At 64.0% G+C, this 57,671-nt stretch carries 46 protein-coding genes (1 of these 46 cut by a window edge); 31 read left to right on the top strand and 15 right to left on the bottom strand.

All coding sequences use genetic code 11. The features are described from left to right. Positions 1-139 precede the first annotated feature (139 nt). Complete coding sequence (locus JFN91_RS01275; protein ID WP_199387408.1) at positions 140-1,126, top strand: serine/threonine protein kinase; 987 nt, start codon at positions 140-142, stop codon at positions 1,124-1,126. Between the two features lie 221 nt (positions 1,127-1,347). Here the strand turns inward: JFN91_RS01275 and JFN91_RS01280 are convergent, their stop codons facing one another. The 3 genes from JFN91_RS01280 to JFN91_RS01290 all read right to left on the bottom strand — a co-directional run bounded on the left by JFN91_RS01280 (position 1,348) and on the right by JFN91_RS01290 (position 3,741). After that, the gene (locus JFN91_RS01280) at positions 1,348-1,842 is read right to left on the bottom strand and encodes a hypothetical protein (RefSeq protein ID WP_199387409.1); all 495 of its coding nucleotides are present in this window, start codon (positions 1,840-1,842) and stop codon (positions 1,348-1,350) included. Continuing rightward, a complete protein-coding gene (locus JFN91_RS01285; RefSeq protein ID WP_236014863.1) occupies positions 1,839-3,092 on the bottom strand; it encodes a HAMP domain-containing protein in 1,254 nt (417 codons plus the stop codon). The genes JFN91_RS01280 and JFN91_RS01285 overlap by 4 nt, the downstream gene beginning before the upstream one ends. A gap of 145 nt (positions 3,093-3,237) precedes the next feature. Next, positions 3,238-3,741, bottom strand: coding sequence for a shikimate kinase (locus JFN91_RS01290; RefSeq protein ID WP_199387411.1), 504 nt, complete (start codon positions 3,739-3,741; stop codon positions 3,238-3,240). 407 nt (positions 3,742-4,148) lie between these two features. On the opposite strand from JFN91_RS01290, the gene JFN91_RS01295 reads away from it, so the two are divergent. The 4 genes from JFN91_RS01295 to JFN91_RS01310 all read left to right on the top strand — a co-directional run bounded on the left by JFN91_RS01295 (position 4,149) and on the right by JFN91_RS01310 (position 8,787). Continuing rightward, entirely contained in the window at positions 4,149-4,670 is a 522-nt protein-coding gene (locus tag JFN91_RS01295) for a DUF4402 domain-containing protein (RefSeq protein ID WP_199387412.1), read from the top strand. A gap of 85 nt (positions 4,671-4,755) precedes the next feature. Next, entirely contained in the window at positions 4,756-5,223 is a 468-nt protein-coding gene (locus tag JFN91_RS01300) for a DUF4402 domain-containing protein (RefSeq protein ID WP_199387413.1), read from the top strand. Positions 5,224-5,232: 9 nt separating this feature from the next. Continuing rightward, positions 5,233-6,063 carry a molecular chaperone gene (locus tag JFN91_RS01305; protein ID WP_199387414.1) on the top strand — a complete coding sequence of 277 codons (831 nt, stop codon included), beginning with the start codon at positions 5,233-5,235 and terminating at the stop codon, positions 6,061-6,063. A 57-nt stretch (positions 6,064-6,120) separates the two neighbouring features. Further along, on the top strand, positions 6,121-8,787 hold the full coding sequence (locus JFN91_RS01310) for a carboxypeptidase-like regulatory domain-containing protein (protein ID WP_199387415.1): 2,667 nt from the start codon (positions 6,121-6,123) through the stop codon (positions 8,785-8,787). Between the two features lie 5 nt (positions 8,788-8,792). Here the strand turns inward: JFN91_RS01310 and JFN91_RS01315 are convergent, their stop codons facing one another. The 3 genes from JFN91_RS01315 to JFN91_RS01325 are packed head-to-tail and all read right to left on the bottom strand — an operon-like array spanning position 8,793 to position 10,645. Next, positions 8,793-9,101 (bottom strand): hypothetical protein, encoded by a 309-nt coding sequence (locus JFN91_RS01315; RefSeq protein ID WP_199387416.1) that lies wholly within the window; start codon positions 9,099-9,101, stop codon positions 8,793-8,795. A gap of 46 nt (positions 9,102-9,147) precedes the next feature. Next, positions 9,148-9,933, bottom strand: a complete 786-nt coding sequence (locus JFN91_RS01320) for a rhomboid family intramembrane serine protease (RefSeq protein WP_199387417.1) — start codon at positions 9,931-9,933, stop codon at positions 9,148-9,150. Beyond that, the gene (locus tag JFN91_RS01325; RefSeq protein WP_199387418.1) at positions 9,920-10,645 is read right to left on the bottom strand and encodes a SprT family zinc-dependent metalloprotease; all 726 of its coding nucleotides are present in this window, start codon (positions 10,643-10,645) and stop codon (positions 9,920-9,922) included. The genes JFN91_RS01320 and JFN91_RS01325 overlap by 14 nt, the downstream gene beginning before the upstream one ends. 176 nt (positions 10,646-10,821) lie before the next feature. Between JFN91_RS01325 and JFN91_RS01330 the strand changes: the two genes are divergently transcribed. Together JFN91_RS01330 and JFN91_RS01335 are read left to right on the top strand one after the other, a co-directional pair. Then, positions 10,822-12,405, top strand: a complete 1,584-nt coding sequence (locus tag JFN91_RS01330; RefSeq protein ID WP_199387419.1) for a hypothetical protein — start codon at positions 10,822-10,824, stop codon at positions 12,403-12,405. A gap of 14 nt (positions 12,406-12,419) precedes the next feature. Further along, entirely contained in the window at positions 12,420-13,703 is a 1,284-nt protein-coding gene (locus JFN91_RS01335; protein WP_199387420.1) for a LysM peptidoglycan-binding domain-containing protein, read from the top strand. Between the two features lie 13 nt (positions 13,704-13,716). On the opposite strand, the gene JFN91_RS01340 is transcribed toward JFN91_RS01335, so the two are convergent. Continuing rightward, positions 13,717-14,436: a lytic transglycosylase domain-containing protein gene (locus tag JFN91_RS01340; protein WP_215907237.1), complete on the bottom strand. Its 720-nt coding sequence runs from the start codon at positions 14,434-14,436 to the stop codon at positions 13,717-13,719. A 217-nt stretch (positions 14,437-14,653) separates the two neighbouring features. On the opposite strand from JFN91_RS01340, the gene JFN91_RS01345 reads away from it, so the two are divergent. After that, positions 14,654-15,322, top strand: coding sequence for a YceH family protein (locus JFN91_RS01345; protein WP_199387422.1), 669 nt, complete (start codon positions 14,654-14,656; stop codon positions 15,320-15,322). 212 nt (positions 15,323-15,534) lie between these two features. On the opposite strand, the gene gdhA is transcribed toward JFN91_RS01345, so the two are convergent. From gdhA to JFN91_RS01365, 4 genes are all read right to left on the bottom strand, one after another. Further along, positions 15,535-16,884, bottom strand: coding sequence for an NADP-specific glutamate dehydrogenase (gene gdhA, locus JFN91_RS01350; protein ID WP_199387423.1), 1,350 nt, complete (start codon positions 16,882-16,884; stop codon positions 15,535-15,537). A gap of 347 nt (positions 16,885-17,231) precedes the next feature. Then, complete coding sequence (locus JFN91_RS01355) at positions 17,232-18,302, bottom strand: type IV pilus twitching motility protein PilT (protein WP_199387424.1); 1,071 nt, start codon at positions 18,300-18,302, stop codon at positions 17,232-17,234. 88 nt (positions 18,303-18,390) lie between these two features. Beyond that, on the bottom strand, positions 18,391-20,106 hold the full coding sequence (locus tag JFN91_RS01360; RefSeq protein WP_199387425.1) for a DUF4388 domain-containing protein: 1,716 nt from the start codon (positions 20,104-20,106) through the stop codon (positions 18,391-18,393). A 123-nt stretch (positions 20,107-20,229) separates the two neighbouring features. Continuing rightward, the gene (locus JFN91_RS01365) at positions 20,230-21,036 is read right to left on the bottom strand and encodes a triphosphoribosyl-dephospho-CoA synthase (RefSeq protein ID WP_199387426.1); all 807 of its coding nucleotides are present in this window, start codon (positions 21,034-21,036) and stop codon (positions 20,230-20,232) included. 408 nt (positions 21,037-21,444) lie between these two features. Between JFN91_RS01365 and JFN91_RS01370 the strand changes: the two genes are divergently transcribed. The 5 genes from JFN91_RS01370 (at position 21,445) to priA (ending at position 29,980) form a co-directional block, all read left to right on the top strand. After that, positions 21,445-23,940 (top strand): penicillin-binding protein 1A, encoded by a 2,496-nt coding sequence (locus tag JFN91_RS01370; RefSeq protein WP_199387427.1) that lies wholly within the window; start codon positions 21,445-21,447, stop codon positions 23,938-23,940. Positions 23,941-24,158: 218 nt separating this feature from the next. Then, positions 24,159-24,443: an HU family DNA-binding protein gene (locus tag JFN91_RS01375; protein WP_015718556.1), complete on the top strand. Its 285-nt coding sequence runs from the start codon at positions 24,159-24,161 to the stop codon at positions 24,441-24,443. 452 nt (positions 24,444-24,895) lie between these two features. Beyond that, complete coding sequence (locus JFN91_RS01380; protein ID WP_199387428.1) at positions 24,896-26,233, top strand: DEAD/DEAH box helicase; 1,338 nt, start codon at positions 24,896-24,898, stop codon at positions 26,231-26,233. Between the two features lie 142 nt (positions 26,234-26,375). Then, complete coding sequence (locus tag JFN91_RS01385; protein WP_199387429.1) at positions 26,376-27,563, top strand: FprA family A-type flavoprotein; 1,188 nt, start codon at positions 26,376-26,378, stop codon at positions 27,561-27,563. A 158-nt stretch (positions 27,564-27,721) separates the two neighbouring features. Then, positions 27,722-29,980: a replication restart helicase PriA gene (priA, locus tag JFN91_RS01390; RefSeq protein WP_199387430.1), complete on the top strand. Its 2,259-nt coding sequence runs from the start codon at positions 27,722-27,724 to the stop codon at positions 29,978-29,980. Between the two features lie 116 nt (positions 29,981-30,096). Here priA and JFN91_RS01395 read toward each other — a convergent pair whose 3' ends face one another. The 3 genes from JFN91_RS01395 to JFN91_RS01405 form a co-directional block, all read right to left on the bottom strand. Continuing rightward, positions 30,097-31,947: a cytochrome c3 family protein gene (locus JFN91_RS01395; RefSeq protein WP_199387431.1), complete on the bottom strand. Its 1,851-nt coding sequence runs from the start codon at positions 31,945-31,947 to the stop codon at positions 30,097-30,099. Between the two features lie 405 nt (positions 31,948-32,352). Further along, positions 32,353-34,200 carry a B12-binding domain-containing radical SAM protein gene (locus JFN91_RS01400; protein WP_199387432.1) on the bottom strand — a complete coding sequence of 616 codons (1,848 nt, stop codon included), beginning with the start codon at positions 34,198-34,200 and terminating at the stop codon, positions 32,353-32,355. Continuing rightward, positions 34,197-34,760, bottom strand: coding sequence for an MXAN_5187 C-terminal domain-containing protein (locus JFN91_RS01405; protein WP_199387433.1), 564 nt, complete (start codon positions 34,758-34,760; stop codon positions 34,197-34,199). The genes JFN91_RS01400 and JFN91_RS01405 overlap by 4 nt, the downstream gene beginning before the upstream one ends. A 154-nt stretch (positions 34,761-34,914) precedes the next feature. Between JFN91_RS01405 and glmU the strand changes: the two genes are divergently transcribed. From glmU to dcd, 3 genes are all read left to right on the top strand, one after another. Continuing rightward, entirely contained in the window at positions 34,915-36,288 is a 1,374-nt protein-coding gene (gene glmU / locus JFN91_RS01410; protein ID WP_199387434.1) for a bifunctional UDP-N-acetylglucosamine diphosphorylase/glucosamine-1-phosphate N-acetyltransferase GlmU, read from the top strand. Between the two features lie 89 nt (positions 36,289-36,377). Then, complete coding sequence (gene glmS / locus JFN91_RS01415; RefSeq protein WP_199387435.1) at positions 36,378-38,207, top strand: glutamine--fructose-6-phosphate transaminase (isomerizing); 1,830 nt, start codon at positions 36,378-36,380, stop codon at positions 38,205-38,207. A gap of 173 nt (positions 38,208-38,380) precedes the next feature. Continuing rightward, entirely contained in the window at positions 38,381-38,899 is a 519-nt protein-coding gene (gene dcd / locus JFN91_RS01420; protein ID WP_199387436.1) for a dCTP deaminase, read from the top strand. 246 nt (positions 38,900-39,145) lie between these two features. Here dcd and JFN91_RS01425 read toward each other — a convergent pair whose 3' ends face one another. Further along, positions 39,146-40,873: a response regulator gene (locus JFN91_RS01425; protein WP_199387437.1), complete on the bottom strand. Its 1,728-nt coding sequence runs from the start codon at positions 40,871-40,873 to the stop codon at positions 39,146-39,148. 280 nt (positions 40,874-41,153) lie between these two features. On the opposite strand from JFN91_RS01425, the gene JFN91_RS01430 reads away from it, so the two are divergent. The 15 genes from JFN91_RS01430 to JFN91_RS01500 all read left to right on the top strand — a co-directional run. Continuing rightward, positions 41,154-41,813: a Crp/Fnr family transcriptional regulator gene (locus JFN91_RS01430; protein WP_199387438.1), complete on the top strand. Its 660-nt coding sequence runs from the start codon at positions 41,154-41,156 to the stop codon at positions 41,811-41,813. A gap of 548 nt (positions 41,814-42,361) precedes the next feature. After that, positions 42,362-43,261 carry an NADH-quinone oxidoreductase subunit B family protein gene (locus JFN91_RS22550; protein ID WP_199387439.1) on the top strand — a complete coding sequence of 300 codons (900 nt, stop codon included), beginning with the start codon at positions 42,362-42,364 and terminating at the stop codon, positions 43,259-43,261. Beyond that, positions 43,258-43,956, top strand: coding sequence for an NADH-quinone oxidoreductase subunit C (locus JFN91_RS01440; protein ID WP_199387440.1), 699 nt, complete (start codon positions 43,258-43,260; stop codon positions 43,954-43,956). Before JFN91_RS22550 ends, JFN91_RS01440 begins: the two co-directional genes overlap by 4 nt. Beyond that, positions 43,953-45,035, top strand: a complete 1,083-nt coding sequence (locus JFN91_RS01445; RefSeq protein ID WP_199387441.1) for a hydrogenase large subunit — start codon at positions 43,953-43,955, stop codon at positions 45,033-45,035. Before JFN91_RS01440 ends, JFN91_RS01445 begins: the two co-directional genes overlap by 4 nt. A gap of 8 nt (positions 45,036-45,043) precedes the next feature. Continuing rightward, positions 45,044-45,397: a hydrogenase maturation nickel metallochaperone HypA gene (gene hypA / locus JFN91_RS01450; RefSeq protein ID WP_199387442.1), complete on the top strand. Its 354-nt coding sequence runs from the start codon at positions 45,044-45,046 to the stop codon at positions 45,395-45,397. A 212-nt stretch (positions 45,398-45,609) separates the two neighbouring features. Continuing rightward, positions 45,610-46,176, top strand: a complete 567-nt coding sequence (locus tag JFN91_RS01455; protein WP_199387443.1) for a 4Fe-4S dicluster domain-containing protein — start codon at positions 45,610-45,612, stop codon at positions 46,174-46,176. Continuing rightward, a complete protein-coding gene (gene cooS, locus JFN91_RS01460) occupies positions 46,173-48,080 on the top strand; it encodes an anaerobic carbon-monoxide dehydrogenase catalytic subunit (protein ID WP_199387444.1) in 1,908 nt (635 codons plus the stop codon). The genes JFN91_RS01455 and cooS overlap by 4 nt, the downstream gene beginning before the upstream one ends. A gap of 156 nt (positions 48,081-48,236) precedes the next feature. Then, entirely contained in the window at positions 48,237-49,142 is a 906-nt protein-coding gene (locus tag JFN91_RS01465) for an ATP-binding protein (RefSeq protein ID WP_236014864.1), read from the top strand. 588 nt (positions 49,143-49,730) lie between these two features. Beyond that, positions 49,731-50,408 carry a response regulator gene (locus JFN91_RS01470; protein WP_199387445.1) on the top strand — a complete coding sequence of 226 codons (678 nt, stop codon included), beginning with the start codon at positions 49,731-49,733 and terminating at the stop codon, positions 50,406-50,408. A 95-nt stretch (positions 50,409-50,503) separates the two neighbouring features. Next, entirely contained in the window at positions 50,504-52,708 is a 2,205-nt protein-coding gene (locus tag JFN91_RS01475) for an ATP-dependent helicase (protein ID WP_199387446.1), read from the top strand. A gap of 55 nt (positions 52,709-52,763) precedes the next feature. Continuing rightward, positions 52,764-53,498: a glycine zipper family protein gene (locus JFN91_RS01480; RefSeq protein ID WP_199387447.1), complete on the top strand. Its 735-nt coding sequence runs from the start codon at positions 52,764-52,766 to the stop codon at positions 53,496-53,498. Between the two features lie 293 nt (positions 53,499-53,791). After that, complete coding sequence (gene pdxA / locus JFN91_RS01485) at positions 53,792-54,769, top strand: 4-hydroxythreonine-4-phosphate dehydrogenase PdxA (protein WP_199387796.1); 978 nt, start codon at positions 53,792-53,794, stop codon at positions 54,767-54,769. A 36-nt stretch (positions 54,770-54,805) separates the two neighbouring features. Further along, positions 54,806-55,774: a transglycosylase domain-containing protein gene (locus JFN91_RS01490; protein WP_199387448.1), complete on the top strand. Its 969-nt coding sequence runs from the start codon at positions 54,806-54,808 to the stop codon at positions 55,772-55,774. A gap of 311 nt (positions 55,775-56,085) precedes the next feature. Then, a complete protein-coding gene (locus JFN91_RS01495) occupies positions 56,086-57,159 on the top strand; it encodes a response regulator (RefSeq protein ID WP_199387449.1) in 1,074 nt (357 codons plus the stop codon). 12 nt (positions 57,160-57,171) lie between these two features. Beyond that, positions 57,172-57,671 carry the 5' portion of a sensor domain-containing diguanylate cyclase gene (locus tag JFN91_RS01500; protein ID WP_199387450.1) on the top strand. 1,945 nt of this gene lie beyond the right edge of the window, so the window shows 500 of its 2,445 coding nt (coding positions 1-500); the start codon lies at positions 57,172-57,174; the stop codon falls past the right edge of the window.

Raw genomic sequence — 57,671 nt, forward strand, 5'->3', positions numbered from 1 at the left:
CTCTACCCTTACATTAATAACTGCACGCCTTGTTTTGCTTACGGAGGGAAAAAGGGGGCATGAGACGGCGACACACCCCTTGGTTCCCGGGGCGATTGGTGCTATTGTGCCTGGGCCAACAAAACCGGAGAGGATTTTTATGCACGATGCCCAGCACCCGTTCCATACTCTGACCCCGAACTTCATCATGGACGCCGTGGAGAGCCAGGGGTACCGCTGTGACTGTCGCACCTCGGCGCTGAACAGCTACGAGAACCGCGTCTACCAGGTGGGGATCGAGGAGGAAAAGCCACTCATCGCCAAGTTCTACCGTCCCGGACGCTGGAGCGACGAGCAGATCATCGAGGAACACCGCTTCTGCCTGGAACTGGCCGAGCACGAGCTCTCCGTGGTGCCCCCCATCGTCAACGCCTCGGGCGCATCCCTTTTCCACTACCACGGCTTCCGCTTCGCACTCTACCCGCGCCAGGGGGGGCACGCCCCCGAGTTCGACAACGACGACAACCTGCTGATCCTGGGGCGCATGCTGGGGCGCATCCACAGTATCGGCGCGGTACGCCCCTTCGAGCACCGCCCGACCCTGGACAGCCGCGACTTCGGCCACGACAGCGTCGCCCTTATCCGGGAGCGCTTCATCCCCCAGGAGTACCGGGAAAGCTACGAGGCGGTCACCAGCCAGCTGTTGCAGGTGGTGGACGATGCATTCGCCTCGGTGCCTCAGGTGCACTACATCCGCGCACACGGGGACTGCCATGCCGGCAACATCCTCTGGCGCGACGACGCCCCCCATTTCGTCGACTTCGACGACGCACGCATGGCGCCGGCGGTGCAGGACCTCTGGATGATGCTTTCAGGCGACCGGCCGCGCCAGCTCGCCCAGCTTGCCCAGTTGATCAAGGGGTACGAGGAATTCTGCGACTTCAACCCGGCGGAGCTGCGCCTGGTGGAGGCGCTGCGTGCGCTGCGCATGCTGCATTACAGCGCGTGGCTGGCGCGCCGCTGGGACGACCCGGCCTTCCCCACCGCCTTCCCCTGGTTCAACACGGTCCGTTACTGGGGTGAGCACATCCTGCAGTTGCGCGAGCAGGTCGCGGCACTGGATGAGCCGCCGCTGGTGTTGCTGTAGCGGCCGGGCATGGGGTCCCCCCCGTGCGGGCAAGAAAAGCAGAATCAAATCCCCCCTGTCCCCCCTTCGCAAAAGGGGGGGACGTTAGGCGTCGTGCAGCGCTTCCGGGGAAGAATTCTCTGACTTGGCAGCGGAAGATACTTGCTAATGGCAAAACGAAGAGGCGGCCGGATATCCGGCCGCCTCTTTTCATGGCACTGCGCAACGTTCAGGGGGAACTGCTAGCGCGCTTTCTTCTCCAACTCCTGATCGAGATTCTTCAGCTGCTCCAGGCGCTGGTTGAGCTCGGTGACCTCCCGGGTCAGGGCCTGGTTGCTTCCCTTGAGCGCCTTGTTCTGGCGCCGCTGCTCTTCGAGGGCATTGACCTGCTCGCTGACCGGCGCCGCCAGCGCGGTCCACTGGCTTCCCGGATACTCCTTTTTCAACCGCTTCAACAGGTGCTGCGCCTGCGCCGACCCCGGTTTCGCTTTCAGCGTCAACAACGCCAGGCGAAAGAGGGCTTCGTCGGTCACCCCGGCGACGGCCGGGCCGTTGCAGATGCCGTCCAGCACATGCATGGCGGCGTGGGTGTCCCCCTCCTTCAACATCGTTTCCGCCTGGGTCAATTGTCTCGACCCGCTGTAGCGGTCCATGAAGCTCCCTTCACCCTGCCCGGTGGTGGCGCACCCGGCGCAGAGAAGGGCTGCGAGGCAGATGATGAGCGTTCCGATCCTCATGCGGTCACCTTCCCCGGGGCACCGATCAGGTACTTGCTCCCCGGTTTCTCCTTGGCGCTGTCCTTGACCTTGGCCGCGGCCCGCGCGATCTCGACCGCGGAGGAGTACTGGTCCCTGCCGCAGATGATGACCGCGATGGAAATGGTGATCACCGGGAAAAATCGCTGCACCCCGTACCGGTCGCACCCCTCGATTCCCCCCACCTTCAGATCCTCAGGCGAATAGTGCTTGACCACCTCGGCGCTGAACTTTTCAATGACGGCCTCGCAGACCGCGGAGACGCGCTCGGCCGGGATCACCATGACGAAGTCGTCGCCTCCCACGTGTCCGACGAAACCGTCGCTGCCGCCGTGTGCCTTCACCGCGGACTGGATCAGGTCCCCGGTCAGGCGGAGCATCTCGCTTCCCTTGGCATAGCCGTAGTGGTCGCCGTAGGGCTTGAAGTTGTCCAGGTCGGCATAGCAGAAGGCGAAGGTCGCGCCGCTTTGCAGGCGGTCCTCGAGTACCCGCTCGATGGCGAAATTGCCGGGGAGCCGGGTCAGCGGGCTCGCGTCCAGGCTCATCTGCTCGAGCACCTTGAGCCGGGCCGCCATCTTGGTGAAGTCACGGGCCAACTCGCTGATTTCGTCGCCGGAGGGGACGTCGGGGTTGTAGTCGAAGTCGCCGGCGGCGATGCGATGGGTGGCGCTTTGCAGCTCGCGGATGGCACCGAAGGTGCGGTAGGTGACGAAAGGGGCGACGCCGATGGCGAGCAGGAAACCGGTGCAGGAGATGGCGACGGTCCACCAGATGGTCTGTTTCTGCTGCTCGTCGGCACGGTTGAGCACCAGCTTCAGCATGTCCTTGCGCTTGAGGTAGGAGGCGTCCACCGCATTGAGCAGCTTGAGCGCCGAGGACCGCATAGGACCGGTGCTGCCGGTTTTACCTGCGAACAGATCCTCCGCCGCCTTTTGATAAGAGAGGTACAGCCCGTTCAACTGCTGCAGGTCGCCGGTTGGTTTTCCTTTGCCGAGTAAGTCGAGGCTGGCCAGGGCCTCCGCCTGACGCTGGTGAAACAGGTCGATAAAGGCGGGGTCCTTCAGGATGGCGTACTTGCCGGCGAAGCTCTCCTGGCTCAAGAGCGAGGTGCGCAGTTCGATGAGGGCGCTGATGACGGGGAGCTCGTTGTTGGCGATGTTGCGGGTGATGTTGGTGCTGCGGTAGATATTGTAGGAGGAAAAAATGAGTGCGGCAGCGGTGAAAAGGGCCATTGCCGCGTAACCCGCGCTTATCTTCTGTATCAGGGAGAGCCCCGACAGGCTTACCCTCGTAGACTTTTTTGTCTCGATGGCTTCAGGCATGAGGTAGATATTAGGGGACTGTGTAAACAAAGTCAACGCGATTGGCGCCGTTTCATCATGACACGCCGCATTGAGACATGACCCTGGTGGCTGCTTCCTGCAGGTTCTCGCCCTGGAGCAGCACGATGCTGTGGGCATACTTGTGATACAGCTCGAAACGTTTCCGGTACAGTTCCTCCAGCCCTCCTGCGCCCATGCCGACGATGCCGCGCGGGGCCGCCCGTGCGATGCGGCCGTGCAGTCTCGGCAGCGGCACGTCGAGAAAAACGACGGTGGAGATGGCAACGAGGTGCCGCATGGCTGCATCGGAGTAAACCACGCTGCCGCCGGTGGAGATGACCATGGGGCCTTCCGCCGGCAGGGCCAGCACGGTTTCCTCCTCGATCCGTGCGAATTCCTCCGTCCCTACCTGGTCCACCACCGCCTGAAGTTTCTTGCCGAAGCGCTGCTCGATGCAGTGGTCGGTGTCTATAAAGCGCCACCCGAGGCGGGTGGCGATGACCCTTCCTATGGCACTCTTGCCCGAACCGGGCATCCCTATCAGCGTCAACCTGTTCATTTCCCTTCCTTTCGCGGTACCTGTCGGCATCGACTACACATCTTATCAGTTCTCAGCATTTTTGCCTCAGGGACAAAATGATATAAAGCCGTGGCAATGTTAAATAGATTGGATATATTTAATCCTCGTAAAAACTGCTTCGCTTAATCAATTGGATGGTACGCCGACACCTCCGCCAACTTACCTGCCAGAAAGGCACCTCGTTTCGCGAGCGGACTCCGGCACAGAACAGCCGGCCGGTCCGTTCGGAGGACCATATGGAATGGCAATCATGGGACCGTAACCGCGGTAGCGACCTTCAACTCCACCATGGCCGGGGCAGGCCGCCGCCGGGAGATCACCCGCCGTCAACCGACCGTGCCACCCCTCAAAGACAGTGCGGACATGTGTTAAAAGGAGATACCCCTATGAAAACGTTAGCGAAGGTCGCAGTCATGGCTGGATGCGCCACCCTGGCGTGGGCTGCAGGCTCAGGTGTGAGCCAGGCGGCAACGGCGCAGGCCAACACGAGCGCCACGGTGGTCCTGCCGGTCACCATCACCAAGGCCGCAGACCTCAACTTCGGCAGGTTCATGTCCGGCGCCTCAGGCGGCACCGTGGTGGTCAGCACCGGCAACGCCCAGTCGGCCACCGGCGGCGTAACCACGACCGCGGCCCTAGGCAGTACTGCCGCTGCTGCCGCCTTCACCATCTCCGGTGAGGCGAGCAGCACCTACGCCGTTACCTTCCCGGCCCAGACCAACCTGGTCAACGGCGGTAACAACATGACCATCGGCAGCTTCACGACCGCCATCACCTCCGGCGGCTCCCTCGGGACCTTTGCCGGCGGTGACGAGACCCTCGCGGTGGGCGCCACCCTGACCGTGGGCGCCAACCAGGCCTCCGGCACCTACAACGGCACTATCGACGTGGCGGTCAACTACAACTAGTGCTCCAAGCCAGTGTGCGGCAAGGGGGGCGGTACTCCGCCCCCCTTGTTCTATTCCGGGGGCGTGGAGGCACAGGGAGCGTGTCATGCGCGCACAGGGGTTGCTTGTGAGGCTAGGCGCGGTCTTTCTCGCACTGAGGGTGATGGCCCCAGGCGAGGTCTTTGCCGCACCGACCGCCGTGACCAAGAACCAGGACTTCAATTTCGGCAAAGTAGCGGGAGGCGCGGGACGGGCCGGCACGGTCACCATCACTTCCGCCGGAAGCCGGACCTATTCCGGCAGCGTGTTACCGCTGGGAACGGTCTTCTCACCCGCACGCTTCACCATCACGGGGACCGTCGGGAAAACGTACACCATCACGCTGCCAACCGAGTTCATCATCAATTCCGGAGCAGACCAGATGAGGGTGACGTCGGTCACCTCCTCGATAGCCCTCACCGGGGTCATTCCAGCTGGCGGCGTGGTGACCTTCTCCGTCGGAGGGACCTTGAACGTGGGCGCAAGCCAGCGCAACGCCCTCTACAGCAGCAACATGAACATTACCGTGAAATGAGGAGGGGACGTGAAGCTACTGCTGATCAAGTCGATGGTTATGCTGGTGACCGCCGCGCAGATCATCCTGGGCACTCCCACCGTGACCGTGGTGGCGGCCGATCTCATGGTGTACCCGACGCGGGTGGTCATGACCGACCGGCAGCGGACCGCACAGGTGGACATCATCAATTCCGGAGCCGCTCAGGCCACCTACAAGATCGCCATGGTGAGGAGGCGGATGACGGAGACGGGCGACTTCCAGGAAGTAACGGCAGCCGAAAAGGGAGAGAAGTTCGCCGACGACGTGGTCAAGTTTTCCCCCCGCCAGGTGACCTTGCTTCCGGGCGGCGGCCAGACCATACGCATCATGTTCAAGATCCCCCCCGAGTTGGAAACCGGCGAATACCGGTCCCACCTGCTGTTCACCCGTGCCGCCTCCGCCGTGGCCAACGTCCCGAAGCAAGAGGAAGAGGAGGCCGGCGTCATCAGGATGAACATCGTAGCCAACGTCGGCATCTCCATTCCCATCATAGCCCGCCACGGCCAGCTGCAGGCGGGTGCGACCATAGACCCCGCATCGGTCACGCTCAGGCAGCCCGGGGAAAAACAGCAGGTGCTCTCCTTCACCATGCACCGGACCGGCACCAGGTCGATCTACGGCGACGTGGCAGCCTACCGTGGCCAGGAGAAGCTTGCGGAGGGAAAGGGCTTTGCCATCTACACTCCCAACACGGTGCGCAAGGTGGCCATTGTCGTGCCGGAGCAATCGCGTCTCAGAAGCGGCGACACCGTACGCCTGGTCTTCACCGAGCGTGACGAGAAGAAGCCCCTGGCCGAGACTGCCGTCGCCCTCCCCTAGCACATGGCCCCCCGCCCAGGCGCCCATAGCCGGCGGCTCTCTGCCTGTGGAGCCCTTGTGCTGCTGGCCCATCTCCTCATCTCAACTGCGCTGTGTTGTGCCGCTTCCGCTGAACCGGGAGTGGAGCCCCTGCCGGACCAGGAGCTGGTGGTCGCGCTGGAACTGGACAAGGAAACGCTGACCGACAGCTTCCTGATCATGGAAAGAAAAGGGGAGATCTACATCCCGGTCTGCGCACTCGCCGAAGCCCTTTCCCTGGCGATCAGCTGCGACAAGGACAGGGCCTTCGGGTTCGCCGTGAACCAGGCGCGCCCCTTCGTCATCGACCTCGGTGAAGGCTTCACCGTCCATGGCAGGGAATCCTTCTCCATCAATGGCATGGCTTTCGTGCAGAAGGGGGAGATCCTGGTCAATTTCGGGGCGCTGTCGAGGTGGCTGCCGGTGGATTTCCACCTGCGCCGGGAAAGCTCCACGCTGGAGCTCAGGGCGCGCGAGCCGCTGCCGCTGCAGGCGGCCAAAAAGCGCCGTGCCTTCGTGACGCCCAAGGTGACGGACCAGGCCGCGCAGTATCCCGATGCGACGGCCCCCAGGCGTGCGGCGGCTGTGCCGACGGCTGATCTTGCCCTGGAATATTCCCTGTCGTCGGACGGGCACAAGGGTAATCGCAGCAGGATGCTGAACACGATGAACCTCTCCGGCGACCTCCTCTACATGACCGGGGAGGCCCATGTCCTCACCGACAACGAGGATCTCAGGCGGCTGGACCTGACCCTGTCCCGGCGCAACGCAGCCGGCGACCGCATGGGGCCTCTGTGGTTCAACCAGGTGGCCCTGGGCTCCAACCAGGCGCCGTACGTGGACGGGGTGGGGGCGTCGACGAGGCCCATGTACGGCCTCTACCTCTCCAACCGCCCCCTGCTGGGGGGGGGACAATTCCTCAGCCACGACATACACGGCCAACTCCCGCCGGGCTGGGACGCCGAGCTCTTTCACAACGGCGCCCAGATCCGTTACCAGCCCCCCACCGCGGCAGGGATGTACCATTTCGTCAACCTGCGTGTCTATTACGGCGTCAACAGCTTCAAGGTGGTGTTGCATGGACCGTTCGGGGAGAGGCAGGAGTCGGAAGAGGTCTTCGTGTCCGATGCCATCACCCCGAGAGGTGAGCTGCTGTACACCCTGTCGGCGGGATGGCAGACGGGGCTTACCCAGCACGCGGCCCAGGATGACGGGACCGGGGAGTCCAACCTCACCTTCACCTCGGACTTCGGCCTGACCAGGAACCTGACCGGATCCTTCCTGGTGGTAAGGCATACCGAGCGGCGCGGGTCGGCGCGGGAGTACCTGGGAGCCGGGGTGCGCACCGCCCTGCGCTCCACGCTGCTGTCCCTGGAGCTGATCCAGATGCTGGCGCCGGCAAAGGACCTGGAAGGGCAACTGGTCAACGTCAGGTCCAGCAGCCGCAACCTGCTGGGATTGAACCTGGAGCTGGTGCAGCGCTTTTTCCACAACTACTACTCGCCGCAGTTCTACCACCGGGAAGACCCCCTGCGCACCCTGACCACGGTAAAGGGGAACTCCTCCTTCACCTTGCTGGACGACATCCGCGTCCCGTACTCGGTCGAGGTCGGCTTCGGCACCCGGAAGTCGGGGCAGACGGAAACGACGTCGCAGTGGCGCGTCTCCGGCGGCTGGAACGGTTGGAACACGACGCTGCAGGCCGACCTGTCCCGGCTGCAGGGGAAAAGCTACGCCACGGGGCTGGTCCAGGTCAGCACCAGGCTGAGCGATGTCAGCGTGAGGGGGGAGGCGGGCTACTCCTTCCTGCCGGTCGCCACGGCATCGAGCGTCAACGTCAGTGCCGACCTCGAGGTGGCCCCAGGGCTGCAGCTGAACTCGGCACTGTCCCACGCACCGGCGGAAGGGTTGACCGGGCTGAGGCTCGGGGTGTCGAAGCGGTTGGGGCGGGTGGGCTATTCCCTTGCCGCACACGGCAGCACCGATGGCGCCTACGGTTTCGACGTCGGCGTGCGCTCTTCGGTCGCCGCCGTTCCCACCGGCCGGGTGCTGGCTTCGGCAGAACCGCTGGCGCCGTACGGCATGATCGCGGTTTCCGCCACGGTGGCCGAGCCCGACGGCAAAAGGATGGCGCTGCCACGGGTCGATTTTCTCTTGAACGGCAGCAGGGTCAGGGCCATCCCGGACGGAGCCGGCGCCCAGGTCATCGCTTTCCTGCAGCCCGATGTCCCGGTCGATGTTACGGTGGACATGACTTCCATCGAGGACCCGTTCATGGTGCCGGCGGAGCCGGGATGCCGCATCGTGCCCAGGGCCGGGGTGATCGACAGGTGCGCGTTCACGCTGACCACCGGCGGCGAAATCGACGGAACGGTGACGGTGCAGCTGGCGCGGGGGGGGGCGGTGCCCATGAAGGGAGTGCGGGTGGAGCTGGTGGGGGAAGGGGAGCAACAGGGGCGGCCGCAGACGACACTGTCGGAGGAGAGCGGTTACTACCTTTTCAAGACGGTGAAGCCGGGCAGGTATCAGGTCCGCATACCGGTCGACGAGGTGCAGCGGCTGAAGGCGAACGCGTCGTCCCCGCGCGGCGTGACGGTGCCGCCGGGAGGGGACATGGTCTCAGGCATCGACTTCATGCTGGCGCCTGCCGATGCGGCTCCGGGAAAGGTGATCGGAGGGGCGGCGCCGGTGCTGGACCAGGAGTAGGGGGCTTAGTTCCTTGCGGGGAGCAGGGTCGCCTGCAGCAGGTCCTGGAGCGCCTTGTCCGAGCCGGACTCCCGGTTCACCATGGCCTTGCGCTCGCGGCGGGAGATCAGGATAGCCAGGTGCTCGGCGGCCTCGGCGACCCCGCCGGCGATGGACGCGGACAGCTGGCAGAGGATCTGGATCGGCAGGCCGTTCTGGTAGCCCTGCACCAGCTTGGCGATTTCCTCGTGGCGCTGTTCGTAGCTCCAGGTCTGGTACACCTCGTCACCGATATTGTTCAATTTTCCCTGTATGCCGGCCAGCTTGTTCAGCATTTGGCTTCTCCTGTAACGCCGCGGGCGCGCCCCGTGTACGGCTTGATTATTTCTTGTGCTCATGACTGAAGATGTGGTCCCTGCAGTAGCCGTACTGGCCGTTGCATTTCGGGCAGTAGCGGAAGTCCATGTCGGGATGGGTCTTCTCGGTGATGCCGCAGGTGGTGCACTTGTGCACCAGTTCGTTCTCGCGGAACTGCAGCCCGCCCACCTTCTTGGTGATCTGCCTCTTGCCGTGGCGCAGGTTGAGGTAGATGTCGTTGGCAAAGAAGATCAGGTAGTTGGCGATGGCGGCCATCACCATGATGCGGGACGACCAGCCGCCGACGATGAGCTGGTAGGCGTAGCCGAGCCAGGTCAAGAGGGCCAGCCACTTGATGCGCACCGGGATCACGAAGAAGAGCAGGATCTGGAATTCCGGGAATAGGGTGGCGAAGGCGAGGAAGACCGAGCCGGCGAGGAAGGCGTTGCTGACCGGGTAGGCCGGAACCAGGAACGACGCCGCGAAGGTGATCAGGCAGCCGAGCACCAGGTAGGCGTTGTAGCGGAAGGCGCCCCAATGCTCCTCGAGCGTCGAGCCGAGCATGTAAAAGAAATACCAGGCGATCAGGGTGAAGATGAGACTGGATTGGGGCGGATCGAATGGGATGGTGAAGATGCGCCACCACTCACCCGACAGGAACAGCCCGGCGGAGAAGTAGGTCGCCATCCGGTCCAGCTTACCCGTCATGTACATCAGGTAGAAGAACGACTGCCCCGCGATCAGGTAGATGGTGAGGTTGGGGATCGCGTAGCGGCCGATCTTCCTTTCCAGGCGGTCAATAAATTTCATACTGCTTGCCCCGATCCTTTTTGTCCTGTGCGCCCTTCAGTGGAGTCGCCGATGGGGCATCCACGTCATCGTCGGTAGGACGGGGGGCTTCCGCCGTCTGGACCAGCGCCGGCCCCTTGGGAGGTTCCGGATTCTTCGGGTACTTCTCCTTCATGATCTTGTCCCGATCCTGCGGGGTGATGACCTTGAGCGTTACCAACTGCTCCAGGTCGGCAGGGCGGGCGTACTCCACGGTGAACGCGAAGTCTTCGCTGTCGTAATCGGTCCCCTGCTTGTAGGTGTTGCGCACCATGTCCTGCAACGAGGTGGGATTCTTGGCCAGGTACAGGCGCCAGTCCTCGCGCTGCTGCGAGGTCATTGCGGTAAGCCAGACGTGGTGGGCCAGTTCATGCAGCAACACCGAGCGCAACTGCTGTTCACTGTACTGCTGGAACATGTTCCGGTAGATGAGCCTGGTGTCGGGGCGGTAGGCGCCCAGGTGAAATTTCACCTCGTCGGGCATCATGACCTCGTCGAACGAGGCGCCTGCAACGCGCAGGGTGGTGCGGTCGGGGTCGTAACGGTTGAAAAGCGCGGAAAGAAAAACGTCCTCTCTGGAGAGTTTCTTGACTGCGTCGCCCTGGCCCCAACTGATGGGAACGTAGGTAGTGGCGCAACCATTGAGCATGAGCACCACGAGCACAAAGAACAATTTTCTCGACAAGCCTTGCATTACAACTCCTTGCGATGGGACATTTAGGCCGGCCCGCCGATAATCTATCATAATTAAAGACAGAAGCGCAACCAATAGCGTGGTTAATCAACCACTAAATTGCTCAAATGAGGTGAATGATATTGATTATTCCTCTTCCGTGACCTAAAATGTGCCACTAAAAACCAAGGGAACCCATGACGCGCGTCCTTCTGATAGCAGACACCCAGCGGGTGCAACGTATTTTCCACTACATGTCGGAGCAGGGACTTCTGCAGCTGCAGACAGCGTCAACCCTCGCCCTCGGCGAATTCGAACTCTCCGCCTTTTCCCCCGAAATCACCTTTGTGCAAAGCCGTATCTCCGGGTTTTCTGGAGATATCCTGCTGCGCCACCTGGACAAGATGCTCCCCCCCGAGGGGCGGCTGGTGCTGCTGGCCGGCGACAGCGAGGACGCCGCCCAGGCCAAAAGGCACGGCAGGGTCTCGCTCGACCTCGCCATGGACGACGCACTGCTGGAACAGTCTGTCGCCGCGCTGCTGGCGGGGGAGGCGCTGCCCGCAGCACCGATTGCCGACGAGCCGCAGTCTGCCAGACCCGCACCGTCTAAAGCCAGAAAAAGCGCTGTCTCCCCCGCACTGCAGGAAGAGGCCCAGCAGCCAAGCGCGGCGCCGGAACCATCGGCACAGCCTGAACAACCGACACAGCTGGAACCGCCGGCTGCCGAGGGCGCGCCGGCCGCATTCGTCGCATCCCAGCCGCTGCCGCTGGAACCGCCGACGGGAGAGTATCCTCCCGTCAAGCCGGGCAGCAAAAGCGCCATCTCGGCCTTCGAGGACGTCATGCAGCAGGCCGAGGCGCGCAGCGAGGCTCTGGACGCGGCACTCCCGGAGGTAGAAGACCGGGTGGAGGTCAGAAAGGGAGCGCCCAGGAAGGAACTCGTGGAGGAGAGCTTGTCGGCTCCCCCCGCACTGGATGGGGCGGCCCAGGGAGGCGGCGGCTACTACACCGGTGAGACGGTGGCCGAAGCGCTGCGCCGTGCCGAGCAGAAGAAAAGGCGCAGCCCGTTGCTGTTCATCGTGCCGGTGCTGGTCCTCATCGCAATTCCGCTGGTGTCATACCTTGCCGGCAAGAGTTCTGCGCCTGAGCACGCCACCATGCCGGCTACCAAGCCGGCGGTGAAACAGGCGGTGAAACCGGCGCCCGCTCCGGTTGCCCCGGCTGCCCCGGCTGCTCCAACTGCCTCCGCTGCGGCCACGCCGAAGCCGGCAGCACCGGTCCCGCATGCCGCACCGGCCGCCACCCCGGCACCCACACAGGGTGCGTCGTCTGCTGCCGCGCCCGCGGCAAAGGCCCCCACTGCACCGGTTCCTGCCGCGAAGCAGCAGAAGCCCGAGGTGCAGGCCAAGAACGCCCCCCGGCGCGGCGTGGAGAATCTTCCCGCCATGCTGGAAGGGACCAAGTTGGATGCCGAATATGGCAAGAAGCATCCCGGCTGGGTCAGGTACCTCGGCATCCGCGCCGAGTACAAGCTGTTCAAGGAGAGCAACGTCTACCGGGCCATCCAGGTCATTCCGGTCCCCGGCGGCACCATCTCCGATGACCTGTTGCAGCGCGTGCTGCGCCAGTTCGGCGGCGCGGACAGCTACCGCGTCGAGTCGACGTCAGCCAAAGGCGACTATCTCGTCGAGCAATGCGCGACGCCGGGCGCGGCTGCCGTCACCATCTACCGCAACAAGACCAACAAAAAAGTGAAGGCCCTGGTGGTCTACTACCCCTGAAAAGAGGCGACCCGATGATCCCTGCCGACAAGGCGAAACTGCTCCTGGCGCTGCTGTTGATCCCTGCCCGGCTCTACGCCGCTCCCCCGGAATTCCAGATCGACATCAAGGAGCTGGACCGGCAAAAGCCGGCGGCGCCGAAAGCCGTCCAGAAACCTGCCCCCAAGCAGCACAAGCAGGCCCCCAAGAAGAAGGAGCCGGAGGCAAAGGCGCAGCATGAGGCGAAAAAGGAACATCCGGCTCCCGCCGGGGAGTACGTCCGCTACACCATCAAGCCCGGCGACCACATCTTCAAGATCCTGGTAGGACACTTCGGCATGTCCAACGAGGCCGCGGAACGCCTGGTCCCGGAGATCATCGAGCTCAACGACATAAAGAACATCAAGACCCTCGAGGTGGGGCGGACCCTGCTGATTCCGTCCGCGCCCCTGCATGGTGCCGAGGCGAAGCCGACCAAAAAGGAGAAAGCGCGGCCCCATGCGGAAGGCCCGTCCACGAAGGCGAAAGCAGAGACGCCCAAAGAGGCCAAGCCGGCACCGGCGCAGGCACCCAGGGCACCCGAACCTGCCGCCGGGCCTCCCCGGGCACCCGAACCCGCAGCCGAACCTCCCAGGGCACCCGAGCCCGCTACCCCTGCGGTGCCGAAAGCGGCCCCCGCTCCGGTCCCGGCTCCTGCACCGAAGGCGCCGGTCCCGGCAGTGCCGCAACCTGCGCCGGCTCCGGCCGCGAAGTCTGCCCCGGCCCCGCAGCCGCCGGCGGCCGCCCAAAAAAGCGCTCCTGCACCTGCTGCCGCGCCGACGGCCGCGCCTGCCATCCAGCAGGCGCCGACCTGGGTCTGCTCAGTGAGTCGGCACGATGCGGCCAGCGTGGTCGACTCGGTGCTGAACGCCCTCTCCGCCGCGTGGAGCCGCAACAAGATCATCCAGTCCGCCACAGGCGCCGCAACTCCCTTCAGCATCAGGGTCGACCGCTACTTCGAGTACAAGGGGAACCGTTACATCGTCAGCATCGGCGAGAACGATCCGTACAACTACACGCTGATCAGGATCCTGGAGACTGCCGGTTATCGGGTGTTGATGCTGACCGGAAAAGAAGATTTCAAGACGGTGACGGAGAGGTTGTTCAAGCTCGTGGGGGTCGCGCCGGAGTTCGGGCCGCATGCGTTGCAGGAGGGGAAGCATGCGACGGGCTTCATGGTCCAGCAGGATGACGCCGCCGGCAGGCGCGTCCTGATCACCGACACGGCGCCCCCCGCGGGACACAAGTGGGTCATGCCGGCAGGATGCGGCGCCAAGTAGCAAGTAGGTGTTTCTAGGGGATGGGGATCGCCGTGTGCTCCCCATCCTCGGTGTAGTAACCGATGTTTTCCTGGGAAAGGGAGTTGCTCTGGGGGGTGGTCGCCGGCGGGATTGCGCTCTTGGCGGTGGTTTCGGCGGGGGCGGTTTTCTGCTGCAGCACTTCCTTGGGAGTCGGTACGGTTCCCTTCACCTTCTCTTTGAATACGTCAGCCTTGCCTTTCGCAGCCTCGTCCACCCAACCGTCCACCCTCTGACGCACCAAAGCCTCGAGGCTTTCCTTGATGGGGCGGTACTCCGCTTCCTGCCGCAACGGTTTCACCCGCTGCAACTGTTCGAATACCTTCTTGGAATAGCGGTCCCGCTTGTCCGGGGTCTGGCTGTTGTAGCAGCCGATGGCCTTCCAGGTGTAGCCGTACTTCTCCATGCACATGGAAAGGATCCAGGCCCCCGTTTTCACGCTGCTGCAGGGGTCACCGAGGGAGTTCCAGCGCTGCTTGCCGATGGTGGGGGCCCAACTCGAGTTGATCTGCATCAGCCCGAAATCGTAGGTGCCGTTGCTGTTGCGATTGACGGCGGCGGGATTGAAGTTGGATTCGACCTTGGCGATGGCACGCAGGATCTGCGGGTTGATGCCGTATTCTTCGCCGGCTTCTTCGAAGCAGAACGCGGACGCATTGGTTGCCGCTGTGAGCATCAGGGCCGCGGCCGCGTAAAGCAGTCTGACTTTACCCATCACGGGGTCCTCATCAGGGGGTGTGGGGTCATCCGCCGCCGGGGTGAGGTTGGTGCGGGCGGATGCCGGCGGGCGGGTACGGCTGCCGGCCGGAGTGCAATTCCGGTACATAATACATTTTCCGAATCGGCATGTCATCTGCTAAAGTACCGTTGCCGTTCGGGGCGCCTGTGACTGCCGTCGCGCCTGCCGCCATTTTCCCGCAAAGGAGTAGCCGATGAGAATGAATCTGACCGAGCTGGAGATCAGGATCCTTGGGTGCCTGATGGAGAAGGAGCTGACCACGCCGGAGTATTATCCCCTTACACTGAACGCGCTGGCCGCGGCCTGTAACCAGAAATCGAACCGGGATCCGGTGCTGTCCCTTGCCGAGTCGGACCTGCAGCGCGGCCTCGAGGCACTGGGGGCGCGCGGGCTGGCGCGGCTCACCACGACCGGCGGACGTGTCGCCAAGTACGTGCATTCTATGGGGGACAAGCTGGGGTTGGACGCTCCGGTCCGTGCGGTCCTCGCCGAGCTGATGCTGCGCGGCCCGCAGACGGCGGCGGAGCTGCGCAGCCGCAGCGAGCGTATGACCCAGGTGGGCGACCTGGCGGCGGTGGAGGACATCCTGCTCAAGCTGCAGCAGCACGGTCCTCCCCTGGTGGTGCGGCTGCCGCGGCAGGCCGGGCGCAAGGAAGCACGCTACGCCCAGGTCTTCGCCGGGATGCCGGAGCTGCCGGAGCTGCCGGAGGAGGAGCCGGAGCAGCCGGGGAGTGCTCCGGCGCCGAGGGTCCGGCCGGGGAACGAGAGGCTGGAGCACCTGGAACAGGAGGTGGGCGCTTTGAGCCAGGAGATCGGCGAGCTGCGCCGGGAGGTGGAGGAGCTGCTGGCGGCGTTCTCGTAGGGGGGGCAGCCAAGGCAAATCCCCCCTGTCCGAAGGAGGGGACTGGCTCCGTCAGGTGCCTGTCCCCTTTGTGTTGAGGAAGCTGGCTGAGCGGAAAGCGGCGTTCCGCTAGAGGGACAGGCACCTAGCGGAGCCAGTCCCTTCTGCCAAAAAAGACGGCTCGACCTGATGGTCGAGCCGTCTTCGTTTTTTGCAATGCAGCAGCGACCCGACTAGATCAGGCCGTGGGCCACCATGGCCTTGGCGACCTTGATGAAGCCGGCGATGTTGGCGCCGTTGACGTAGTTGCCGGGGGTGCCGTACTCCGCGGCGGTCTCGTAGCAGGTGTCATGGATGTTCTTCATGATCTGCGCCAGGCGCTGCTCGGTGTACTCGAAGGTCCAGGCGTCGCGGCAGGCGTTTTGCTGCATCTCCAGCGCCGAGGTGGCGACACCGCCGGCATTGGCGGCCTTGCCCGGGCCGTAGGCGATGCCGGCCTCCAGGAATACCTTGACCCCTTCCGGAGTGGTGGGCATGTTGGCGCCTTCGCCCACGGCGATGCAGCCGTTCTTGATCAGTGTGGCGGCGTCCTTGCCGTTGATTTCGTTCTGGGTCGCCGAAGGCATGGCCACCTGGCACGGGATGTCCCAGATGTTGCCGTTGGCGATGTACTTGGCGTCCTTGTGGTATTTGGCGTAGTCCTCGATGCGGCGGCGCTCCACTTCCTTCAACTGCTTGACCAGGTCGAGGTCGATCCCTTTCTCGTGGAAGATGACGCCGTTGGAGTCGGAGCAGGTGACGCACTTGCCGCCCAGCTGGTGGATCTTCTCGATGGTGTAGATGGCGACGTTGCCGGATCCGGAGACGGAGCAGGTCTTGCCTTCGAAGGATTGGCTGCGCACCTTGAGCATGGCGTCGACGAAGAAGGTGGCGCCGTAGCCGGTAGCCTCGGTACGCACCAGGGAGCCGCCCCAGTCGAGCCCTTTGCCGGTCAGCACGCCCGGCTCGAAGCGGTTGGTGATGCGCTTGTACTGGCCGAACATGTAGCCGATCTCGCGTCCGCCGACGCCGATGTCGCCTGCCGGCACGTCGGTGTGCTCGCCCAGGTGGCGGTACAGTTCGGTGATGAAGCTCTGGCAGAAACGCATGATCTCGTTGTCGGACTTGCCCTTGGGGTCGAAGTCGGAACCGCCCTTGCCGCCGCCGATGGGGAGGCCGGTGAGGGAGTTCTTGAAGATCTGCTCAAACCCGAGGAACTTGATGATGCCGAGGTAGACGGAGGGGTGGAAACGCAGGCCGCCCTTGTAGGGGCCGAGCGCGCTGTTGAATTCGACGCGGAACCCGCGGTTGATGTGCACGTTGCCGGCATCGTCCTGCCAGGGCACGCGGAAGATGATCTGGCGCTCCGGCTCGCAGATCCTCTCGATGATCTTGCGTTCCGCGAATTCCGGGTGCTTCACCAGCACCGGTCCCAGCGACTCCAGTACCTCACGCACCGCCTGGTGGAACTCGACTTCGCCCGGGTTTCTCTTCAGCACTTCCTGAAAAATCGGCTCTACTTTCTCGTCAATCTGCGGCGACATACATCCTCCTTTGTGCATTGTAGGAGTGGAATGACCACTCTTTCATCAGCCGCGCCGGGGTTGGGGTGCCGGCGTGCTGAAATATGGTGCATATCTATGCACGTCGTGAACCATTTTTAGGCAGTAGTGATTAGAAAATGTGCAGAGCCGGGGATGGTGCCGGTTTTGTTGGCAAATGTAACGAGTCGTGGCGGTGTTGCGGTGCTGATAAATTAGACAGTGGCGGGTGTGGGAACTACATTTTGTACTCTATTTAATTTTTATGAGTACACAGGCAGGGGAAGGGGCGTAAAAAAGGGACCACGGTGAGGACCGCGGTCCCTTCATGCTTTGCGGAGTGGTGGATGCTAGTTGGTGAACATGAGCTTGCGTTCCAGGTCCATGGAGTGGGACAGGCGCTTGGCCTCCTCCATGGTGATCTGCTCCTGCTCGTGCAGCTGGATCAGGTGCTGGTCGAGGGTCTGCATCTGGTACTGGCTGCGGCCGTTCTCCATGTGCGCCTCGATCTCGTCCAGGCGTCCCTCGCGGATGCAGCTCTGGATGGTCGTGGTGGCGCGCATGATCTCCAGCACCGGGATGATGTTCTCGCCGGTCTTGTTCATCACCAGGCGGATGGAGACGGTGGCTACCAGGATGTCGGCCAGCCTCTGCCTGACGATCTCCTGCGCGTCGGGGGGGAAGTGGCCCACGATCCTGTTGATGGTGGAGACCGCCCCCTGGGTGTGCAGGGTGGACATCACCAGGTGCCCGGTCTCGGCAGCCATCAGGCAGGACTCGATGGTGTCGGTGTCGCGCATCTCGCCCACCATGATCAGGTCCGGGTCCATGCGCAGTGCGGCCTTGAGAGCGGAACTGAAGCTGTCGGTGTCGATGCCGACCTCGCGCTGGATGATGCAGCTCTTCTCGGACTTGAACAGGAATTCGATGGGGTCTTCGATGGTGATGCAGTTGTAGCTGAAGTTCTCGTTGATGTAGCGCAGCATCGAGGCGAGCGTAGTCGACTTGCCGTTGCCGGTCGGACCGGTGACCAGGATCAACCCGTTGGGCGCCTTGACGATCTCACCCAGTACCGGCGGCAGGCGCAGTTCGTCGAAGGTGCCGATGTGGGACGGGATCACCCTCATGATGATGCCGAAGTGTCCGCGCTGGCGGAAGATGCTGACCCGGAAACGCGCGCCGCTGGGAAGCGAGAAGGAGGTGTCGAATTCCTTCTGGTCCGCTTCCCAACGCCGGCCATGGTGTTCCATGATCTGGGCGGCGATGAATTCGGTGTCCTCGGCGGTGAGGTTGGGCAGCTTGGAGCGGATGATCTGGCCTTTGCCGCGGAAGAAGGGAGGGTTGTCCACCTCGAAATGCACGTCGGAAACCTTCTTGCTGAAGGCTATTTCCAGAATCTGGACGAATATCTTGGAATCCATGGCGTCCCTCTCTTGCGGCAGATTGAAATGAATGGCAGACGGTTCTTCTCTTCGGTACGCCGGGCGATCGGCTTGAGCGGCCGGGTGCCTACTTCTGGGCGCAGCGCTTGCGGTACAGGATGTTGTCGATGACCAGGCCGGCGTGCTGGGACAGGATCTCCAATAGCGGCAGCTGCGGGTTGGTCCCGGTCCCCGGTCCGAAGTCGGCGTAGATGATGGCGATGACGCGCCCGAAGCTCTTCACCGGCAGGAGCAGGGCCTTGCCGGTCATGGGGGCGCCGATGGCCGCGTACATGGTGTCCCGCAGCGCCTGGTCGGCGTCGCCGTAGCAGATCTCGCCGTTTAAGGCGCGCTGGTACAGCGACTCCGGGGGCGCGCTCAGGCGCAGCTTGACCGAGGTGACGGTGTCGGCCGCGTCAACGCCGAGGGCACGCTCGGCGATCAGTTCCGAGCGCACCACCACCAGGGTGACGCCGCGCCGGAAGACGGCACAGGCCGCCTGCAGCAGCGCAAAGGTCACCTCGGGGGGGTCGCGCTGTTCGGCGAGGGCGAGGAGCTGGTTGCGGAACTGCCCCGACTGGTCCTGTGCCGGCTTGCCGTGGTCGCGGTCCAGGTATGCGGCCAGCGCCCGGCAGCTGTCGATGGTGTCGGAGATGAAGGTGTCGGGGCGCTGCTCGCGGCAGGGGCGGGGCAGCAGCGCGGAGACGCCGTTTTCCTGGGCGGCGGCGCAGAGCGGGTAGTCGGCCGGGGTGGCCAATAGCGCGATGGTGAGCTCCGGGAAGCGCTCGCGCTTCTGCTTGATCAGGGCGGCGAGATCGCGCCCGTTCCTGGCGCCGGGTTCTCCCGCGTCCAGCAGCAGGACCGGGGACTTCTCGCGGGAGAGGGCCTGGTCGATGATGGGATCGAGCTGGGCGGCATCGTCGGTGGCGCAGATGAAGCGCGGGCCGCAGACCGCGGCGCAGCACTCCCGCATCAGCCTGGCCGAGGTCAAAAGGAGCACGCCCAGATCACTGCCGGATGCCGCCGCGCGCCCGGGGAGCTGCTCCAGGTAGCGGAACAGTTCCTGCTGCTCGTTGGCCGGGATCCCGGTCAGCTCACCCTGCAACCGGGTGGCAGGGGTGTCGGGGACCTCCTCCTGGAGCGCGGAGAAATAGGTCGGGATGTGCCGCTCCAGCTCCTCGATTTCCTCCAGCCCCAGGTCGGCCGCGGAGAGTTCGGCGCCGGAGGGCTGGGCCGGGGCGCGCTGCGCTTCGGGTGCGGCGATATTGCCGAAGATGGATTCGGGGGTGAGGGTGCCGTCGCGCTTGCGCTCGTCGTAGATGCGCAGGGCGTCCATCAGGATGCTCTGCGTGTTCATGTTGATCTGCTCGGGGAAGTAGCGGTACTCGTCGGAGACCACGACCTTGTCCACCTCGAGGCAGAAGGTGCCCCGGGTCCAGGTCAGGACCTCGACGATGGTCATCTCGATCAGCGCTTCCAGCCCCTGGTAGGCTGACTGGGTGGGGACCACCCCGTCCTCGATCAGCATCTGGATGATCGGTTTGCGGTCCTCGCCGGCATCGCGCTGCTGGAGCAGGGCCTTTTCCAGGGCCTCCCGGCTCAACAGGCCCATGTCGAGCATGACCTGGCCGATGCGGATCGAGTTGTTGACGTGGTTGGCGCTGACGATGAAGCCGTCCCGGAAGACGAGCTGGCTCTCCCCCTTGGCGCCTTTCAGCGTGAGGGTGCCGGTCTTGCCGGTCTGGTGCAGCAGCTGGATGACATCCACTAAGGGAAGGTGCTCTAAATCGCCTTCAAAGGACATGCCGGTACCCTTGTCTGCCTGGTGGTGGGTGAGGTGGAGCGGGTCAAGCGGGGAGATTCTAGCATGCAGCAGGGGCTAAGTAAACCGGAATTGCTGGGGAATTGCCAAAAAGGATTGCGGGGGCTAGGCGGCCTCGAGTTCGCCGGTGTGGCTCAGCCAGGCGAGGGCGAGGGCGAGCAGGCCGGCGACCCCGCCCATGGTGAGGCTGCGGCTTACGTAGTGGGCGTTGCGCTGGGCGAGGAAGGCAATGAAATCGTCGCGTTGCGCGACCATCCGCTCCAGCAGCCGGCCGTCCTCGCGCACCGTCTTCAGCCCGCTGCGGCCGCCGCTGCGCAGGGTGGTGCTGTCCTCAACCGTCTGCATCAGCCTTCCCATCATGGCGAAGACGGCGCTGCCGCGGTTGCCACCGCCGGCCAGTTCGCGCCGGTACACGGGGAGCGCCTCATCGAAGAGGCTGGGGAGTCCCGCCAGCGCCTCCTCGCGGATACCCCCGCCCTGGAAGCGGTTGCGTACCCGGTGTGCCGACCCGGGCTCCCCGTTCTCGAAGAAGAGTTCGGCCAGCCCGGTGATGGAGGAGCGCAGACTCGCCTCGTCGCGGCCGGGGGCGCAGGCGCTGGCGCACAGGACCAGGCCGCCCAAAAAGATGTACCCCTTGTGGCAGCTGCTCCCGACCGTCCGCTGCACCGCGCGCTCCGCCGCGACCCCCAGGTGCACCCGGGCCGCCAGGTCCTCGCCGGACAGCACTGCATCGCAGAGATCCATCAGGTACAGCGACACGATCTTCAGCGACGCCTCCATGCGGGGCACGGAGAGTTCCGGATGGGCGCCGCAGTCGCGAAGGTCCACGAGCCCCGGTTTCGGGGTCAGGTAGAGCTCCATGAAGGCGCCGCGCACGAGGTTTTGGGCGAGTCTGGGGAGGTAGCTGGTCATGTCTTGGGTCGGGCTCCGGGGTCCGCTCAGGGTAATCTGCAAGCATCATAGCATTTTTTGGCCGAGGAAGAGAATGTGTATACATTATAAAGGGATAAGGGCGTTGGGCGGGTTCCGCGGCCGACCGCCGGGGAGCGTGCCGGGGCGGCCACGGGGCGGTCCCGGGAAGAGCGGGTGCCGGGGTGGGGTGAGCATAATAACCTTGAATTACTGTTGCAATCTGGGATACTCTGCAGTCTTGGCGCCCGGCTCCGGGCGCGGCACTACCACGATGCACCCGCAGATTCCCGACCAGCTCTACCCTTGCCGCAGGGGTCCCAGGAGCTTCCCCTCCCCGACCATCGGCCTTCCGGGTACGCCAGGCCATGATCCCGCGCACGCATCAATCCGATTGGAGACCCTCTCGCAATGGAAATTTACAAGGCGCAGCCGCGACAGCCGCAGCGCAGGTTGAAAAAAGCACCCACACCGACCCTCAAGTACCTGCTCTGGGGGGCCGCCGGCGGCTCCGTCATCATGCTGCTCGCCTTCCTGGGCTACTTCTTCTACCTTTTGGGGGCGCTCCCCAAGGTCGACCGTCTGGCTGACTACCGTCCCCCCATCCTCTCCCAGGTCTACGGCCAGGACGGCACCCTGGTAGGTGAGTTCTACCTGGAGCGGCGCACCGTGGTGCCGGTGGACAAGATGCCCAAGCGGCTGATCCAGGCCTTCGTCTCCGCCGAGGATTCCAACTTCTACCAGCACAAGGGGATCGACTACGTCGGCGTTGCCCGGGCCGCGGTGAAGAACCTGATCTCCATGCGCAAGAAGGAAGGGGCCTCCACCATCACCCAGCAGGTGGCCAAGTCCATGCTGCTCACCCCGGAGAAAAAGTTCTCCCGCAAGCTCAAGGAAGCCATCCTCGCCAAGCGGATGGAGGAGCGGCTCAGCAAGGACGAGATCCTCTATATCTACCTGAACCAGATCTACCTGGGCGCCGGCGCCTACGGCGTGCAGCTGGCGGCCGAGACCTACTTCGGCAAGGAAGTCGACAAGCTGAACCTGGCCGAGATGGCAATGCTTGCCGGCCTTCCCAAGGCCCCCAACAGCTACTCCCCGATCAAGCACCTGGAGCGGGCCAAGGAGCGCCAGGGGTACGTCCTGGAGCGCATGGTGAAGGAGGGATACATCACCCAGGCCGAGGCGGACTACGCCAAGGCCACCCCCATCGTGATCCAGCCCCTCAAGAAGGTGAACGCGGAGCAGTCGGCCTACTTCCTGGAGCAGGTCCGGCAGCAACTGGTCGAGAAGTACGGCGAGGAGCGCCTCTACAAGGACGGTCTCAAGATCTACACCACCATGAACGCCGAGATGCAGAAGGGTGCCTACGACTCCGTGGTCAACGGCCTCAAGGCGGTCGACAAGCGCCAGGGTTTCCGCGGCGCCGCCAAGTACCTCACCGAGGCGGAAGTGGAGCCCTTCTGCAAGAAGGTCGAAGACGACATCGACGAGCTCTCCCTGAAGCAGGGGGCGGTTTACCAGGGTGTCGTGACCGGGGTCGACCCGGCCAAGCACGAGCTGACGGTCCGGGTCGGCGACCGCACCGGCACCCTCCCCAAGAAGAACATGGATTGGGCCGGCAAGGTGGAGCTCGTCAACGGCTACGGCAGGCCGCAGACCAAGCGCGCCATAGGCCTCGGCGCGGTGCTCGAGCTGCAGGTCAAGGAACCGGACAAGAACCGGGCCGGCGCGGTGTTCGCCCTGGACCAGACCCCCGAGGCGCAGGCGGCCCTGATCGCCATCGACCCGATGACCGGGGGGGTGCGTGCCATGGTGGGGGGCTACGACTACAGGAAGAGCCAGTTCAACCGCGCCATGCAGGCCAAGAGGAACCCCGGCTCCGCCTTCAAGCCGATCATCTACGCGGCGGCCCTGGAGCACGGCATGACCACCGCCAGCATCATCGACGACTCGCAGGTGGAGTACGACAGCGGCGGCGACAAGGCCTGGAAGCCCAAGAACTACGACAACGTCTACCGAGGCCCGGTCACCATGCGCGAGGCGCTCACCAACTCGATCAACGTGGTCAGCGTCAAGATCCTGGAGCAGATCGGCGTCGGCACCGCCATCGACTACGCCAAGAAGCTCGGCATCACCTCGCCCCTGGCCAGCAACCTCACCCTGGCCCTCGGCTCGTCCAGCGTGACGCCCATGGAACTCACCAGTGCCTACTCCGTGTTCGCCTCCGGCGGCTACCGCACCACCCCCTACTTCGTCACCAAGGTCCTGGACCGCGACGGCAACGTGCTGGAAGAGGTGCAGGAGCCCAAAGTGCCGGTGTTCGGGCAGATGTCCAGCGCGCAGGCGGATACCGCGGCGGAAGGGGAGAGTGAGGACGCGAAGGTCCCGCCGGCCGTGCCGCAACCCGGGCAGCCGGTTATCACCGAGGCCACCGGCGGCGTGATCCCGGTCATCCCCCCCGAGACCGCGTTCATCATGACCAACCTGATGCAGAGCGTCGTCTCCAGCGGCACCGGCGGAAGGGCGCGCGCCCTCGGCCGCCCGGTGGCGGGCAAGACCGGCACCACCAACGACATGAAGGACGCCTGGTTCGTGGGATACGTGCCGCAACTGGTGGCGGGGGTCTGGGTCGGCTACGACCAGGAGCGCAGTCTCGGTGCCGGCGGTTCGGGCGGGCAGGCGGCGGCCCCGATCTGGACCGAGTTCATGCAGCGGGCCCTGGCCGGCCTCCCGGTGAAGTCGTTCCCGACCCCGGGCAACGTCACTTTTGCCCTGATCGACCCGCGCAACGGCCATTTGGCCAAGGACGGAACGCAGGGAGCGGTGCAGGAGTGCTTCGTCTCGGGGACGGAGCCGACCAGCTACAGTTCGGAACCCGCTGCCGAGGCGGTCTCTGCCCAGTAACGGCTTGTTATTGCAGTGTATTTGTGCCGCGCTGCCGGTTGTTTCGGGCGCCGAAACGGTTGGCCGTAAAGCCTTGCCAGGAGCGGATCGAGGGCTCAAAACCGGGCTAGATCCGCTCCTGTGGCGGATAAAAAGGAGCGGGGCACAAGAAAACCCTTGCAAATTACGAATATATGATTATAGTGGCGTTAATTTAATCCAGCCAAGGAGGGTCTCACATGACTAAAGCAGAACTGGTCGAAGCAGTGGCGAAGTCCGCTAACATCCCCAAGGCCGCAGCCGAGAAGGCCGTCGGTGCATTCATCTCCACCGTGAGCGGCGCGCTGAAGAAGGGCGACAGGGTAACCCTGGTAGGTTTCGGCAGCTTTGAAGTTGCCAGCCGTCAGGCCCGTACCGGCAGGAACCCGCAGACCGGCAAGGAGATCAAGATCGCCGAAGCCAAGGTGCCCAAGTTCCGCCCGGGCAAGGCCCTGAAAGACGCCATCGCTGCCAAGAAGAAGTAGTCTCGGACCAGCCAGCGACGTGCCCCTCCACGACTGTTGCTACGTCACCGGCACGCAAGAGGACCCCGCCCACAAAGCGGGGTTTTCTCTTGTAAACGTATACAAAAAAAGAAAAACTTGCCTTTGTCGGGCGCATGTAGTAAAGCTGTTCGCCTGACTGACATCAGTTCCACCGGGGGCATGCCCCCTCCCATCGATCCAACCCCTCGCATTCAGGTTAATCCCCACGAGAAATGCGGCAGCAGCTAATTGGTTGGCGACGATGTACGGTTTGCCGGTCATATGGCGTGTTGCCGAGTTTGTTTTCAGCTAAGCCTGCGACAATCGTTGTCGCGGCGGGTTTGGCACGCCCCACATTTCAGCACCCTCAGGCGAAGAGCCGCGTCCGTCCCACGGGGATGTCCGGGACGCGAGCACGGCCTCATTTTGCCCGGGGGAAGAAAAGGAAACACATGTCTTTTGAATCATTGAACCTCTCCGCCCCCCTCATCAAAGCCATCAACGCCTGCGGCTACACCGAGCCGACCCCGATCCAGGCCGAGTCGATCCCGCTGGCCCTGTCCGGCCGCGACCTGATCGGCAGCGCCCAGACCGGCACCGGCAAGACCGCGTCGTTCGTACTCCCCGCGCTGGAGCGCCTGCTGGTCCCGTCGCCGGTGCGCGGCAAGGGGCCGCGCATCCTGGTGCTGACGCCGACCCGCGAACTGGCCAACCAGGTCGTCGACGCCGTCAGGACCTACGGCAAGTTCATGAGGGTGCGCTGCGGTTCCATCCTGGGCGGCATGCCCTACCGTGACCAGATGATGCTCCTGTCCAGCCCGGTCGATATCATCGTGGCCACCCCGGGGCGCCTGATCGACCACCTGGACCGTCGCTCCATCAACTTCTCGCGACTGGAGATGCTGGTCCTGGACGAGGCCGACCGCATGCTGGACATGGGCTTCTCCGAGGACGTGGACCGCATCGCCGCTGCCGCGCCGACCGAGCGCCAGACCCTGCTTTTCACCGCCACCATGGATGACGCCATGGCGAAACTTGCCCAGCGCCTCCTGAAGGACCCGGCCCGTGTCGCCGTGGAGGGGAAGCAGATCACCAACCAGCAGATCGAGCAGCGCCTGCACGTGACCGACGACATGCGCCACAAGAACCGCATCCTGCAGCACCTGGTCGCCGACGCGAGCGTCACCAAGGCGATCATCTTCTCGGCGACCAAGAAGGATGCCGACCAGCTCGCTTTCGAACTCTATTCGCAGGGGCACGCCGCGGCCGCGCTGCACGGCGACATGTCGCAGGGTGCGCGTAACAAGACCATCAGCAACATGCGCCGCGGCAAGGTGCGCCTCCTGGTCGCCACCGACGTCGCCGCCCGCGGGCTGGACGTCTCCGGCATCAGCCACGTCATCAATTTCGACCTGCCGAAGTTTGCCGAGGACTACGTGCACCGGATCGGCAGGACCGGCCGCGCCGGCGCTACCGGCATCGCCATCTCGTTCTGCTCCATGAATGAGGTCGCCTACCTGGACCGCATCGAGCGCCTGACCGGCAAGCCGCTCCCGCAGCACGTCATCGAGGGACTCGAGCCGACCCGCCCGCTGAGAAGGAGCAACTCCGGCCCCGGCGCCCGCAAGGGCCGCCCCGGTTTCGATCCCCGCAAGAAAGGCTTCGCGCCCAAGGGGCGTCCGGCCCAGGGCGGGCGTCCCGGCCAGAGTGGCCGTCCGGGCCAGGGTAGCGGCGCCGGCCGCCGCGACGCGCAGCCGGTGGTCGAGTACCGCCGCGGCAGGGGAAACTAGCCTTTTACTTGCTTTAAGTCGTTGGTTTTGGTATCGTTTGCACCAGTGTATACACGGCCCCCCGGCGTTCCGCCGCGGGGGCCGCTTGCGACTGAGCGCCGCCGGCTTCCGGCAGCCATGAGAGATAGGAAGGGGGTAGCAGATGTCTGCAGCAGTTGAACTTGGGAAGGGTCTCCACTGGATCGGGGTCAAGGACCCCAGCCTCACCGTCTTCGACGATCTCTTTCCCACCCAGTACGGCACTACCTACAACTCGTACCTGGTGCAGGGCGAGTCCCACATCGCCATCATCGACACGGTCAAGGCCAAGCGCTTCGACGAGTTCCTGGAGAAGATCCGCTCCATCACCGATCCGGCCAACGTCGACTACATCGTGGTGAACCACTCCGAGCCGGACCACTCCGGATCCCTGTCCCAGCTTTTGAAGCACTGCCCGAAGGCGATCGTCGTCTCCAGTCAGGCGGCGCGCACCTTCCTGGGCAACCAGATCCACCTCCCCTTCGAGTCGCGCATCGTCAAGGACAACGACCGCATCGACCTGGGCGGGCGCACCCTGAGCTTCATCGCCGCTCCCTTCCTGCACTGGCCGGACACCATGTTCACCCTGCTGGAAGAGGACCAGGTGCTGTTCTCCTGCGACGCCTTCGGTTCGCACTACTCACCGGAGGGGCTCTTCGCCGACGAGTGCCCCGACTTCTCGGGTGAGACCCGCTTCTACTTCGACTGCATCATGCGTCCCTTCAAGGAGCGCATCCTGCAGGCGGTGGCCAAACTGGACGGCGTCGAGCTGAAGATGCTCTGCCCGAGCCACGGCCCGGTCTACAGAAGCGACGCCAGGAAGGCGATCGAACTGTACCAGAAGTGGTCTCAGCCCAAGGCGGCAGGGCGCCGCGTGGCGATCTTCTACATCTCCCCGCACGGCAACACCGAGCTGATGGCCGAGGCGGTGGCCAAGGGGGCCGGCGATGCCGGCGTCCACGTCACCCTGTGCCACATCAACCACGCCTCCGTGGCCGACATCCGCGACCTCATGGAGGAGTGCGACGGCCTCATCTTCGGCACGCCGACCATCAACCGCGACATCCCCAAGCCGATGTGGGACGTGCTGGCCTACCTCTCCACCGTGAGCCTCAAGGGGAACATCGGCGGGGTCTTCGGCAGCTACGGCTGGTCCGGCGAGGCCTGCCGCATGGCCGAGGAGCGGCTGAAGAGCATGAACTTCAAGCTCCCGGCGTCGCTGATCCGCTCCCCCTTCATGCCCAAGCCCGAGATCCTCGCCGAGTGCGAGGCGCTGGGGCGCGCCGTGGCCGAAGAGGTTCTCAAAAAATAGAAGGATCGTCTCAGGACGCGGCAGCAGGCAGAACTCTCCCGTAGCGTTCCCGCCCCCGGAGGGGGAGGGACAGGGAGGGGGCGCGCAGCGTCCTGATCCCCCTTCATCCCCCCCGCCAACCTCCCCCCTCCGGGGGGAGGAGGATCACTCCCAATCGCATGCAGACAACCAGTCAGCACATCGTAGAGGTTGCCATCCCGCTCCCGTTGGAGGGAAGCTTCCACTACCTGGTGCCCGAGCGCCTCTCTGCCGCGGCGCAGGCCGGCAAGCGCGTTCTGGTCCCCTTCGGGAGACGCAAGGTCACCGGCTATCTTCTGGGCGACGCCGACGCGCCCGGCGCGGGCGAGCTCAAGGAAGTGCTGGAAATCCTCGACGAAGAGCCCCTCTTCACCACCTCCGAACTCGAGTTCTACCGCTGGATCGCCGGCTATTACCTGCACCCGTTGGGCGAGGTGATCAAGATGGCGCTCCCGGCCGGGATCAACCTGGTGAGCCGCTACCGCTGCGAACAGTCCGAGGACGGCACCCCGGTGCTCAAGGAGTACCTGGCCGGCGGCAAGAGCGTGCGCACCGAGCGGCTCTACACCGCGGTCCCCGACTGCAGCACCCGCCCGCGCGGCAAGGGACTCGAGATCCTCGAGTACCTCCTGGAGGTGGGAGAGTGCTCAGGTCCGCAGCTCAGGGAACGTTTCGGCCCCTGCACCGCGCAGCTGGGGCGCCTGGTCGAGTTGGGTGCCGCGCGCCTGTCCCAGCGCGAGGTGTACCGCGACCCGTTCAAGGCCAAAGAGTACGGCCACGACGGACCGCTGCCCCTCAACCTCGCCCAGGCCCAGGCGCTGGCCAAGGTGTCGACCGCCCTTGCTGCCGGGGAGTTCGCGCCCTTTCTGCTGCATGGCGTCACCGGCAGCGGCAAGACCGAGGTCTACCTGCAGTCGATCGCAGTGGCGCTCACCGCCGGCCGCAGTGCGCTGGTCCTGGTCCCCGAGATCGCACTGACGCCGCAGCTGGTTGGCCGCTTCAAGCGCCGCTTCGACTGCGGCATCGCCGTATTGCACTCCGGGCTCTCCGACGGCGAGCGCTTCGACGAGTGGCGCCGCATCCGGCGCGGCGAGGCCGCCATCGTGATCGGAGCCCGCTCCGCGCTCTTCGCGCCGCTGGAAGGGATCGGGGTGATCGTGGTCGACGAGGAGCACGAGGGGAGCTACAAGCAGTCCGAGGGGGTGCGCTACAACGCCCGCGACCTGGCGCTGGTGCGCGGCAAGCTGGGGAAGGCCGTGGTGCTGCTCGGCTCGGCCACGCCGCTGGTCACCAGCTACCATGCCGCCCAGACTGGGCGTCTCGGTTACCTGAGCCTCCCGGACCGGGTGCGCGACCTCCCCATGCCGGAGACGCGGATGCTGGACGCCCGTAACCACAAGGGGGACATCTTCCTGCCGGACCTCGTCGAGGCGATGGGGGAGAACCTGGACGCCGGAGGGCAGACCCTGCTCTTCTTGAACCGGCGCGGCTTCGCCACCTATCTCGTCTGCGAGACCTGCGGCCACGTGCTGCGCTGCCCCAACTGCGCGGTCACCCTCACCTATCATCGCATCAAGGGGAAGCACGTCTGCCACTACTGCGACTTCACCATGCTCCCCCCGAGCACGTGCCCCGACTGCCAAAGCGGCGCCATCACCCTCCTGGGGCGGGGCACCGAGCGGGTCGAGGACCAGGTGCAGAAGCTTTTCCCCGACGCGCGCGTCTCGCGCATGGACCGCGACTCCACCCGGGGCAAGGGGGGGCACGCCCGGGTGCTCAAGGAGCTTGAGGAGGGGACGGTGGACATCCTGATCGGCACCCAGATGATCGCCAAGGGGCACGATTTCCCCGGGGTCACCCTGGTCGGAGTTCTCTCCGCGGATGCCTCGTTGAACCTCCCCGACTTCCGCAGCGCCGAGCGCACCTTCCAGCTGGTGACCCAGGTGATGGGGCGGGCCGGGCGCGGCGACAAGCCGGGGCGGGTGCTGGTGCAGACCCTGGCGCCGGAGCACTACGCGCTGACCCATGCCGTGGCCCACGACTACCTCGGCTTCTACCGGGAGGAGATCGCCTTCCGCGAGGAGGTGGGATACCCTCCCTTCGCCCACCTGGCGGCGCTCACCTTCTCGGCGGTCGCCGCGGGACAGGGGGAGAGGGCGGCCGATGAGGCCGCGGCCCTGCTGCGCCGCATCAAGCGCGAGGCGCGGCTCAGGGTGGAAGTGCTCGGGCCGGTCACGGCCCCCTTGGGCAAGGTGCGCGGCCGCTTCCGGTGGCAGATCCTGTTGAAGGGGGTGGAGCGCGCCGACCTGCACCGGCTCCTGTTCCACTTCCGCGGCGGTTTCAGCCACACCTCCACCGTGCGCCTCACCATCGACGTGGACCCGGTGGACATGCTGTAGAGAGGGGACCGGCTCCGTCAGGTGCCTGTCCCTTCTGCCGCGCAAATTGCCAATAGACAAAAAAAGGGGCCTCCCGGATGGGAGGCCCCTTTTTTTGTTGCTGGTTCAGCAGCCGCTTAGTGGTGCGGGTGCATGAAGGCGTAGATCATCAGCATCAGCAGGGTGATGCCGGTGAACAGCGCGGTGAAGCCGAAGGCCTTCAGGCAGAAGTCGTAGAAGATGCCGGAAGATTTCTTGGCTGCGAACTGCTCGGTGATGCCGTCCTTCTCGTAACGTGCCCACTGATCGCCACGCTCTTCGACGAACTCGTGCTTGGACATCTGGCCGTTGAAGATGACGAAGTCCATCGGGAACTTCTCCGGACGCCCGTGGGTGTTGAAGAAGTGGACCGAGAAGATGAAGCCGGTTGCCAGGAGCGCCTCGTCAGAGTGGATGATGGTGGCCACGTTGAAGGCCCAACCCGGCAGGAACATGCCGAAGAACTCGGGGAACCAGAGCATCAGGCCGGAGCCGCCGATGGCGAACATACCCCAGAAGACTGCGATAAAGTCGAATTTCTCCCAGTAGGTCCATCTCTCGAAGGCCGGCTTCGGCCCTTTGAAGAAGAACCAGCGGACCATGCCGATCACGTCGCTGATGTCGCGCAGGTTCGGGCAGAGGGAGTCAGGCCCGAAGAGCCTCTGCAGCGGGTTGCCCTTGATGTCCTTCCTGATGAAGAGGAAGTGTACGCTCATGAACAGCGCCATGGCGAAGTAGACGAAGGTGATGCCGGCGCAGATCCTGTGGAAGAAGCCCGCGTTCGGCGCGCCGCCGTAAAGATCCATGAGGAACTTGGCCCAGACCTGGTCGCTGAACTTCAGCGGCAGACCGGTGAGGGAGAGGCCGAGGAAGCTGATGATGACCAGCAGGTGCATGAACACGTGGACCCTTCTGAAGCGGCGGTACTGCTTGTGCCCATCGGGTACGTGGTGCAGGATGATGCCTTCTTCCAGAGCTGCAGCCTTCTCACGGTTCTCCACGAAGCCGCGGATCATCCAGAGCAGGGTGTGAATCCAGAACACGGTGAAGGTGCCGACCAGCAGGCCGGTCATCGCGATGAAGGTGTAGAACAGGATCGGGTAACGCTCGCGGTCGTTGTGCTCACCGTGGGCGTAGAACTTGGTGAAGAGCTGGCTCCCCTTGCTGTGGCAGGCGGTGCAGGTCTTGACCAGGTTGGCCGGGTTAACGGAGGACTTGGGATCCTTGGAGGGCAGGATGGCATGCGCGGTGTGGCAGTCGGCGCAGCCGGCAACCTTCTCCGGGTAGCCCAGGCGGTAGTTCTTGCCGTGGTAGCTCTCCATGTAGCTCTTGACGGCAACTTCGGAGATGTGGTTGCGCTCGACCAGCTTCTCGTCGGCATGGCAGCGCAGGCAGACCTTGGTGTGGAATTCGCGGTTGGAATGCGATTTCGGATCGCCGAGGGCCTTGATCTCGTGCAGGTTGTGGCAGTCGTTGCAAGCAGCCGAATCCTGGTTCCCGGCGAGGACGCCCTTGCCGTGTACCGACTGGCTGAAGCCGCGCTCGTCTTTGTGGCACTGGGTGCACTTGACGATTACCCTACGCTTGTCCTTGTTCCAGTAGGTGTGGCTGTGCATGTCGGTGTGGCACTGTGCGCACCCGATGCCCTTCTCGCTGTGGATACTCTTGGCGTGCTCGGCCGCTTCCTTTTTGTGGCAGCGAACGCACTGGACTTTGCCCACCTTGATCTCGCCCTTCATGTGCTTGGAGAGCTCGACGATCTCGATGTGGCAGCTGGTGCAACCGTTTTTGCCGTGTACGGAATTGGCCATTGCCTCGGCGGAAATCTTGTTGCCGTGGCAGCCCAGGCAGGTTGCCGGGTCGATGGCCAGGCCCTGAGCGGCAAAACCGGGCCGGGCTAGTGCTAGGAGCAGTAGCAGCGGGATGAGGCGTGTGAAGACTTGAACCATTGTAATCTCCTGTATTTAGGATCGTTTTAGAACGCTTTAATCTATTGGGGCGCTCGCAACGGCGCCTACTTTAATACGCGCGGCTTCATAAATCAACTGAAAAAGCGCCAATTAATAAGCAGGATACAACCTGTCGGCTGCCTCGCTTGGGTTGAATCAATCAGAGATGAAACCAGCCTCTGTGAAATGGGCAAATATTAACATTGGTAACGCAACTAGCGGACATGACATGCGCGAGATACAACAGCATAAAATTAGGTAATCTCGCGTTGATTAAGTAAACACAATATGGAGCTGCCCAATGTCAGATCAGGAAGATGAGAGTGTGTAGTGTATACGGGGCGTGATGTCGGGCGGGGGAGGGTGGCTTGCAATGAGACTAAAAAAGTCCCATTAGATAGTAAATCACACAACCAACTCAACTATTCCTTCTGCGATGGCGAACTCCAAAAACTCCCGGGCCTCTTCCTCGGCGAGGCCGGTCCTGCGGCAAAGCGCCCGGGCGTCCTGTTTTCCGTCCAGCGTCTGCAACAACTCGAAGTAGGGAGAGGAGACCGATTCGGTGCAGACCTCGCCATGGGCGGGGTAGATGATGGCGCAGGATCCCGTAGGCCTGAAGCAGGAGGTGAACTCGACGAGGTCCGGTTCGCCCGCGTCCAGGACCTCCAGCACCTCGTAGTTGAAGCGCGCCAGCGTGGTGCTGGCGGCGAGGGACAGCGGCTGCTTGAGCGGGTCGAGCTTGCGCAGCTGTTTCGCGGCCGGGGGCGTGGGCGGCGTCGCCATCAGCGCCGCCGCATAGTGGTGGTGGTAGTCGGCGAGGTCGAGCGCCAGCGGCAAAAGCTTCGCCTTCTTCCGGTCCTTGAAGATCCGCTCCAGGAAGGTTCTTTGCAGCCCCCAGATTTCCTCCTCGGCAATATCCGCTTCCCCGCGCTCACCCAGGAAGGCGGCGAAGGCGGCCAGGAAGTCGCTGGGGGTAAGCTTGAGCGCGGCCACCACCGAGTTGAACCAGGCCACCGCCTTGCCCCGGCTGTAGAAGACGTCGCAGGCGGCGGCGAGCCTGCCGGCCTCGCGCAACTGTTCCGGGGTGTAGCCGGCTGTCGCCTGCACGGTGTACGGCGGTGCCTCCAGGTGCCGCAGTCCCAGTGCCTGCGCCTTGCCGTACAGTCTCGTCCCCGGCAGTACCGCCAGGGGGAAGATGTCCAGGTGGTTCGGGTACAGGGAGAGGGCGAAGTCGAGCGAAGAGCGGAACAGCGACGGCGTGTCGCCGGGGAGTCCGAAGATGAGGTCGAAGCCGAAGATGGCGCCGCTCTGGTTCAAGAGGAAGGCACGGTTGACGAAGTCGTCACGGTCGAAGCCCCTTCCCACCCCGCGCAGTACCGCGACGTCGGCGCTCTGCAGGCCGATCTGCAAGGAACAGGTGATGGAGGCGAAGAGGTCCGCCATTTCGGCGTCGATGAATTCGCTGCGTACCTCGAAATGGAAGTGGACCCCGGGGGCCACCTTCCGGATCAGGCGCAGGATTTCCTTCGCCCTTTTGACGTCCTTGTTGAAGGTCGAGTCGAGCACGAAGACCTGGGGGACCCTGAGCCGCGCGAACAGGCGCAGCTCGGCTTCGATGCGCTCCATGGAGAAGCGGCGCACCCCGCCGCTCCCCTTGTGGTCGAAGCAGAAGGAGCAGGCGAAGTCGCAGCCGCGCGAGAGCTGCCACAGGGCGCCGCCCGGGATGGTCGGGTCGAGCCGGCCGGACAGGTACGGTGATGGTATCGAGTCGAGGTGCAGCGGCGCAGGTAGTGCGGCAACCGGCTCTCCCGGCAGCACGATGCCGGAAACGCCTGCCGGTGCAGTGCCGGCCGCTAGCAGCCGTACCGCCTGCGCCAGTGCGCCTTCGCCCTCACCGCGTACCAAGAAGTCGAAGACCCCTTCCTCCAGCAGTCCGTCCGGGTTGGCGGTCGGTTCGGCGCCGCCGGCGCACAGGATCACGCCCGGCAGCAGCGCACGCAGTTCCCTCGCCACGGCCACGGCATGGTCGCGGCTCCAGACGTAGATGGAGAAGGCGACCAGGTCGGGCGCGGTGCGGGCGATTTCTGCGGCGCAGCGGGCGGGGTCGTCGTGCAGGAAGAACTCGGCGATCCTTGGCTTGACGATTCCTTGCAGCGCGCGATCGGCGAGGAGCGCCTCCTGCAGAAAGGCGCAGGCCAACGGCACCGCTTGCGGAGACGGGTGGGGATGGATGGCGATGAGGGTCAGGTTCATGAAGTCTTGGGGCGTGCCTTCAGGGAGGGTTTGCCCCCCTCGATCACCACGACGAAGTCGACGTCGCGGCAACCGTACTTCTGCATCAGGGCGGGTTTTTGCCGGTTGATCGCCTCGGCTACCTTGTCTCTGGTCACGTTGTCGACGGGAAGGTTGCAGGCCAGGCGCGCGTTGACGTACTGCTGGAAGACGGAATCGATCTGGGACTCCTGGCTGGGGGGGGGCGGCGTTGCCGCGGCCTTACCACCCTTTTCGGTCTTTTCGGCCTGGTGCAGCGACATGCGGAAGCGGTCCCTTTGGAACTTCCCCTCCTCGATGAGGCGGTTGGTGCGGATCCACTTCTGCTTGTGCACGCTCAGCGTGGCAACCAGGGAGTCGTACTTGAACCTCTGGCTGGTGTTGGGGATGCTGACGTTCTGGTAGCGTCTCACGGCGCGTTCGACCGTGTCGAGCAGGCGCAGCGGCTCCCGCTTCTCGATGCCGAAGAAGTATTGCTCGTACTTGATGACGAGTTCGCGCAGGTCAAGCTCCAGCTTGGCTATGTCCTCGGCGACGCCCATGAAACCTCCACTGCAGGACTATAGCGATAAGTCACGGTTTAGTAAACGATAAAAAGCGCGATGGCGGCGCGGAAGCCGGGCGTGAAACAGCTTGACCTGCCCAGGCATTATTGTTAAAAAAGAGCAATTTGCTCAGCGGCAAGGGGGACTACCAATGAAGAAGATAGCTGCAATAGTGCTGGCAGCCGGCATGGGGACCAGGATGAAGTCGGACCTGGTCAAGGTGATGCACCCGGTGGCCGGCCCGCCGATGATAGAATGGCCCGTTGCCGCCGCGTTCGCCGCGGGGGTCGAGCGCTGCGTCCTGGTGGTGGGGCACCAGCAGGAGAAGGTGCGGCAATATTTCGACGGACGTGCCGAGGTCGGCTTCGCGCTGCAGGCAGAGCAGCTGGGCACCGGACATGCCGTGCGCTGCGCCATGCCCGAAATCGACGCGGCGGCGGAGACCGTGCTCATCCTCTGCGGCGACACGCCGCTGCTCACCGCGGACAGCCTGCGCGGCATGCTCGACGCCCACCAGCAGAGCAAGGCGTGCGTGACGGTGATGACGGCAACCTTCGACAACCCCTTCGGCTACGGCCGCATCGTCAAGGACGCGGACGGCAAGGTGGTCGCCATCACCGAGCAGAAGGACGCCACCGAGGAGGAGCGCCTGATCCGCGAGGTCAACGCCGGCGTCTACTGCGTCGATCGCGCCTTCCTAGCCGAGGCGGTGCAGAAGCTCGACAACGACAACGCCCAGAAGGAGTACTACCTGACCGACGTGGTGCGCCAGGCCAACGCCCGCGGGCTCGCCTGCCGCAGCTATCCGGTGGCGGATGCCCAGGAAATATCCGGCGTCAACGACCGCGCCCAGATGGCCGAGGCGGCAGCCGTGCTGCGCCGGCGCATCAACCGGGAGCTGATGCTTTCCGGCGTCACCATGATCGACCCTGCCGTGGTCTACATCGACGGCGGCGTGAAAATCGGCCGGGACAGCGTGGTCTACCCGGGCGCCGTCATCAAGGGGAACACCGTGATCGGCGAGCGCTGCAAGATCGGCCAGAACGCCCTGATCGAGGACTGCGACATTGCCGACGACGTGGTGGTGAAGGCGGGGAGCGTCCTCGAAGATTCCAAGGTCGGCCCCGAGGCCGCCATCGGGCCCATGGCGCATCTGCGCCCCGGCACCGTGCTCTCCGCCCAGGTGAAGATCGGCAACTTCGTGGAGACCAAGAAGGCCTTCATGGGCGAAGGATCCAAGGCCTCGCACCTCACCTACCTCGGCGACGCGACCATAGGGCGCGACGTCAACATCGGCTGCGGCACCATCACCTGCAACTACGACGGGGTCAGGAAGCACAAGACCGTCATCGAGGACGGGGTCTTCGTGGGGAGCGACGTCCAACTGGTGGCCCCGGTCACGGTCGGCAAGAACTCCCTGATCGCCGCGGGCACCACCGTCACCAAGGACGTCCCCGCGGACTCGCTGGCCATCGCCCGGTCGCCCCAGGTGAACAAGGAAGGCTGGACTCTCAGGAAAAAATAACTGTCCCGGATCCGGCCAAGATGGTATCCTGTACCGTCTTGGCGGACAGCCACGTTATTAATTAACAAATCGACGACACGGAGTCATACATGTGCGGTATCGTTGGATTCACGGGGCGGCAGGAAGCCACCTCCATCATCATCGAAGGGCTGAGAAGGCTCGAGTACCGGGGCTACGATTCCGCCGGCATCTGCACCATCAGCGGTGGCAAGGCGAGCATCAGGCGTAGCGAAGGCAAGCTTTCCAACCTGGAGAAGCTCCTGGCCACCAGCCCGGTGAGCGGCACGGTCGGCATCGGCCACACCCGCTGGGCGACCCACGGCCGCCCCTCCGAGATCAACGCGCACCCGCACCAGGCCGGTCCCATCGTGGTGGTGCACAACGGCATCATCGAGAACTACCTCCAGCTGCGCGAGGGACTCAAGACGCAGGGACACGTCTTCAAGAGCGAGACCGACACCGAGGTTATCGCACACCTGATCGAACGGTACCTGAAGGAAAGCGGCAGCTTCGAGGACGCGGTGCGCCGGGCGTTGGGCATCCTGAAAGGTGCCTACGCCATCTGCATCGTGAGCGAGAGCGAGCCGGAGAAACTGATCGCGGCCAAGCACGGCGCCCCCATGGTGGTCGGACTCGGTGACGGTGAGTTCTACGTCGCCTCCGACATCCCCGCCATCCTCTCCCACACCCGCTCCATGATCTTCATGGAAGACGGCGAGATGGTGGTGTTCCAGGGGGGGAGCGCCGAGTTCAGCAACGTCAACGGTGACAAGTTAGAGAAGTCCCCGCGCCACATCGACTGGTCTCCACACATGGCCGAGAAGGGTGGCTACAAGCACTTCATGCTCAAGGAGATCTTCGAGCAGCCGCGCGCCGTGCGCGACACCATCGCCGGGCGTCTGCGCGAGGAGCAGGGTGACGTCTACCTCGAGGACCTGGCCCTGAGCGATGCCGACCTGCAGGGGATCAACCGCATCTGCATCATCGCCTGCGGTACCTCGTGGCACGCCGCCCTGGTGGGCAAGTTCCTGATTGAGGAGTACTGCCGCGTCCCGGTCGAAGTGGACATCGCCTCCGAGTTCCGCTACAGAAACCCGGTCGTCGACGAGAACACCCTGGTCATGCTGATCTCGCAGTCCGGCGAGACCGCCGACACCCTGGCTGCCATGCGCGAGTCCAGGCGTCGCGGCGGCAAGTGCGTCGCCATCTGCAACGTAGTCGACTCCTCCATCGCCCGCGAGGCCGACGGCGTCATCTACACCCATGCCGGTCCCGAGATCGGCGTCGCCTCCACCAAGGCCTTCGTCACCCAGTTGATCGCCCTGTACCTCTTCACCATCCGCCTGGGGCGCTCCCGCGGGAAGATGGACCAGGAGCAGGGTCGCAAGCTCATCTCCGCCATCGTGCGCGTTCCGGCCCTCATGGAAGAGGCTCTGAAGCTGAACGAGCAGGTGGAAAAGGTGGCCAGGAACTACCTAGCCGCCCGCGATTTCCTCTACCTCGGCCGCGGCATGAACTACCCGATCGCGCTTGAAGGCGCTCTGAAGCTGAAAGAGATCTCCTACATCCACGCCGAAGGGTATGCCGCCGGCGAGATGAAGCACGGTCCCATCGCCCTCATCGACGAGCACATGCCGGTCGTGGTGCTGGTTCCCAAGGGGGCGACCTACGAGAAGGTCTTCTCCAACATGGAAGAGGTCATTGCCCGTGGCGGCCGCGTCATCGCGGTCTGCTCCAAGGGTGACGCCGAGGTGGCCGACAAGGTCGAGGTTGCGCTGGAGGTGCCGGAAGACGGCGAGGAAGTCATGCCGATCATCATCTCCATCCCGATGCAGCTTTTGGCCTATCACGTCGCCGTCCTGAAAGGGACCGACGTCGACCAGCCCAGGAACCTGGCCAAGAGCGTCACCGTCGAATAGGCTCTGCCGCAAGAAATGCATAAAGGGGAGACAGCTCAGGCTGTCTCCCCTTTTTTTGTGCTGAACCGCCGATAGTGTCATTTTGCTTAAGGCAAGTGCTTCCGGCACGTTACCGTGTACACTGTACAGACGCTGAAACATCCCCAGCTTCATGAGCACTGACGAGGTGGAACATGCCGGTTCTGATAGGGCAGGAAATAAAGGATGCGATCGCTCGCGGTGAAATAGCCATCGATCCCCTGGAGGAATCACAGATCGGCCCGGGATCGCTCGATTTAACCCTGGGCAACGAATTCAGAATCTTCAAGAAAGAGTCCGGGGTCTGCCATGTGCACAACGAGTCGGATTTTGCGGATGTCACGGAAGCGGTCACGGTTCCGGACGGAAGCTTCATCACCATCGCCCCCTGCGAAATGATCCTGGGCATCACCAGGGAGCGGATAACCCTTGCCGACACCATGGCCGGCTGGCTGGAAGGACGCAGCCGCTTCGCCCGTTTCGGCCTGGCGGTCCACGTCACCGCCGGATTCATGCAGCCGGGAATCTCCAACCAGCAGGTGCTGGAGATCGTGAACCTCGGGCACAAGACCCTGGCGCTCTATCCCGGTACCCGCATCTGCCAGTTCGTCTTCGAACGCTGCCTCGGGTCGGCGCAATACAAGGGGCGGTTCGTCGATCAGGTCAAGCCTTGAGACGAAGCACCACTGCGGTGCAGAATTTCCCACCTTCACCAGAACCCGGTCCCCCAAGCGAGTCACCTTGCGCGTGAAGCGAGTCACCTTGCGCGTGAAGCGATTCGCCTTGCGTGTGACGCGAGTCACCTTGCGCACCGAGCGAGTCACCTGGCGCGTCAAGCGAATCACTTTCCGGAAAGGCGGGGCCAGCACTGGACAAGGAGCCCGAAGGGGGAAGGCACGTTTTAATCGAGGGGGAATGGCTCACGCCGAACTCCACTTCTCGATCAGTTCTTGGAGCTGCCCCAGCTTGAACGGCTTGCTGACAAAGTCATCCATGCCGGCACTCAAACATGCTTCGCGTGAACCGGTCATGGCGTGGGCGGTGAGGGCGATGATGGGGGTGTGCCGACCGGCGTCCCGCTCCTGCTCCCTGATGGCGCGCGTCGCTTCGTACCCGTCCAACTCCGGCATCTGGCAGTCCATGAAGACCAAGTCGTAGACCTTGCGCGCCAGAGCCGACACTGCCTGCGTCCCGTTCTGCGCCACGTCCACCTGGCACCCCAGCGCGGTCAACATGGCGTGGGCCACCTCGCAATTGACCGGGTTGTCCTCCGCCAGGAGCACGCGCGCGTGGCACCGGGCCGGTACAGCGGGTTCTTCCAGTTCGTTGTCCAGCTCTATCGGGTCGTCTTCCACGTCGGGTCCCGCACCGGGCGCAGCGTTCAGGTAGACGATGAAGGTGAAGGTGGAACCCCGCCCCGGCTCGCTCTCTACCCCGATTTCTCCCCCCATCAGTTCCACCAACTGCTTCGCGATGGCCAGCCCTAGCCCGGTTCCGCCGTACCTGCGGGTCGCGGAGCCGTCCACCTGCGTGAACAGTTCAAAAATGCTCCCCACTGCCTCGGCAGGAATGCCGATGCCGGTGTCCTTCACCTCGAAACCGACATAGTGGCCGTTGCCGCTTTTTTCGACCAGGCACGCCGAGACCTTGACCGTACCGTGCTCGGTGAACTTGAGTGCGTTATTGACGATGTTGATCAGCACCTGGCGCAGTCGGTTCGGGTCGCCCAGCGCGCGACGGGGGAGGTCGGGGCCGATCTGCAGTTCGACCGCCACCCCTTTGCGCCGCCCCACTTCGCGGTACAGGTCCACCGCTCCCTGCACCGTCTCGTGCAGGTCGAACGGGATCTTCTCCACTTCCAGCTTTCCCGCCTCGATCTTCGAGATGTTGAGGATGTCGTTGATGATGCCCAACAGCGAGTCGCCGGACTGGTGCAGCATCTCGACGTAGCCGCGCTGTTTCTGGTCCAGGTCGGTGTGCAGCAGCAATTCCGCCATGCCGAGGACCCCGTTCATGGGGGTTCGGATCTCGTGGCTCATGTTGGCCAGGAACTGCGACTTGGCATGGCTGGCCGCCTCGGCGGCTTCCTTGGCGTGCCTGAGTTCGGCGATGATCGCCTTTTGCTGCAGGTTGGCCTTGCTGATCTCGGCGGTGCGCTGCGCAACCTTTTCCTCCAGGTCGGTATTTGCGGAGCGCAATTCCGCCATGATCCTGGTGTTTTCAACCGCCAGGTCGACCAGGGTGCGCACCAGGTGCTCATGCGTTTCCATCAGGCGGCGCCGCTCCATGGCCCGGTTCACCGTGGCAACCACCATCTCGAGATCATCGAACGGCTTGAACAGGTAGTCCTGGGCGCCCAGTCGCAGGGCCTGGACCGCGGTCTCCAGCGACACGTGGCTGGTCATGATGATGACGTCGGTCTTGGCGTGGTCATCGCCGATGGCGCGCAGAACCTCTATGCCGCTAATGCCGGGGAGGCGGACGTCCAGCATCACCAGCTTCCAGCCGGTCTGCCGCAGTTCCTCCAGGCACTCCTCACCGCTGGCGACGCCCGCGCTGTCATACCCTTCCCTTCGGAACAGGTCGACCAGCACACCGGTAACCACCTCGTTGTCATCGACGATCAGTATGTCGCGTCCCGTTCCCATGAATCGCCCCCGGTCGGAAAACACATTGGAGAATACTAACAAAAAACAGACGCGGAGCAATTAATTGGGCGCTCTCTCGTGATTGTCGCCGGCCGGTCGCCGGGATGGCTGCCGGGATGGTCGGTTGGGTGGTTGGGTGGTTGGGTGGTTGGGTGGTCGACGGAATGGCTGCCGGCGGCGTAAGTGGTTAATGTATACGGGGAATCGCCGTTTGCCGCCTTGCCTTTTGCCGGGACGCTGCTGCATAATGCGGCAGTAGCGTATGCGATAGGAGCCAGTTATGCCGAACAAGATGAAGCTTTCCGACGCCGATCTCCTTTCACTCTTCCACGCCGACCCCGACTTCCAAACCAACTTCACCCCGCGCCACTACGCCCGTAAGACGCTAGTCTATTCGCCGTTCGAGGAAAAGAACCTTGTCTTCGTGGTGCGCAGCGGCCGGCTGCGCATCTACCTCAGCTACGAGGACAAGGAGTTCACCCTGGCCCTGCTGGAAAAGGGGGATGTCTTCAGCACCCATACCCCGGCCTTCGTGCAGGCGCTGGAGGGGACGGAGATCCTGGTGTGCAGCACCGCGACCTTCGGGCAGGCGCTCGCCCGCCGCCCCGAGCTTTCGCTCACCATGGTCAAGGTGCTGGGGGAGTTGTTGCAGAGTTCCATCCAGACTATCGAAGGGCTGGCCTTCAAGGACGTCCGCCTGCGCCTGGTTGATTTCCTGGTGGGAGCTGCGGCCGACCGCGGGCGCGTGACCGCCGAAGGGACCGTAGTGCAACTGGGCCTCGGCACCGAGGACATCGCCCTCCTAGTCGGTACCACCCGGCAGACCATCTCGCAGATCATCAACGATTTCATCAAGGCCGACCTTTTGGTGAAGATCGACCGCAAGACGCTGCTCATCAAGGATCTCGACGCTTTCCAGGAGATGAAGGAAGCTTCCTGACAGGAGGGGACTGGCTCCGCCAGGTGCCTGTCCCCCTAGTGTGGAGAAGATGGCTGAGCTGAAAATGGTGTTCCGCTAAAGGGACAGGCACCTCGCGGAGCCTGTCCCTTCTACTTCTTGATCTCGTTCCCAAGGTCCGCCTTGGGAACGCAAAGCCTCTCCGAAGCTCCAACTTCCCTCGGATGCAAAGCTGGAGCTTTGCGCCATGTGGGGTTCCCAAGCTGGAGCTTGGGAACCAGGAAAGAGCAAATCCCCCCTATCCCCCTATCCCCCCTTCGCAAAAGGGGGGACCCTGACCGCCTCGTCATCCTCGGGGGCACAACTGCCGTTGCTCCCGAATTCACTGGTACACTCAAATCCCTCCTGACCCCCCTTCGCAAAGGGGGAACGTAACGCCTCCTTTCATCCTTCGAGATAACACATCCCCTGTTGCTCGGCCTTTCCCTGAACACAAAAAACTAACAACTGTCGGCTGCCCGACAGACCGCCGCTCGTTTTTGGCCTAGAGTGCCGCCCATGCTGCAACTTGTCTGCAACGGGAGAGCGCGATGCACATGCAGGTAGAAGAAACGACAGTCGAGCCGGTACGGCTGTTCCGCATCAACACCGGGTCCTGTAACGGCTGCGACGTGGAACTGGCGGTGACCTCGGCAGTGACCGAATTCGACGTGGAACAACTTGGTTGTCGCTACACGGAAGACGCGACCGAGGCGGACGTGCTGCTGATCACGGGACCTCTTACCGTTAAGGCACGTGACGAAGTGCTGCGCCTCTACGCGGAGACGCCGCGGGACAGGATCACCGTTGCCGTCGGCGTCTGCCCGGTGTCAGGCGGGGTGTTCCGCGACAGCTACGCGGTGGACGGGCCGATCGAGCGCTACCTGCCGGTGGACGTGAACGTCCCGGGTTGCCCGCCACGGCCCCAGGCATTGCTGGCCGGGATCGGAGAGGCATTGCAGATACGCCAGGCCCGGCGCGCTGGGGTGGAACCGGTAGGCCGGGCTGATGGCAAGGGCCAAGAAGGCGACAACTTCCCTGCCCGCTGCAGGCTCAGCTTCGACGCCAGCGTCTGCGTCGATTGCCGCATGTGCCGCCACGTCTGCGCCGCCGGTGCCATCCGCTTTCAGGAGGTTGAGGGGGGCGTCCGCCTGACCCTCTGGCACAACAGCTGCGTCTTCTGCGGTCTGTGCAGCCACTACTGCCCCACCGGTGCCCTTTCCGTCACGGGTGACTGGCGCCTCGACCACCCGGCCGCCGACGCTTTCGCCCAGGTCGAGCGCGGGGACATCCCTTACGCACCCTGCTCCGGCTGCGGCGAACCCATCGTCCCGGCCGCCCCCCAACTCCTGCACACCGCTTTCCGTCGCCCAACCCCCGAGATCGATAAGTTGACAGCCCTCTGTCCGGCGTGCCGGCAGGTAATGAGTATAGGAGCACCGGGACGATGACCGATTGCACCGAGACGATGACCGATTGCGCCGAGACGATGCCCGATTGCGCCGAGACGATGCCCGATTGCGCCGAGACGATGCCCGAACGCAACAACCCGACAAGCGACGATCTCCCGACAGCTCCCCTCTCCCCCCGGGAGAGGGTGCCCGAAGGGCGGGTGAGGGATGCTTTTGAAGATGGCGTTGCTGCCGCCCTGGCCATGGCGGCGGGCGAAGAAACGACCGTGACCTGGCGCCGTGACCGCAAGGGCGTATCGACCGGCTGGTGCCGCCTTCCGTCCGGAGAGGCCCTGCTTCCGGCGGCCCGGGCCGTCGCGGAACTTCACGGCCGCCTGGCCATGGTGACCCCCTACCTCCCGGAACGCGCCAAGGAGAGAGGCGAGCGGGAGATCGCCTACCACTTCGACCTGGACGGCGCCACCCTCACCCTCACAGTCGTTCTCCCGCTTGAGTGGGCGCGGGTCCCGTCGCTCACCCCCATCTTCCGCAACTGCGACTGGCACGAGCGGGAGCTGATGGAACTCTACGATGTGCAGGTGGTGGGGCATCCCGACCCGAGGCGCCTGTTCCTCGACCACACGCTCCCCCACGCCCCCTTCGAGCGCCTGGTGCCGTATTCCACCTTCACCAACGCGGCTACCAGCAAGGCCCTCTGGGACAAGGTCCTGGCCGGCGAAAGAGAGGACGCATGACCACAAAAATCATCGAATTGGGGCCGCACCAACTGGCGCTCGAGGAGCCGATGTACTTCCGGGTGCAACTGGAAGGGGATCGGGTCGCCGACCTGGATGTCCTGCCCGGGCAGGTGCACCGCGGCATGGAGCACCTGGTCATGCGCCGCAACCTGTACCAGAACATCACCCTCCTGGAGCGCCTCTGCTCGCTCTGCTCCAACAGCCACCCGAGCACCTTCTGCGCGGCGGTGGAGGAGGTGGCGGGGATTGCCATTCCGCCGCGGGCCGAGTACCTGCGCGCCGTTGCGGACGAAATAAAACGCATCGCCTCGCACCTCTTCTGCTGCGCCGTCCAGGCCAACGCCATCGGCGAGATCCCGCTCTTCCGCCGGGTCATGGAGGTCCGCGAGATCATGCAGCGCGCCAAGGAGGCGATCTACGGCAACCGGATGGACCTGGCCGCCAACGTGATCGGCGGCGTGCGCTACGATCTTCCGCCCGAGGCGATCGCTTATCTCTACCAGGCCATGGAGGATATGAAAAAGCCGCTGGACGAGCTGTACCTGCAGTTCGCCAACAACCCGGCGCTCATGGCCCGCATGGCTTGGGTGGGTGTGCTGCCGAGCGAGGCGGCGGTCGAGTGCGCGGTCGTGGGCCCTGTGGCGCGCGCCTGCGGCATCGACTACGACGTGCGCAAGAAGAGCCCCTACGGTGCCTACGACCGGCTCGACTTCGAGGTGGCAATGCAGACGGCGGGGGACGTCCGGGCACGCAACCTGGTGCGGCTCGCCGAGGCGCGCCAGTCGGTGTCGCTTATCGAGCAGTGTCTCGCGCAGCTCCCGGCAGGCCCGCTCTGCGTCGATACGCTCCCCGAGATCCCCGCTGGCGAGGCCATCGCCAAGTCGGAGGCGCCGCGCGGCGAGCTCATGTACTACCTGCGCACCGATGGGTCGGACTTCCCGGTACGCCTCAAGTGGCGCGTCCCCTCCTACATGAACTGGGACGCGCTCAAGGTGATGCTCAAAGGTGAGCCGGTGGCCAACATTCCACTCATCGTGAACAGCATCGATCCCTGCATCGCCTGCACGGACCGCTAGGAGGCGGCATGCACGAAATCACCCTGGTGACGGGGCTCTTCGAGATCATCAACGAGCAGGTGGCGGCGCAGGGGATCGCATCCATCTCCAAGGTGCGCCTGAAGGTAGGGGAGCTGGCGGCTGTGGAGCCGATGACGCTCTCGGCCTGCTTCGAGGTGGTGGCGGAGGGGACCGTGGCCGAGGGGGCGCAACTGGAGATCGAGGAGGTGCCGCTGACCGGGCGCTGCCGCGACTGCGGGGACCGCTTCAGGATTGAAAACTTCAGCTTCATTTGCCCCGCCTGCCAGGGAGGGGACGTGGAGATGACCGGCGGCAGGGAATTGTATCTGGAGAGTCTGGAAGCAACGATGAAATCCCGTTAGCAATGCGAGTCGGGCAACGAGCAAGCGCTCCCCCCCCCGGAGGGGGGAGGCTGGGAGGGGGGAAAGAGATGCTGCGTTCCCCCTCCCTGACCCTCCCCCTCCGGGGGCGGGGACGAATCGGCGACTGATTCCCCCCTCTCCCTCCGGGAGAGGGGACGTGGACGGGGGTGGGTGGAAGATCATGAGTAATCTGGACATGCAAAGGAGACCAAATGAAGCGACAACGTGAAAATGCCATCGTATTTGCCGATCCCGAGCGCTGTCTCGGCTGCCACGGCTGCGAGCTGGCCTGTGCCGTGGCCCATTCCGGGACGGGGCTGCACCAGGCGGCGCTCTCGGGACTGACCCTGAGACCGCGCAACCGCGTGGTGGCGGCGGGCGGCGTGATGATGCCGGTGCAGTGCCGCCAGTGCGAGGATGCCCCCTGCGCCGCGGCCTGTCCCACCGGCGCCATGCTGCAGGAGAGCGGGCAGGTCGGGGTGCGCGAGAAGAACTGCGTCGGGTGCAAGGTCTGCGTCATGGTCTGCCCCTTCGGCGCCATTAGCGTCAAGCACGAGGGGAGCGATCCGGAAAGCTGCCGCACCAACGGCGGTATTGCCCGCAAATGCGACCTCTGCGCCGGCACCGGCCGTGACGTTCCCGCCTGCGTCGAGGCGTGCCCGACCAAGGCGCTCTCCCTGGTGGACCTCGAGGAATACCGTCAGACCCTGATCGAAGCAAGGGCGGCCGAACTGGCCCAATCGCTCCAACATCTCAAATCAAGGAAGGCAAGGATATGACCATGAAGCTCACTACCGATCCGTCCGCGGCGACCCTGTTGCCCATCGCCAAGAAAGAAGGCATTTCCACCGTCTGGGACCGCCACCGCGCCATGCAGCCGCAGTGCGGCTTCGGCCAGTTGGGTGTCTGCTGCCGCATCTGCTGGAAAGGGCCCTGCCGTATCGATCCGTTCGGGGACGGCCCCCAGCGCGGCATCTGCGGCGCCGATGCCGACACCATCGTGGCCCGTAACGTGATCCGCATGATCGCGGCCGGTGCCGCCGGGCACTCCGAGCACGGCCGCCACGTGGCTCTCGCCCTGCAGGGTGTCGCCGAGGGGCGGCTCCCCGCCTGCCAGATCCGTGACGAGGCCAAGCTGCGTGCGGTCGCGGCGAAACTCGGCCTCTGCACCGAAGGGCAGGACATTCCGGCCATCGCCGCCGCGGTGGCCAAGGCGACCCTGGAGGACTTCCAGAACCAGGACCACGACGCCCCCTGCAACTGGATCGAGGCCACCCTGACCAAGAAGCGCCTGGAGCGCCTGCAGGCCCTGCACGTGGTGCCGCATAACATCGACGCCGTCATCACCCAGATCATGGGACGCACCCTGGTCGGCTGCGACGCCGATCCGGTCAACCTCATCCTGGGCGGCATAAAGGGGGCGCTGGCAGACTTCGACGGCATGTGCCTCGCCACCGAGCTTTCCGACGCCTTGTTCGGCACGCCGAGCCCGGTTATTACTGCCGCTAACCTTGGCGTCATCAAGCCGGACGCCGTCAACATTGCGGTGCACGGCCACAACCCGCTGCTGAGCGAAGTCGTCTGCGAGGTCGCCGGGCAGATGGACGAGGAGGCCAGGAAGGCGGGCGCGCCGGCCGGTATCAACATCGTCGGCATCTGCTGCACCGGCAACGAGGTGATGGTGCGCCATGGCATCCCGCTGGCCGCGAACTACCTCTCCCAGGAGCTGGCCCTGGTCACCGGCGCGGTGGACGCCATGGTGGTCGACGTGCAGTGCATCATGCCCTCGGTGAGCGAGATCGGCGCCTGCTTCCACACCGCCGTGATCACCACCATGGCGGAGAACAAGATCCCGGGCGCCACCCATGTCGATTTCAAGGAAGAGACGGCCCTGGAAAACGCGCGCCGGATCGTGGCGGCAGCGATCGACGCGTACAAGCGGCGCGACCCGCGTCGGGTCAACATCCCGGACTTCAAGCAGACCGCCATCGTCGGCTTCGGCGTCGAGTCCGTGGTGGGCGCGCTGGCGACGCTGAACCCGGAAGACCCGCTCCAGCCGCTGATCGAGAACATCGCCAACGGCAACATCCGCGGCATCGCCCTCTTCGCCGGCTGCAACTCGACCCAGGTGGCGCAGGACAGCAGTTTCGTCACCATGGCCAAGAAGCTCGCCGCCAACAACGTGCTGCTGCTCGCCACCGGCTGCGGCGCGGGCTCCTTCGCCAAGCACGGCCTGATGACCCAGGAGGCGACGCTGGAATACGCTGGTGATTCGCTCAAGGCCGTGTTGACCGCCATCGGCACCTCCGCGGGGTTGAACGGCCCGCTGCCCTTGGTGCTGCACATGGGCTCCTGTGTGGACAACAGCCGTGCCGTACAGGTGGCCGTGGCCGTCGCCGACAAGCTGGGCGTCGATCTCGACCAGCTGCCGCTCGTTGCCTCCGCGCCGGAGGCCATGTCCGAGAAGGCCGTCGCCATCGGCACCTGGAGCGTCGCCCTCGGTATCCCGACCCATCTCGGCACCATGCCGCAGGTGACCGGCTCCGCCAAGGTCACCGAATTGCTCACCCAGACCGCCAAGGACCTCTTGGGTGGCTACTTCCTGGTCGAACTCGATCCCAACCTCGCAGCAGACAAGCTCCTGGAGGTGATTGAGGAGCGGAGGAAGGGGTTGGGGATCTAGTTTGTACGAGCCCTCGCGTTCCCCCCTTGTGAAAGGGGGGGCAGGAGGGATTTAGCCGAGGTAGCCACGGCATCCTGCACTAAGGGGACAGGCACCTGGCGGAGCCAGTCCCCTCCTGCGAAAGGAACGAGCGGGAGACATAAGGAGAAACAGAGTATGTGCGACCATCACAACCACGCGCATGACCACCACCACGACCTTGACCACCACCACGGTCACCACCATGATCACGGAAATGACCACCATCACCCCCACCTCCATGCCGTGCCTCAGCGCGGGCCGGGGCTGAAGATCGCCATTACCGGCAAAGGGGGCGTGGGCAAAACGACCTTCGCGAGCCTCCTCTGCCGCGCCTTCGCCAATGACGGCGCCAAGGTGGTGGCGGTGGACGCCGACCCGGACGCCAACTTCGCGGCGGCGCTCGGTATCCCGGCTGACCGGGCTGCGGAGCTCCAGCCGGTGGCGCGCATGAAGGAACTGGCCGAGGAGCGCACCGGAGCAAGCGGCGGCTATGGTTCCTTTTTTAAGCTCAACCCGAAGGTGAACGATCTGCCGGAGAAGTTCTGCCTGGAGCACGACGGGGTGCGCTTTCTCTGGATGGGTACCCTGGAGCAGGGCGGCAGCGGCTGCGCCTGCCCGGAAAGCACCCTGGTGAAGCGCCTGATGGGGCACCTGCTCCTGGAGCGGGACGAGGTGGTGGTCATGGACATGGAGGCGGGGCTCGAGCACCTTGGGCGCCGCACGGCAGAATCGGTGGACGCCCTGGTGGTCGTGGTGGAGCCGGGGCAGCGCAGCCTGCAGACGGCCCAGCAGATCATGCGGCTGGCGGCGGATGTCGGCATCGACGAGGTTTACGTGGTCGGGAGCAAGGTGCGCGACGAGGAAGACCGGCGCCTCATTGAGGAGGCGGTCCCGTCGGAGCGGCTGCTAGGCGCCATCAGCTTTTGCGAAGGGGTGCGCCTCGCGGACCGCGACAACCTGCCCCCGGACCGGCTTAGCCCGGAGGCGCTCCGGGAGGTGCGGGAGATCAAGGCCCGCCTGCTGCACCTGCGTGCGAAGTAGTTGCCATTTGCATGACCTTAGGACGTCCCCCCTTTTGCAAAGGCTGTGTTAGCCATCCGTGTTGATATTCCCCTTGATCTCGTTTGATCTCGTTCCCAAGATCCACCTTGGGAACGCAAAGCCTCTCCGAAGTTCCAACTTCCCTCGGATGCAAAGCTGGAGCTTTGCGCCATATGGGGTTCCCAAGCTGGAGCTTGGGAACCAGGAAAAGCTGGAGCTTGGGAACCAGGAAAAGCTGGAGCTTGGGAACCAGGAACGGGCCCCCACGTTCCCCCCTTTCGCAAAGGGGGGGCAGGGGGGATTTAGCCAACGTAGGCAGAGCATCCAAGTTGCTTTGGAACGCTGGCTGGGCTGAAAGAAGTGTTTCGCTAGAGGGACTGGCACCTAACGGAGCCAGTCCCTTCTGTCATAAATCCCCCGAGCAGAACCGGAACGGGCCGCACATCGTTTGATGACGGCCTATTTTAGTTTTGATCGGCACCTGTCGAAAAGGAGTACAGCTGTGACCTTGACTTGAGGGACAGCTACGGGTATTTTATGCCGAAAGTTGCATATTCGAGAATCTACAAGGTTCTTAAGGGAGGACTCTTGCAGCCTACCATCTTGCTCGTAGACGACCTGCAGATGTTTCTGGAGATCGAGAAGGATTTTTTCAAACATACCGACGTGAAGGTGGTGACGGCGCGCGACGGCGTCGAGGCGCTGGAAGCGGTGAAGCACCATAAGCCGGCCCTCGTTTTCATGGATCTGCAGATGCCCAACATGGACGGCGCCAGTTGCTGCAAGGCGATCCGCTCCAACCCCAAGCACGCCGATACGCCGGTGGTCCTCATCTCTTCCAGCACCGTGGAAAAGGACCGCGATGACAGCTTTGCCGCCGGCTGCAACTATTTCCTCAGCAAACCCGCCGGTCGTGACCGCTTCCTGGAGATCGCCCGCGAATTCATCCCCGGCATCGATCGCCGCGAAAAACGGCTACCCTGTTCCCTCCCGGCCACCATGCAGCATAACGGTGCCCCCGTCCCCTGCTCGCTTTACGACCTCGGCGTCGAGGGGGCCTACGTGGTTACCGACATCGCCGCGCGGGCCGGCAACGTGCTGCAACTCTCCTTCACCCTCCCCGACGGCACCATGGTAGACACCGCCGCCAGGGTGGTCTGGTCCGACGCAAGCGGCAAGAACCGCCCCAAGGGTATCGGCGTCAAGTTCGCCCTGCTCCCAAAGCCCCTGCGCTCCGCTCTGGCTCAGGCCCTGGAAAACATGTGAGGCAGATTCCCTTTTGACCTGACTGGGGCTAAGTGATATAAATAGGCGCTCGGCACTCCGCGGCGCCTAAGCCCCGACAGGCCTTAAGGAAAATCATGAAACTGCTCCACAATCTGAACCCTCCCCAGCAGGAGGCCGTGCTGCACGGCGAGGGACCGCTGCTGGTCCTGGCCGGCGCCGGCTCCGGCAAGACCCGCGTCATCGTGCACCGCATCGGCTACCTGATTCACGAGCGCGGCGTCCCCCCCTGGCAGATCCTGGCTGTCACCTTCACCAACAAGGCCGCCGGAGAGATGCGCGAGCGCATCCAGCACATGCTGGGTGAGGGGGAAACACCCCTCGTCTCCACCTTCCATTCCACCTGCGCCCGCATCCTGAGAAGCGATATCAGGAGCCTGGGCTATGACTCCAACTTCGCCATCTACGACGACAAGGACTGCGAGCGCCTGCTGAAGGACTGCGCCGCCGAGATGAACCTGGACGAGAAACGCTACCCGGTGAAGATGCTCGGCAGCGCCATCGACGAGTTCAAGAACCAGGGCATGAGCCCCTTCGACGTCCCGGCCGACTCCCCTTACCAGGCGACGCTGGCCCGGGTCTACCGCTGCTACCAGGAGCGCCTGAAGCGCTGCAACGCTGTCGATTTCGGGGACCTGCTCCTGTTGACGGTGCAGCTCTTCGAGGAGCACAAGGAGGTGCTGGACAAGTACCTGCAGCGCTGGCGCTGGCTCCTCGTTGACGAATACCAGGACACCAACCCGGTGCAGTACCGCCTGGTGCAGCTTTTGGCCGGCGCGCGCCAGAACCTCTGCGTGGTCGGCGACGACGACCAGTCCATCTACGGCTGGCGCGGCGCGGACATCCGCAACATCCTGGAATTCGAGAAGGACTTCCCCGGGGTGAAGGTGGTGAAGCTGGAGCAGAATTACCGCTCCACCAAGACCATACTGGACGGCGCCTGGCACGTGGTGCAGAAGAACAAGGGGAGAAAGCCCAAGCGTCTCTGGACCGACAACCCCGAGGGGGAGCGCATCGTGTACCGCACCCTCCCCAACGAGTGGGAGGAGGGGCGCACCGTCTGCCGCGAGATCGAACGCTTTCTGGCCGAGGGGGGCGATCTCTCCGAGGTGGCGGTTTTCTATCGGACCAACGCCCAGTCCCGCGTCATCGAGGAAGCCCTGGTGGGGGCGCAGATCGCGCACCACATGGTCGGCGGCGTCCGCTTCTATGCGCGACTCGAGATAAAGGACATCCTCGCTTACCTTAAGGTGCTGGATAACCCTTCCGACGACGTGGCGGTGAAGAGGATCATCAACACGCCGCCGCGCGGCATCGGCAACACCACGGTGCAGAAGATCGCCGACTTCGCCAACGAAAAGGGGCTTCCTTTCTACGACGCGATGCTGGAAGGGGCCTATGGGCCGCTGCTCCCGGCCGCGGCGCGCGGCAAGGTGGCCGCCTTCGTCAACGAGCTGGAGGGGTACAAGACCCTGAGCGAGAAGCTCCCCCTGTCGGAACTCACCGCCGCGGTCATCAACGATTCCGGTTACTACGCCCGCCTGAAGCTCCAGCGGACCGAGGATGCCCAGGAGCGGATCGACAACCTCCAGGAGCTGGTGACCGCCATGCAGACCTACGAAAGCATGCCGGGCGAGCACGGGCTGGCCGATTTCCTGGAGCGGGTGGCATTGGTATCCGACCTGGAGCACGAGGGAGAGGGGAAGAAGGCGTCCGCGACGCTGATGACCCTGCACTCGGCCAAGGGACTGGAATTCCAGCTGGTGTTCATGATCGGCATGGAGGAAAAGCTTTTCCCCCACGTGCGCGCCCTGGAAAACCCGGATCAGATGGAAGAGGAAAGAAGGCTCTGCTACGTCGGGATGACCCGCGCCAAGAAGCGCCTGTTCCTCCTGAACGTGCGCCGGCGCCACATCTTCGGCCAGGAGCAGATGAACGCACCCGCCCGCTTCATTGCCGACATCCCGAAGAACCTTTTGGACAGCGGCGACCTCTGGCAGCGCCCCGAGCCCTCGCGCGACTTTTCCACCGGCCATAACCTGGCTTCCCTCTTCGACGAGGAGATCGAACCGGAGTTCGAGGACAACGAGGTGCGCATGGTCCCCGACGACGAGGACGACGGCATCTGGGTGGGGATGAAGGTACGCCACGCCCAGTTCGGGCCGGGCACCATCAGGAAGATCGAAGGGGAGGGGGACAACCAGAAGGTGATCGTCTGGTTCAACTCTCTCGGCGGCCCGAAGAAGCTGCTGGTCCGCTTCGCCGGCCTTGAGCGAGCCTGAAAAGCGGTATATAGTTGCCCTGTGTTGCTAATGAAAATATCAAGGAGGCCTCCCCATGAGAAAACTCGCCGTCTTCATGATAGCCATGATGCTCTTCTCCGGCTGCACCCACTATAAGAGCCAGTATGTTTCCTTCCGTCCCCCAGAGGCGTACCAGAACCACCTGGAGCAGTCCGGCGTCTCATTGGGCGGCGAGGCGTACGCCACTCCGGAAGCGGCCGAGCAGGCCTTCGGCTTCGATGTCAAGGGGGCCGGCCTCTTGCCGGTCATGCTGGTCATGGACAACAAGAGCGGCAAAACCCTGGAAATAATGGGCGGCCAGACCTTCCTGGTGGATGAGGGGGGCAACTACTGGCCGCTGGTCACCAACAAGGTGGCCTTCGACCGGCTGGAAAGCTCGACCCAGTTCGCCTCCTTCTTCGGCAAGGGGGCCGGCAAGGGAGCCCTCCTGGGCGCCGCGGCGGGCACCATTCTCGGGACCGCGCTGGGCATCGTCTCCGGCAAGAGCGTGGCCTCGTCGTTGGGCAAGGGTGCCGCTATCGGTGCCGCCGGCGGCGCCATCATCGGTGGCACCCAGGAAGGGACCTCCAACGACCGCGAGAACCGCATCTCGGACGACCTGAGGAGCAAGGGGTTGGAAGGAAAGCTCATTCCGACCGACAGCCTCTCCAACGGGTTCATCTTCTTCCCGGGCGAGGCGCCCAGCGCGAAGGAGTTGAGGCTGCAGTGGCGCGAGAAGGAAACCGGCCAGGTTCAGAAGCTGATCCTGCCGCTTAACGTGCGTAAGTAGCTGCAAGGGGACTGGCTCCGCCAGGTGCCTGTCCCCCTTTCTTTAAACGGGGATAGGGGCTCCATCGGCCCCTATTCTTTTGTGTGGCCATCTTTCCCATCTTTCCCCCCTCCCGACCTCCCCCCTCCGGGGGGAGGAGTTGCGTCCCCACCCTGGAGGGGAGTTGCGTGCGTCCCACCTGGATGGAGGAGCTGTCTGGTACCCTCCCCCGGAGGGGGAGGGACAGGGAGGGGGAAGATCTGTTGCTACAGCTGAAGGAGTTCCCTGTGGATAAACCCATCATAGCCGTCACCATGGGTGATCCCTCCGGCATCGGCCCGGAGATCATCGCCGCGGCACTGGCCGACCCCGCCGTTACTAAGCTCTGTCGCCCGCTGGTCCTCGGCGACCGCGGCGCCATCGAGCGCGGCATCGCCGTGGCGGGCGCCAAGCTCTCCATCGTCTCGGCCCCCGACCTCATCCCTCCGGCGGACCCGGCCCCGGGCACCCTCTACCTGCGCGAACTCTCCGCCCTCCAACCGGACCAGATGGTGTACGGCAAACCGAGCCCCGCCGGAGGCGACGCCTGCTACCGCTACATCTGCGAGGCGGCGAGACTGTGCATGGATGGCACGGTGGCGGCCATGGCCACCGCTCCCATCAACAAGGAGTCGCTCAACAGCGCCGGGCACCATTTCCCCGGGCATACGGAACTGCTGGCGGAGCTGACCGGCGGACACGAGGTGGTGATGATGCTGGCGGGCGACCGGCTCCGGGTCACCCTGGTGACCATCCACGAGGCGCTGGCCCAGGTGCCGGGACTGGTCACCTTCGACCGCGTCCTCTCCACCATCAGGATCACCAACGACTCGCTGGCACGCTGGTTCTGCAAGGAGCCGCGACTGGCCGTCCTGGCCCTCAACCCGCATTGCGGCGAGGGGGGCATGTTCGGCGACGAGGAAAGCCGCATCATCACCCCAGCGGTGGCCGCGGCGCGGGAAGAGGGAATCGACGCGGTGGGGCCGCTCTCCGCCGACACCCTGTTCCACTTCGCCGCCCAGGGGGGCTACGACGCCGTGGTCTGCATGTATCACGACCAGGGGCTCATCCCGCTCAAGCTTTTGCACTTCGACGACGGGGTCAACGTCACCCTTGGCCTCCCCATCATCCGGACCTCCGTCGACCACGGCACCGCCTACGATCTGGCCGGCACCGGCAAGGCGAGCACCGCCAGCATGAAGGCCGCCCTGGTCATGGCCGCGCAGATGGCGCAGACGGGTTTGGATAAGTAACGTGGTTGAGTGGAATGTACGAAAGGAACCACTGATATGAAATGGAAAAAATACCTCCTCTGGGGCGCCGGCCTCTTTGCCCTCTACGCCGTCTACGTCGTCGTTTCGCTCTTCTTCCTGCCGCCGGTATCCGCGCTCAAGGACAAGAAGATGAACATGACCATCCAGGTCAAGGACTGGCAGGGGAATTACCACCCGCTGGTGGTCGGTCCGAAGAACCGCTACTGGGCACCGCTGTCCCAGATCCCTTCCGAGATGAAGTGGGCAGTTATCCTCGCCGAGGACGCTTCCTTCTACAAGCACGAGGGGATCGACGTGAAGGCGATCAAGGAGGCGATCAAGTACGACCTGGAGAAGCAGAGCTTCGCCCGCGGCGCCTCCACCATTACCCAGCAGGTGGCCAAGAACCTGTTCCTCTCCCGGGAGAAGACCCTGACCCGCAAGGCCAAGGAGCTCTACCTGGCCAAGCGGATGGAGCAGGAGATCACCAAGGGGCGCATCATCGAGCTCTACCTTAACGTGATCGAACTGGGGCCCATGGTGCACGGCATCGGCCACGGGGCGCGCTACTACTTCGGCAAGTCCCCGGCCGCGCTCACCCCGCGCGAATGCGCCTTCCTGGCGGCCATGCTCCCGGGACCGCGCGTCGCCTATAACCCGTACAAGAACCTGGACAAGGTGCTCAAGCGCTCCAACATGATCCTGAGGCTATTGGCCAACAAGGGTGTGCTCTCCGCCGGCGAGTACCAGGCGGCGCTGGCCGAGACGCCCAACATCGGCCGGATGCAGAGGAAGGTGGACGAGAGCATCAAGCAGGTCGAGGTCATGGCCAACCATACCAGCGCCACCGTGCCGCAGGGACTGGACAAACAGCCGGAGCAGGGTCCCGTCGCACCCGCCGCAGCACCGGCCGAGCAGCCCGGCGGCACCGAAGCGGCACCCGAGAAAGCGCCCGATAGCGGCGCCGCGCCCAAGGACGCCCCCGCACCGCAGGACAAGCAGTAGCAGCTCCTCCCCCCGGAGGGGGGAGGCTGGGAGGGGGGCAAGAGCAGGGACAAGAGCTTTTCCCCCTCCCCAACCCTCCCCCTCCGGGGGAGGGGGCAGCACCTGCGCTCCCTTGACGAGGGGGGCAGGCACCTGCGGAGCCAGTCCCCTTCAGCCGCCCAGCCATCTCCAGCACTCACTACTCCCACCACTCCCATCATCGCTCCTCCCCCGCTTAGCCTTGTCTTAGAATTCTCCCCCTCAAGTTCCCATTAAATCTGCCGAAAACTACCAAGAAGACGAATAAGCGTCACAAGCTATTGGAGAATGTGATGGAAACAGCTATATCAGGCCGCGTCATCCTCGTAGATGACGACCCTTATGTCTTGGAAAGCGTAGCCCTGCTCCTCTCTGTGAGCGGCTTCGAGGTGCACCCGTTCTCAAACGGCATGGATGCCCTGGAACTCCTGCGCCAGTCCCCTCCCGACGTGGTGCTCACCGACGTGAACATGCCGCAGATGTCGGGTATCGAGCTTCTGGAGCAGATCCACGAGTTCGACCGGGACATCCCGGTGATCCTGATGACGGCCTACGCGGAGCTGGAGATGGCGGTCTCGGCGATCAAGAAGGGTGCCTTCGATTTCATCATCAAGCCTTTCAAGACGCCCTACCTGATCTACGCGGTCGAAAAGGGGATCAACTACCAGAGACTGTTGCTGGTGGAGAAGAACTACAAGGCGGAGCTGGAACGCCAGGTGCTGGACCGGACCCGGGAACTGGGCGAGGCGCTGGTGCAGATGCGCAGCATGAGCCGCGAAACCATCGAGAGGCTGACGGCGGCGGCCGAATTGAGGGACGAGGATACCGGCAAGCACATCGCCCGCATCGGGTTGTACGCCAAGCGCTTGGCCGAAGAGCTCGCCATGCCGCGCGAATTCGTGGACGGCATCGCCATGGCGTCTCCCATGCACGACGTCGGCAAGATCGGCATCCCGGATGCCATTCTCCTGAAGGCCGGCCCGCTCACCAACGAGGAATTCGGCATCATGAAGAGCCACACCTCCATCGGCGGCAAGATCCTCGCGGGGTCCAACCACCTGGTGCTGCAGATGGCCGCCTCCATCGCCAACACGCACCACGAACGCTGGGACGGCACCGGCTACCCGCGCGGTCTGGTGGGGGCCACCACCCCCATGGAGGGGCGCATCGTCATGCTGGTGGACCAGTACGACGCCTTGAGAAGCAAGCGGGTCTATAAGCCTGCGCTGGACCACGAAAGGACCGTGGAGATCATCACCAAGGGGGATGGCAGGACCATGCCGCACCACTTCGATCCCCAGGTGCTGGAGGCCTTCGACGCGGCGGCTGCCGATTTCGCCACCATCTACGCCACCCATAACGATTAGACCCCAAACGCAATGGTCAGGTTCAGCCTGAAAATAAAACTGGCGCTGGTGGTCCTGCTCCTGATCGGCATTGTGAGCACGGGAGTCGCCGGGCTCGGCCTCATGTTCTTCATCAAGGAGTTCAAGGCCAGCATTGCCAGCCGTCAGTATTCCGTGGTCACCGCCACGGCCACGGACATGGATGACCGCATCGCATCGGCGCAGCGTGAACTGGTAGCGGTGGCGATGAGCATCCCTCCCTCCATGGCGGCCGATCCGCAGCGTCTGCAGCACTTCCTCGACTCCCGCCTCGACCTGCACCAGGTCTTCAGCGACGGCACCGGCTTCTACTCTCCCAAGGGGATCCTGCTCGCCTCCGCCCCGGGACAGACCCTTTTCCTCGGCAAGGATTTCTCCAGCCGCGAATACTTCATCCATACGATGGGCTCAGGCAAGCCGTACATATCCGAGCCGCTGATCTCTGCACGGGGTAACCTGCTGGTCATTTTCACCGCTCCGGTGCTGGCCCCGGA

It is taken from the genome of Geomonas anaerohicana (genome assembly GCF_016458305.1).
Taxonomy (GTDB): Bacteria; Desulfobacterota; Desulfuromonadia; order Geobacterales; family Geobacteraceae; genus Geomonas; species Geomonas anaerohicana.

Bases quoted from the DNA above. Each gene is read 5' to 3' on its own strand.
- JFN91_RS01490 (WP_199387448.1), top strand. From the start codon at position 54,806: ATGAAATGGAAAAAATACCTCCTCTGGGGCGCCGGCCTCTTTGCCCTC.
- JFN91_RS01380 (WP_199387428.1), top strand. From the start codon at position 24,896: ATGTCTTTTGAATCATTGAACCTCTCCGCCCCCCTCATCAAAGCCATC.
- JFN91_RS01285 (WP_236014863.1), bottom strand. From the start codon at position 3,092: ATGGCCCTTTTCACCGCTGCCGCACTCATTTTTTCCTCCTACAATATC.
- glmU (WP_199387434.1), top strand. From the start codon at position 34,915: ATGAAGAAGATAGCTGCAATAGTGCTGGCAGCCGGCATGGGGACCAGG.
- JFN91_RS01300 (WP_199387413.1), top strand. From the start codon at position 4,756: ATGCGCGCACAGGGGTTGCTTGTGAGGCTAGGCGCGGTCTTTCTCGCA.
- glmS (WP_199387435.1), top strand. From the start codon at position 36,378: ATGTGCGGTATCGTTGGATTCACGGGGCGGCAGGAAGCCACCTCCATC.
- cooS (WP_199387444.1), top strand. From the start codon at position 46,173: ATGACCATGAAGCTCACTACCGATCCGTCCGCGGCGACCCTGTTGCCC.
- JFN91_RS01400 (WP_199387432.1), bottom strand. From the start codon at position 34,200: ATGAACCTGACCCTCATCGCCATCCATCCCCACCCGTCTCCGCAAGCG.
- JFN91_RS01370 (WP_199387427.1), top strand. From the start codon at position 21,445: ATGGAAATTTACAAGGCGCAGCCGCGACAGCCGCAGCGCAGGTTGAAA.
- JFN91_RS01395 (WP_199387431.1), bottom strand. From the start codon at position 31,947: ATGGTTCAAGTCTTCACACGCCTCATCCCGCTGCTACTGCTCCTAGCA.
- JFN91_RS01440 (WP_199387440.1), top strand. From the start codon at position 43,258: ATGACCGATTGCACCGAGACGATGACCGATTGCGCCGAGACGATGCCC.
- JFN91_RS01430 (WP_199387438.1), top strand. From the start codon at position 41,154: ATGCCGAACAAGATGAAGCTTTCCGACGCCGATCTCCTTTCACTCTTC.
- JFN91_RS01275 (WP_199387408.1), top strand. From the start codon at position 140: ATGCACGATGCCCAGCACCCGTTCCATACTCTGACCCCGAACTTCATC.
- JFN91_RS01315 (WP_199387416.1), bottom strand. From the start codon at position 9,101: ATGCTGAACAAGCTGGCCGGCATACAGGGAAAATTGAACAATATCGGT.
- JFN91_RS01295 (WP_199387412.1), top strand. From the start codon at position 4,149: ATGAAAACGTTAGCGAAGGTCGCAGTCATGGCTGGATGCGCCACCCTG.
- JFN91_RS01455 (WP_199387443.1), top strand. From the start codon at position 45,610: ATGAAGCGACAACGTGAAAATGCCATCGTATTTGCCGATCCCGAGCGC.
- JFN91_RS01385 (WP_199387429.1), top strand. From the start codon at position 26,376: ATGTCTGCAGCAGTTGAACTTGGGAAGGGTCTCCACTGGATCGGGGTC.
- JFN91_RS01405 (WP_199387433.1), bottom strand. From the start codon at position 34,760: ATGGGCGTCGCCGAGGACATAGCCAAGCTGGAGCTTGACCTGCGCGAA.
- gdhA (WP_199387423.1), bottom strand. From the start codon at position 16,884: ATGTCGCCGCAGATTGACGAGAAAGTAGAGCCGATTTTTCAGGAAGTG.
- JFN91_RS22550 (WP_199387439.1), top strand. From the start codon at position 42,362: ATGCACATGCAGGTAGAAGAAACGACAGTCGAGCCGGTACGGCTGTTC.
- hypA (WP_199387442.1), top strand. From the start codon at position 45,044: ATGCACGAAATCACCCTGGTGACGGGGCTCTTCGAGATCATCAACGAG.
- JFN91_RS01480 (WP_199387447.1), top strand. From the start codon at position 52,764: ATGAGAAAACTCGCCGTCTTCATGATAGCCATGATGCTCTTCTCCGGC.
- JFN91_RS01320 (WP_199387417.1), bottom strand. From the start codon at position 9,933: ATGAAATTTATTGACCGCCTGGAAAGGAAGATCGGCCGCTACGCGATC.
- priA (WP_199387430.1), top strand. From the start codon at position 27,722: ATGCAGACAACCAGTCAGCACATCGTAGAGGTTGCCATCCCGCTCCCG.
- JFN91_RS01280 (WP_199387409.1), bottom strand. From the start codon at position 1,842: ATGAGGATCGGAACGCTCATCATCTGCCTCGCAGCCCTTCTCTGCGCC.
- pdxA (WP_199387796.1), top strand. From the start codon at position 53,792: ATGGGTGATCCCTCCGGCATCGGCCCGGAGATCATCGCCGCGGCACTG.
- JFN91_RS01375 (WP_015718556.1), top strand. From the start codon at position 24,159: ATGACTAAAGCAGAACTGGTCGAAGCAGTGGCGAAGTCCGCTAACATC.
- JFN91_RS01330 (WP_199387419.1), top strand. From the start codon at position 10,822: ATGACGCGCGTCCTTCTGATAGCAGACACCCAGCGGGTGCAACGTATT.
- JFN91_RS01290 (WP_199387411.1), bottom strand. From the start codon at position 3,741: ATGAACAGGTTGACGCTGATAGGGATGCCCGGTTCGGGCAAGAGTGCC.
- JFN91_RS01355 (WP_199387424.1), bottom strand. From the start codon at position 18,302: ATGGATTCCAAGATATTCGTCCAGATTCTGGAAATAGCCTTCAGCAAG.
- JFN91_RS01425 (WP_199387437.1), bottom strand. From the start codon at position 40,873: ATGGGAACGGGACGCGACATACTGATCGTCGATGACAACGAGGTGGTT.
- JFN91_RS01335 (WP_199387420.1), top strand. From the start codon at position 12,420: ATGATCCCTGCCGACAAGGCGAAACTGCTCCTGGCGCTGCTGTTGATC.
- JFN91_RS01340 (WP_215907237.1), bottom strand. From the start codon at position 14,436: ATGGGTAAAGTCAGACTGCTTTACGCGGCCGCGGCCCTGATGCTCACA.
- JFN91_RS01495 (WP_199387449.1), top strand. From the start codon at position 56,086: ATGGAAACAGCTATATCAGGCCGCGTCATCCTCGTAGATGACGACCCT.
- JFN91_RS01325 (WP_199387418.1), bottom strand. From the start codon at position 10,645: ATGCAAGGCTTGTCGAGAAAATTGTTCTTTGTGCTCGTGGTGCTCATG.
- JFN91_RS01445 (WP_199387441.1), top strand. From the start codon at position 43,953: ATGACCACAAAAATCATCGAATTGGGGCCGCACCAACTGGCGCTCGAG.
- JFN91_RS01365 (WP_199387426.1), bottom strand. From the start codon at position 21,036: ATGACCAGCTACCTCCCCAGACTCGCCCAAAACCTCGTGCGCGGCGCC.
- JFN91_RS01360 (WP_199387425.1), bottom strand. From the start codon at position 20,106: ATGTCCTTTGAAGGCGATTTAGAGCACCTTCCCTTAGTGGATGTCATC.
- JFN91_RS01475 (WP_199387446.1), top strand. From the start codon at position 50,504: ATGAAACTGCTCCACAATCTGAACCCTCCCCAGCAGGAGGCCGTGCTG.
- dcd (WP_199387436.1), top strand. From the start codon at position 38,381: ATGCCGGTTCTGATAGGGCAGGAAATAAAGGATGCGATCGCTCGCGGT.
- JFN91_RS01465 (WP_236014864.1), top strand. From the start codon at position 48,237: ATGTGCGACCATCACAACCACGCGCATGACCACCACCACGACCTTGAC.
- JFN91_RS01345 (WP_199387422.1), top strand. From the start codon at position 14,654: ATGAGAATGAATCTGACCGAGCTGGAGATCAGGATCCTTGGGTGCCTG.